General features: G+C 43.1%; 49 protein-coding genes and 1 pseudogene (2 of these 50 cut by a window edge). 17 read left to right on the top strand and 33 right to left on the bottom strand.

Annotated features, from left to right (window positions below):
- A protein-coding gene (locus Q9G97_RS06800; RefSeq protein WP_305898175.1) for an SDR family oxidoreductase crosses the window boundary here: on the top strand, window positions 1–133 show its final stretch. It extends 623 nt beyond the left edge of the window; the window shows 133 of its 756 coding nt (coding positions 624–756); its start codon lies beyond the left edge, outside the window; it ends in the stop codon at window positions 131–133.
- A 99-nt stretch (window positions 134–232) separates the two neighbouring features.
- Here Q9G97_RS06800 and Q9G97_RS06795 read toward each other — a convergent pair whose 3' ends face one another.
- The 4 genes from Q9G97_RS06795 to prpF all read right to left on the bottom strand — a co-directional run bounded on the left by Q9G97_RS06795 (window position 233) and on the right by prpF (window position 6,065).
- Window positions 233–1,747, bottom strand: a complete 1,515-nt coding sequence (locus Q9G97_RS06795) for a bifunctional 2-methylcitrate dehydratase/aconitate hydratase (RefSeq protein WP_305898174.1) — start codon at window positions 1,745–1,747, stop codon at window positions 233–235.
- Window positions 1,748–1,965: 218 nt separating this feature from the next.
- The gene (locus Q9G97_RS06790) at window positions 1,966–2,583 is read right to left on the bottom strand and encodes a GNAT family N-acetyltransferase (RefSeq protein WP_305898173.1); all 618 of its coding nucleotides are present in this window, start codon (window positions 2,581–2,583) and stop codon (window positions 1,966–1,968) included.
- 104 nt (window positions 2,584–2,687) lie between these two features.
- Window positions 2,688–4,559: an ABC transporter ATP-binding protein gene (locus tag Q9G97_RS06785; RefSeq protein ID WP_305898172.1), complete on the bottom strand. Its 1,872-nt coding sequence runs from the start codon at window positions 4,557–4,559 to the stop codon at window positions 2,688–2,690.
- 264 nt (window positions 4,560–4,823) lie between these two features.
- On the bottom strand, window positions 4,824–6,065 hold the full coding sequence (gene prpF, locus Q9G97_RS06780; protein ID WP_305898171.1) for a 2-methylaconitate cis-trans isomerase PrpF: 1,242 nt from the start codon (window positions 6,063–6,065) through the stop codon (window positions 4,824–4,826).
- A gap of 55 nt (window positions 6,066–6,120) precedes the next feature.
- Here prpF and Q9G97_RS06775 point away from each other — a divergent pair, with 55 nt between their 5' ends.
- Window positions 6,121–6,306, top strand: coding sequence for a hypothetical protein (locus Q9G97_RS06775; protein WP_305900348.1), 186 nt, complete (start codon window positions 6,121–6,123; stop codon window positions 6,304–6,306).
- Window positions 6,307–6,309: 3 nt separating this feature from the next.
- Here the strand turns inward: Q9G97_RS06775 and Q9G97_RS06770 are convergent, their stop codons facing one another.
- The 6 genes from Q9G97_RS06770 to Q9G97_RS06745 form a co-directional block, all read right to left on the bottom strand.
- The gene (locus Q9G97_RS06770) at window positions 6,310–6,555 is read right to left on the bottom strand and encodes a type II toxin-antitoxin system Phd/YefM family antitoxin (protein WP_305898170.1); all 246 of its coding nucleotides are present in this window, start codon (window positions 6,553–6,555) and stop codon (window positions 6,310–6,312) included.
- Between the two features lie 250 nt (window positions 6,556–6,805).
- Window positions 6,806–9,439, bottom strand: coding sequence for a Fe/S-dependent 2-methylisocitrate dehydratase AcnD (gene acnD / locus Q9G97_RS06765; RefSeq protein ID WP_305900293.1), 2,634 nt, complete (start codon window positions 9,437–9,439; stop codon window positions 6,806–6,808).
- Window positions 9,440–9,682: 243 nt separating this feature from the next.
- Window positions 9,683–10,810 (bottom strand): 2-methylcitrate synthase, encoded by a 1,128-nt coding sequence (prpC, locus tag Q9G97_RS06760; RefSeq protein WP_305898169.1) that lies wholly within the window; start codon window positions 10,808–10,810, stop codon window positions 9,683–9,685.
- Window positions 10,811–10,887: 77 nt separating this feature from the next.
- Window positions 10,888–11,781 carry a methylisocitrate lyase gene (gene prpB, locus Q9G97_RS06755; protein WP_305898168.1) on the bottom strand — a complete coding sequence of 298 codons (894 nt, stop codon included), beginning with the start codon at window positions 11,779–11,781 and terminating at the stop codon, window positions 10,888–10,890.
- 468 nt (window positions 11,782–12,249) lie between these two features.
- Complete coding sequence (locus Q9G97_RS06750) at window positions 12,250–13,536, bottom strand: NRAMP family divalent metal transporter (RefSeq protein WP_371747861.1); 1,287 nt, start codon at window positions 13,534–13,536, stop codon at window positions 12,250–12,252.
- Between the two features lie 205 nt (window positions 13,537–13,741).
- Window positions 13,742–14,806 (bottom strand): LysR family transcriptional regulator, encoded by a 1,065-nt coding sequence (locus tag Q9G97_RS06745; RefSeq protein WP_305898167.1) that lies wholly within the window; start codon window positions 14,804–14,806, stop codon window positions 13,742–13,744.
- Between the two features lie 602 nt (window positions 14,807–15,408).
- Between Q9G97_RS06745 and Q9G97_RS06740 the strand changes: the two genes are divergently transcribed.
- Window positions 15,409–16,317 carry a hypothetical protein gene (locus tag Q9G97_RS06740; RefSeq protein ID WP_305898166.1) on the top strand — a complete coding sequence of 303 codons (909 nt, stop codon included), beginning with the start codon at window positions 15,409–15,411 and terminating at the stop codon, window positions 16,315–16,317.
- Between the two features lie 203 nt (window positions 16,318–16,520).
- On the opposite strand, the gene Q9G97_RS06735 is transcribed toward Q9G97_RS06740, so the two are convergent.
- Both Q9G97_RS06735 and Q9G97_RS06730 read right to left on the bottom strand, forming a co-directional pair.
- The gene (locus Q9G97_RS06735; protein ID WP_305898165.1) at window positions 16,521–17,648 is read right to left on the bottom strand and encodes a zinc-binding dehydrogenase; all 1,128 of its coding nucleotides are present in this window, start codon (window positions 17,646–17,648) and stop codon (window positions 16,521–16,523) included.
- Between the two features lie 108 nt (window positions 17,649–17,756).
- A complete protein-coding gene (locus Q9G97_RS06730) occupies window positions 17,757–18,434 on the bottom strand; it encodes a glutathione S-transferase family protein (RefSeq protein WP_305898164.1) in 678 nt (225 codons plus the stop codon).
- Between the two features lie 161 nt (window positions 18,435–18,595).
- Between Q9G97_RS06730 and Q9G97_RS06725 the strand changes: the two genes are divergently transcribed.
- The gene (locus Q9G97_RS06725; RefSeq protein ID WP_305898163.1) at window positions 18,596–19,510 is read left to right on the top strand and encodes a LysR family transcriptional regulator; all 915 of its coding nucleotides are present in this window, start codon (window positions 18,596–18,598) and stop codon (window positions 19,508–19,510) included.
- 180 nt (window positions 19,511–19,690) lie between these two features.
- Here Q9G97_RS06725 and Q9G97_RS06720 read toward each other — a convergent pair whose 3' ends face one another.
- Entirely contained in the window at window positions 19,691–20,095 is a 405-nt protein-coding gene (locus tag Q9G97_RS06720; RefSeq protein ID WP_305898162.1) for a hypothetical protein, read from the bottom strand.
- Between the two features lie 283 nt (window positions 20,096–20,378).
- On the opposite strand from Q9G97_RS06720, the gene Q9G97_RS06715 reads away from it, so the two are divergent.
- The gene (locus tag Q9G97_RS06715) at window positions 20,379–21,026 is read left to right on the top strand and encodes a hypothetical protein (RefSeq protein ID WP_305898161.1); all 648 of its coding nucleotides are present in this window, start codon (window positions 20,379–20,381) and stop codon (window positions 21,024–21,026) included.
- Window positions 21,027–21,384: 358 nt separating this feature from the next.
- On the opposite strand, the gene Q9G97_RS06710 is transcribed toward Q9G97_RS06715, so the two are convergent.
- Window positions 21,385–21,972 (bottom strand): TetR/AcrR family transcriptional regulator, encoded by a 588-nt coding sequence (locus Q9G97_RS06710; protein WP_305898160.1) that lies wholly within the window; start codon window positions 21,970–21,972, stop codon window positions 21,385–21,387.
- Window positions 21,973–22,139: 167 nt separating this feature from the next.
- Here Q9G97_RS06710 and Q9G97_RS06705 point away from each other — a divergent pair, with 167 nt between their 5' ends.
- Together Q9G97_RS06705 and Q9G97_RS06700 are read left to right on the top strand one after the other, a co-directional pair.
- Window positions 22,140–23,603 carry an FAD/NAD(P)-binding protein gene (locus tag Q9G97_RS06705; RefSeq protein WP_305898159.1) on the top strand — a complete coding sequence of 488 codons (1,464 nt, stop codon included), beginning with the start codon at window positions 22,140–22,142 and terminating at the stop codon, window positions 23,601–23,603.
- A gap of 89 nt (window positions 23,604–23,692) precedes the next feature.
- Window positions 23,693–24,775 carry a DUF2855 family protein gene (locus tag Q9G97_RS06700; RefSeq protein ID WP_305898158.1) on the top strand — a complete coding sequence of 361 codons (1,083 nt, stop codon included), beginning with the start codon at window positions 23,693–23,695 and terminating at the stop codon, window positions 24,773–24,775.
- A 100-nt stretch (window positions 24,776–24,875) separates the two neighbouring features.
- Here the strand turns inward: Q9G97_RS06700 and Q9G97_RS06695 are convergent, their stop codons facing one another.
- Window positions 24,876–25,517, bottom strand: coding sequence for a GDSL-type esterase/lipase family protein (locus Q9G97_RS06695; protein ID WP_305900235.1), 642 nt, complete (start codon window positions 25,515–25,517; stop codon window positions 24,876–24,878).
- A 327-nt stretch (window positions 25,518–25,844) separates the two neighbouring features.
- Here Q9G97_RS06695 and Q9G97_RS06690 point away from each other — a divergent pair.
- From Q9G97_RS06690 to Q9G97_RS06680, 3 genes and pseudogenes are all read left to right on the top strand, one after another.
- Window positions 25,845–27,407 (top strand): annotated as a pseudogene (locus Q9G97_RS06690) (circularly permuted type 2 ATP-grasp protein); the annotation flags it as partial.
- Between the two features lie 845 nt (window positions 27,408–28,252).
- The gene (locus Q9G97_RS06685; RefSeq protein WP_305900234.1) at window positions 28,253–29,038 is read left to right on the top strand and encodes a transglutaminase family protein; all 786 of its coding nucleotides are present in this window, start codon (window positions 28,253–28,255) and stop codon (window positions 29,036–29,038) included.
- Window positions 29,039–29,078: 40 nt separating this feature from the next.
- Window positions 29,079–29,819 carry a peptidase gene (locus Q9G97_RS06680; protein WP_305900233.1) on the top strand — a complete coding sequence of 247 codons (741 nt, stop codon included), beginning with the start codon at window positions 29,079–29,081 and terminating at the stop codon, window positions 29,817–29,819.
- 232 nt (window positions 29,820–30,051) lie between these two features.
- Here the strand turns inward: Q9G97_RS06680 and Q9G97_RS06675 are convergent, their stop codons facing one another.
- Both Q9G97_RS06675 and Q9G97_RS06670 read right to left on the bottom strand, forming a co-directional pair.
- Window positions 30,052–31,029 (bottom strand): EamA family transporter, encoded by a 978-nt coding sequence (locus tag Q9G97_RS06675; protein WP_305900232.1) that lies wholly within the window; start codon window positions 31,027–31,029, stop codon window positions 30,052–30,054.
- A gap of 53 nt (window positions 31,030–31,082) precedes the next feature.
- Window positions 31,083–32,273 (bottom strand): MFS transporter, encoded by a 1,191-nt coding sequence (locus Q9G97_RS06670; protein ID WP_305900231.1) that lies wholly within the window; start codon window positions 32,271–32,273, stop codon window positions 31,083–31,085.
- Window positions 32,274–32,498: 225 nt separating this feature from the next.
- Here Q9G97_RS06670 and Q9G97_RS06665 point away from each other — a divergent pair, with 225 nt between their 5' ends.
- Window positions 32,499–33,896: a PLP-dependent aminotransferase family protein gene (locus tag Q9G97_RS06665; RefSeq protein WP_305900230.1), complete on the top strand. Its 1,398-nt coding sequence runs from the start codon at window positions 32,499–32,501 to the stop codon at window positions 33,894–33,896.
- A 72-nt stretch (window positions 33,897–33,968) separates the two neighbouring features.
- Here Q9G97_RS06665 and Q9G97_RS06660 read toward each other — a convergent pair whose 3' ends face one another.
- From Q9G97_RS06660 to yghU, 6 genes are all read right to left on the bottom strand, one after another.
- Window positions 33,969–34,184 (bottom strand): hypothetical protein, encoded by a 216-nt coding sequence (locus tag Q9G97_RS06660; protein ID WP_305900229.1) that lies wholly within the window; start codon window positions 34,182–34,184, stop codon window positions 33,969–33,971.
- Between the two features lie 279 nt (window positions 34,185–34,463).
- Entirely contained in the window at window positions 34,464–36,092 is a 1,629-nt protein-coding gene (locus Q9G97_RS06655; RefSeq protein WP_201573383.1) for a long-chain-fatty-acid--CoA ligase, read from the bottom strand.
- A gap of 129 nt (window positions 36,093–36,221) precedes the next feature.
- Window positions 36,222–37,457: a DUF819 domain-containing protein gene (locus tag Q9G97_RS06650; protein ID WP_305900228.1), complete on the bottom strand. Its 1,236-nt coding sequence runs from the start codon at window positions 37,455–37,457 to the stop codon at window positions 36,222–36,224.
- Between the two features lie 382 nt (window positions 37,458–37,839).
- Window positions 37,840–39,531, bottom strand: a complete 1,692-nt coding sequence (locus tag Q9G97_RS06645; RefSeq protein ID WP_305900227.1) for a DEAD/DEAH box helicase — start codon at window positions 39,529–39,531, stop codon at window positions 37,840–37,842.
- Window positions 39,532–40,060: 529 nt separating this feature from the next.
- Window positions 40,061–41,257 carry a DUF1176 domain-containing protein gene (locus Q9G97_RS06640; protein ID WP_305900226.1) on the bottom strand — a complete coding sequence of 399 codons (1,197 nt, stop codon included), beginning with the start codon at window positions 41,255–41,257 and terminating at the stop codon, window positions 40,061–40,063.
- Window positions 41,258–41,534: 277 nt separating this feature from the next.
- Window positions 41,535–42,365 carry a glutathione-dependent disulfide-bond oxidoreductase gene (yghU, locus tag Q9G97_RS06635; RefSeq protein ID WP_201573377.1) on the bottom strand — a complete coding sequence of 277 codons (831 nt, stop codon included), beginning with the start codon at window positions 42,363–42,365 and terminating at the stop codon, window positions 41,535–41,537.
- 274 nt (window positions 42,366–42,639) lie between these two features.
- Between yghU and Q9G97_RS06630 the strand changes: the two genes are divergently transcribed.
- Window positions 42,640–44,016, top strand: coding sequence for a DHA2 family efflux MFS transporter permease subunit (locus tag Q9G97_RS06630; RefSeq protein WP_305900225.1), 1,377 nt, complete (start codon window positions 42,640–42,642; stop codon window positions 44,014–44,016).
- Window positions 44,017–44,121: 105 nt separating this feature from the next.
- Here Q9G97_RS06630 and bfr (Q9G97_RS06625) read toward each other — a convergent pair whose 3' ends face one another.
- From bfr (Q9G97_RS06625) to Q9G97_RS06615, 3 genes are all read right to left on the bottom strand, one after another.
- Window positions 44,122–44,601, bottom strand: coding sequence for a bacterioferritin (gene bfr / locus Q9G97_RS06625; protein ID WP_305900224.1), 480 nt, complete (start codon window positions 44,599–44,601; stop codon window positions 44,122–44,124).
- A 118-nt stretch (window positions 44,602–44,719) separates the two neighbouring features.
- Window positions 44,720–45,211 (bottom strand): bacterioferritin, encoded by a 492-nt coding sequence (gene bfr / locus Q9G97_RS06620; protein WP_201573371.1) that lies wholly within the window; start codon window positions 45,209–45,211, stop codon window positions 44,720–44,722.
- Window positions 45,212–45,560: 349 nt separating this feature from the next.
- Window positions 45,561–45,752: a bacterioferritin-associated ferredoxin gene (locus tag Q9G97_RS06615; protein WP_201573370.1), complete on the bottom strand. Its 192-nt coding sequence runs from the start codon at window positions 45,750–45,752 to the stop codon at window positions 45,561–45,563.
- Between the two features lie 511 nt (window positions 45,753–46,263).
- Here Q9G97_RS06615 and Q9G97_RS06610 point away from each other — a divergent pair.
- A complete protein-coding gene (locus tag Q9G97_RS06610) occupies window positions 46,264–46,578 on the top strand; it encodes a helix-turn-helix transcriptional regulator (protein ID WP_201573369.1) in 315 nt (104 codons plus the stop codon).
- A gap of 132 nt (window positions 46,579–46,710) precedes the next feature.
- Here Q9G97_RS06610 and Q9G97_RS06605 read toward each other — a convergent pair whose 3' ends face one another.
- The 5 genes from Q9G97_RS06605 to Q9G97_RS06585 all read right to left on the bottom strand — a co-directional run bounded on the left by Q9G97_RS06605 (window position 46,711) and on the right by Q9G97_RS06585 (window position 51,945).
- Window positions 46,711–47,433 (bottom strand): sulfate ABC transporter ATP-binding protein, encoded by a 723-nt coding sequence (locus Q9G97_RS06605; RefSeq protein ID WP_201573368.1) that lies wholly within the window; start codon window positions 47,431–47,433, stop codon window positions 46,711–46,713.
- Between the two features lie 64 nt (window positions 47,434–47,497).
- Window positions 47,498–48,442 carry a sulfate ABC transporter permease subunit CysW gene (gene cysW / locus Q9G97_RS06600; RefSeq protein ID WP_305900223.1) on the bottom strand — a complete coding sequence of 315 codons (945 nt, stop codon included), beginning with the start codon at window positions 48,440–48,442 and terminating at the stop codon, window positions 47,498–47,500.
- Window position 48,443: 1 nt separating this feature from the next.
- A complete protein-coding gene (gene cysT, locus Q9G97_RS06595) occupies window positions 48,444–49,346 on the bottom strand; it encodes a sulfate ABC transporter permease subunit CysT (protein ID WP_201573366.1) in 903 nt (300 codons plus the stop codon).
- Window positions 49,347–49,539: 193 nt separating this feature from the next.
- Window positions 49,540–50,640 (bottom strand): sulfate ABC transporter substrate-binding protein, encoded by a 1,101-nt coding sequence (locus Q9G97_RS06590; protein ID WP_305900222.1) that lies wholly within the window; start codon window positions 50,638–50,640, stop codon window positions 49,540–49,542.
- Window positions 50,641–50,868: 228 nt separating this feature from the next.
- Window positions 50,869–51,945: a sulfate ABC transporter substrate-binding protein gene (locus tag Q9G97_RS06585; protein WP_305900221.1), complete on the bottom strand. Its 1,077-nt coding sequence runs from the start codon at window positions 51,943–51,945 to the stop codon at window positions 50,869–50,871.
- A gap of 278 nt (window positions 51,946–52,223) precedes the next feature.
- Between Q9G97_RS06585 and Q9G97_RS06580 the strand changes: the two genes are divergently transcribed.
- Window positions 52,224–52,772: a hypothetical protein gene (locus Q9G97_RS06580; RefSeq protein WP_305900220.1), complete on the top strand. Its 549-nt coding sequence runs from the start codon at window positions 52,224–52,226 to the stop codon at window positions 52,770–52,772.
- A gap of 86 nt (window positions 52,773–52,858) precedes the next feature.
- Here the strand turns inward: Q9G97_RS06580 and sat are convergent, their stop codons facing one another.
- Window positions 52,859–54,112 carry a sulfate adenylyltransferase gene (sat, locus tag Q9G97_RS06575; RefSeq protein WP_305900219.1) on the bottom strand — a complete coding sequence of 418 codons (1,254 nt, stop codon included), beginning with the start codon at window positions 54,110–54,112 and terminating at the stop codon, window positions 52,859–52,861.
- 321 nt (window positions 54,113–54,433) lie between these two features.
- Between sat and Q9G97_RS06570 the strand changes: the two genes are divergently transcribed.
- From Q9G97_RS06570 to Q9G97_RS06560, 3 genes are all read left to right on the top strand, one after another.
- Entirely contained in the window at window positions 54,434–56,119 is a 1,686-nt protein-coding gene (locus Q9G97_RS06570; RefSeq protein WP_305900218.1) for a nitrite/sulfite reductase, read from the top strand.
- Window positions 56,112–56,702 carry a DUF934 domain-containing protein gene (locus Q9G97_RS06565; RefSeq protein WP_305900217.1) on the top strand — a complete coding sequence of 197 codons (591 nt, stop codon included), beginning with the start codon at window positions 56,112–56,114 and terminating at the stop codon, window positions 56,700–56,702. Before Q9G97_RS06570 ends, Q9G97_RS06565 begins: the two co-directional genes overlap by 8 nt.
- A 74-nt stretch (window positions 56,703–56,776) precedes the next feature.
- Complete coding sequence (locus Q9G97_RS06560) at window positions 56,777–57,415, top strand: phosphoadenosine phosphosulfate reductase family protein (RefSeq protein WP_305900216.1); 639 nt, start codon at window positions 56,777–56,779, stop codon at window positions 57,413–57,415.
- A gap of 69 nt (window positions 57,416–57,484) precedes the next feature.
- On the opposite strand, the gene Q9G97_RS06555 is transcribed toward Q9G97_RS06560, so the two are convergent.
- On the bottom strand, window positions 57,485–57,671 hold the 3' portion of the coding sequence (locus Q9G97_RS06555; RefSeq protein WP_305900215.1) for a WG repeat-containing protein. 1,052 nt of this gene lie beyond the right edge of the window; 187 of the gene's 1,239 nt are visible here — the last part of the coding sequence; its start codon lies off the right edge, out of view; it ends in the stop codon at window positions 57,485–57,487.

The following is a 57,671-nucleotide window of genomic DNA, read 5'->3' as shown; positions in this document are numbered from 1 at the left end:
GTCTAATGTCGCAGATGGTCATCTATTCTCGCCAGCCTACAGCGCTGAGTGCTTATTAGAAGTGCTGTCTGGTATGAGCGCCGATCAGACAGGCAGCTTTGTCGATTGGGCAGGGGAATCTATACCTTGGTAGTAGATAAGTTTAAAAGCTAACTGATTGAAAGCAAAAAAGCGAAAAGGGTCTGCTACTAATAACAGACCCTTTTTTATGAATTAAGAAAACATAAATAATTTAGTTGGTCACAAACATATCCATAAACTCATTAACAGGTGTTTGCTCAAGCAGCGTTTGATCATCACACAAAGCGATAATCTCTTCACAACGTCCTTCGACAAAGCGAGTGGCTAAACTGGATTGAAACTTTGCCTGTAATACAGGGATGCCCTCAGCACGGCGGCGTTTGTGACCAATGGGATATTCGATAGCGACTTTGTCTGTACTAGTACCATCCTTAAAGAATACTTGAATCGCATTGGCGATTGAGCGTTTATCAGGATCATGATAGTCTTTTGAGTACTGCTCATCCTCAATTACTACCATCATGCGCCGCAGTGAATCTATCAGTAGATGATGCTGCTCATGATAATCATCCTCGTAATTCTCTGCCATTAAATCGCCCGTTAGTAGCGCGACGGCGACCATGTACTGTAAGCAGTGATCCCGATCAGCAGGATTATTAAGCTCTCCCTCTTTGGAGATAATACGGATAGCCGACTCATGGGTGGTTAGAATTATTTTGTCAATCTCACCGAGTCGATCATCTACGTGAGGATATAGAATAACAGCCGCCTCACAAGCGGTCTGCGCATGGAACTCCGCTGGGAAGCTAAGCTTAAATAAGATATTTTCCATCACATAGCTGCCAAACTCGCGCTGAAAAGTAAATTGTCGTTCTGATTCGGGCTTGAGCGCTAGATCCTTATTGGTATGGCTGTATAGCACATCATAAAACCCCCATTGCGCCGCTGTCAGTGCGCCAGGTATCCCCATCTCACCACGGCAGGTGATATCGACTAAGCGTACTGCGCGACTGGTAGCGTCCCCTGCTGCCCAAGACTTGCGACTACCGGCATTAGGCGCATGGCGGTAAGTACGCAGTGCCTGACCATCAACGAGTGCTTGTGATATCGCTGCCATGATACGTTCGCGCGATAACTTATATAATTTGGCAACCACAGCGGTTGAGGCGAGTTTTACCAAAAACACATGATCCAAGCCTACGCGGTTAAAGGAGTTCTCTAGTGCCAAGACGCCTTGAATCTCATGCGCCATAATCATGGCCTCTAGCACATCGCGCATGATTAGTGGCGAATGGCCTTTGCTAATATTACTTTGACTAATAAAATCTGCTACTGCCAAGATACCACCGAGATTGTCTGAGGGATGACCCCATTCTGCTGCCAGCCAAGTATCATTATAATCCAGCCAGCGCACGATACAGCCGATATCAAAGGCAGCCTTTACGGGATCCAGCCTATAAGAAGTACCTGGTACCCGCGCACCATTTGGGGTGATTTGATCGACGCAGTTAGGGCCTAAATGCTTGGTGCATTCAGGGAAACGCAGCGCCAATAGGCCACAGCCAATAGTATCCATCAGGCAATAACGAGCCGTATTCCAAGCATCAGCACTGTTATCTGCATCATCGATAGAATAATTGAGCACATAATCGGCAATCTTTTGAATCTCAACATCGTACTCTGGACGTACATTGCTCTCTACGGTCACGCTTTGGGTATTTGACATCGTAATCTCCTCATCCTTAAGCGTAAAATGGTTAAAACTACCTTATTAACAATAACATAATTAAAAGTAGCATAATCAAAGTCAAACATCAGTAGAGTAGTGTAAAACGCTTATGGCTTTAGGCAGGTTTTATAATGATTATCTTTTTAAGTACGGGTCTTAAGTATCGGTCTAATGAATAGATTCTTAGATTAACAAATGAAGTGCAATCACAAATTTCAAGTCATCAAGTAGATTAACCCTGCAATAAAGGCTATACCTAATATCAATAATAAGATATTTAATGTAGTAGCTACGCCTGATGATCCTAATGGCTCTTTTTTGACCTTTACCTTTTTGGCAACACCCAAGATCATCTTAACGTGTTCGATACCATCCATCTGGTAGTATTCACCTTCAGGAACGAAGCCTAAGGATTGATAAAAGTTTATGAGATAAGTCTGGGCGGAGATGATAATAGGATTTTTCTTACCGTACTTTTTATGACAATAGGCGATAGCTTGCATCATGATTTGACGTGCCAGCCCTTGTCCTCTGTACTGCTGTAATACTAGCACGCGACCAATCGCTGGCATTATAGGGCCACTGACTGAGCCATCGGCTACAGACAGATTGGAGCGCATGGTATTGATATCGGGCGGGAGAATGCGACAGTAGCCGACCAGCGCTTCGTTACTATGAGCGACTAGATGCAGACAATCAAAATCGACCTCATCCATATCTTGATACGCGCAGTTTTGCTCAACGACGAATACTTGCGAGCGCGCTTTTAAGATGTGATAGATGTCGATTGAGGTCAGCTCATCAAAGGTTTTTATAGAAAATTGGGTGCTCATAATTCAGACACTTCTAGCAATGGAATAGGGGGATCAATGACGGTAAAGTGGACCATTATAACGATATTTAGGAATATCAGCACTTTTTCACTTTTTTAAAAGTATTAACCGTTAATAGTCTGACTAATCTTATCTAAATTTAAGCTATCTGACATCGCGCTAAAGATTTCATAGTATTTACCACGTCTAGCATATAGCGCTTCATGCGTACCTGTCTCAACCACACGGCCATGCTCTATCACTACTAAATCATCCGCATCAATGATCTGAGCGATATTGTGCGAGACCATGATTACTGTCCGATCTTTTTTAATCAGATCTAAGCTCTTTTTGACTTGTTGACTGGCTATAGCGTCAAGGCTGGCGGTTGGCTCATCCAAGAATACAATCGGTGGATCCTTTAGGAACATCCTTGCCAGTGCGATACGCTGCTGCTGACCACCTGACAGCGATTTTGCCGTACTCTCATAACCTTTTGGTAATTGAGTAATCTGCTCGTGAATAGAGGCTTTTTTGGCGGCGATAATGATGTCTTCCTCAGTCGCATTGATATCACCGTAGCGGATATTTTCGCTAATAGTGCCTGAGAAGATATGATTGCTTTGTAACACTAAGCCGATGCGCTGGCGTAATTCATGCGTATCACAGTCTTGCAGGTCATGACCATCTAGACATATCGTACCTGAATCTGGCTGATAGAATTTGACTAATAAGCTGATAATGGTGCTTTTACCAGCACCTGATAGACCAACTAAGGCGGTAATACGATTAGGCTTAATGGTAAAACTGACGTCTTCTAGTGCTTTTGTACCATTAGGATAAGTAAAATCTACATTTTTCAGCTCGATATGACCTTTTAGATAATCGCTACTGATGCCCTCTATATTTTCAACTTGCGCGTCATCATCTAATATCTCAAAAAACCCTTCGGCATAGGTTAAGGCGTTATTGATCTGATCATAAATACGATGCAATTGACGAATAGGGGCAGCGACGTTTTGGAAAAGCAAGACATGAAATAACACCATGCCGATAGTCATCTCGCCCTTTAACACAAAATAGGCAGTCAGCAGAATAATAACCACGATACCGATCTGCTCAATAAAGGTCTTAACCGCATCATAAATAAAGCCAATACTACGAATACGTAGCTGATTATCGGTCATTTCACGCTGAATTTTCAAATGCTTTTCAGCTTCAATAGACTCACGTACAAAGGATTTGACGACGCTGATAGAATTAATTAACGAGATGACCAAACCACTCTTGGCCTCGCGAAAGCCGCGCATCTCACGGCGAAACCCTTGCAGACGCCTAGCTTGTTTTTGACTGATAAAGAAGTAGATCGGTACCATGATAAGACCAACCAAACCGATCCAAAAGTTTGTCGAAAACATAATAATCAAGGAAACAATAGCGCTGGCAAATAGTGGCAGCATATCGATAAAGAAGTTTTGCACGAGGCTAGTCAAGCTACTTACGCCATAATCAATACGCGTTTGCAATTTACCACTATCATTCTCAGAGCTAGTATAAAAAGCCATACGATAGGTCAATATCCGCTCAATAATCCTTTGCGATAGATCACGCGATAGATTAATACGAATCTTTTCACCGTAAAAACGTTGCCCAAAAGAGATAAATATCGATAGTATCTCTTTGGTCAATAACACAGCACTGATAATACCCAGCATCCGCAAACCAGCTTCCCACGGCTCTGCAAGCGTAGCGATTTCGGTCAAGGTATCGACAGCATAGCGCAATACAAAAGCATTGACCTGCGCGGTAAAAGAGCCTAGCACCGTCAAGATAAGGGTCAAGACAATCAAGTTTTTATAGGGAGCAGCAAAGACCGCCAGCTTTTTTAGAATATTCCACAGCAGCGCGCGCCGTTCAGTCTTTTTTATCGGCGCAGTTTTAACAAAGGGATTATCATCTAGGACGCGTGGCGGCTTAGATAGCTTGGGTTTTGGCATATTGCAGTTTTGGTCTTAATGTTAATTGAAAAATAGAGAGTAGCTTAAAAATTAAACAATCAGATTGTTATATTTTTAGCTCTTTCGATCATACTATTATCCTTTAGTTTTTCTCAAAAATATAGGGAATACGAGTATAGGTAAGGTGCTCTCCATCGCACCGATTGTCAGGCATTGCCTAATATTGGTGCGCGAGGCGCACCTTACGCTTACTTTCATTTCAATGAGTAATGTTAATATAACTTTTTAGCACTAATATAAGTTCTAAAAAACATCCGCTGGTACAAACACTTCGCCGACCATAATACGGCGAGCTGAGCGGCTCATTGACACTTTTTTGGCTTGCCAGCGACCATCGACTTGTTCGGTCGCACCGCCTACTAATAGCGTACCAGACGGATGACCAAAGCGCACTTCGTTTAAGCTACCGCCGCCCGCCGCCTCGTTCACGAGTGTACCTTGAGTGGTTGCGGCAGCAGCAATCGCCACAGCAGCAGTACCCATCATCGCGTGATGCAATTGTCCCATGCTCATAGCGCGTACAACTAAATCGATATCATCAGCGTTAACGGCTTTACCACTTGATGCGTTATAGCTTTGTGCTGGAGCCACCCATGCTAGTTTTGGCATGTGTTGACTGGTTTGGGCATCAGACTCATCTCTAAACAGACCCATTGCTACACCGCCACGCGCACGGACTTTCTCAAGGGTGGCAAGCAACTCCTCATTACTATTGATATCGCCCTGTAGCTCAGTACCCGTAAACCCTAAATCTTCTGCTTTGATAAAGATAGTCGGAATACCTGCGCTAATAAAAGTCGCTTTGACGCTCTCAGTTTTAAGACCACAACCTGAGACATCAAAATCATCGACTAAGTTGTTGGTTGGGAACATGTCGCTCGATGAATCCACTGGATCAATAAATTCAATCTTCACTTCAGCGGCAGGGAAGGTGACGCCATCGAGTTCAAAGTCACCTGTTTCTTGCACTTGCACCTTACCGTTGTCATCTTGATACGCGGGCACATGCGCGATAATAGTTTTACCGATATTCTCTTGCCAAATGCGCACTTCACAAATACCGCTGTTCGCGTCTTTATCAATGCTATTAGCAACTTTTTCAGCAGCAACTAAACCCATATTAATCGCACAAGCGCCAACCGCAGCGGTTAAGTTGCCACAGTTACCCGCCCAATCTATCATCGGCTTTGCAATATTGACTTGCCCAAATAGATAGTTGACATCGTGATCTACTTTGTCTGTTGGCGATAAAATCACTGTCTTTGAAGTGCTAGAGCTACCATTACCTAAGCCGTCGATTTGCTTGCCGTAAGGATCAGGACTGCCGATCACACGTAACAGAAAGTTATCACGTGACTTGCCAGCGACTTGGCAACGCTCAGGTAAATCAGATAGTTTAAAGAATGTGCCTTTTGAAGTACCACCACGCATGTAGGTAGCAGGGACTGAGATTTGTGGGGCGAATTTTGTTTTCGAGTGGGTCATTGTGAGAGTCCTTTTGTATTTTTATAACTTAGCTATGGTTTTATTGGTAATATGAATGAATATAGATTATCTAAAAATAGAGAAGGTTATGACAGTAAATAAAGAGCACAAGGAAAGTTCGGAAAAAATTAAGCGGATCATGCAAGACAATCCTGATTTATCTTACGAGTTTGTACATCAGTTATTAATTGCTCAGGCAGAAGTTGATGCTGGTAAAGTTGAGCCTTATGAGTTTGGGTGAATGCTATTTACTTTTAGAATCCATCTCACCGTTTTCGTATTGTGCAATCGACTTAGCTAGATGAGCAGCGTTAGTAGGCGACTTTAGCAAATAAAGCGTTTCCATCAAACTGTTATAATTTTGAAGCGACATAATCACAGTATCGTCTGCATTAGAACGTTTGACAGTGATAACGTCATCACTAGCACCTATAGTATCTAAAACTGCTTGCAGATCATTATTGGCCTTTGTAAAACTGATAGTTTTCATATTATTTATCTCAAAGTAATCGTATGAAACCCAAAATATGCTATCAAGAGTATTTAGCTTTTGTAGGGTGCATTTTATGCACTGATGATTAATGATAGCGCCATTATCGGTGCGCTGGAGGGCACCCTACGCCTACTTCAGCTCAGTCTACGCCAAATAATAAAACCTCTATCCGATATAAAAAAACCGATGCCATATAAACTATACAACATCGGCTCCTTTGTATTTATCAGATTAGAATGCTAAAAAACTAAGCCATATCTAACGTCCCATCGATAAACTCTTTAGCAAATCTCTGTAGCATACCACCAGCGTTATACATTTTGACTTCATCAGCAGTGTCTAGGCGGCAGATAATCGGAACTTCCGTTTTGCTACCATCAGTACGGTTAATAACTAAGGTCATGAACCCGCCAGCAGAAACGCTACCTGTCACATCAAATACTTCGGTACCATCGATATTTAAGGTATTACGATTAACGCCTTTTTCGAACTGTAAGGGCAGTGCGCCCATACCGACTAAGTTTTGACGATGGATACGTTCAAAGTCCTCAGCAACGACCACTTCAACACCCGCTAAACGAACCCCTTTGGCAGCCCAGTCACGGCTTGAGCCTTGACCATAACCATCACCTGCAATAATGATAAGAGGTTGATCGCGGTTCATGTAGGTTTCAATCGCTTCCCACATACGCATGACTTCGCCTTCGGGCTCAACACGAGCCAGCGAGCCTTGGATAACTGCACCTTTCTCGTCACGTACCATCTCATTAAGCAATTTTGGATTAGCAAAAGTGGCGCGCTGAGCAGTCAGGTGATCGCCGCGATGGGTAGCGTATGAGTTATAGTCTTCCGCAGGCAATCCCATAGTATCGAGATACTCGCCAGCAGCCGATTCGCCTAAGATAGCGTTCGATGGTGACATATGATCAGTAGTAATATTATCACCGAGCACCGCCAATGGACGCATGCCTGTCAGCTTATTCATCGCAGCCATCGCGCCTTCCCAATAGGGCGGACGACGGATATAAGTGGTTTGCTCGCGCCAGTTATAAAGAGGACTCAATGCTTTACCCGTATCCTTTTTGGCCTCATCGAACATCGGGATATAGACGGCATTGAACTGTTCAGGCTTCACCGCTGCCGCAACGATAGCATCAACTTCTTCATCGTCGAACCAGATATCTTTTAGATAAACGTCATTGCCATCTTGGTCTTGGCCGAGCGAATCCTTTTCAATATCAAAGCGAATATTACCGGCGATAGCATAAGCGATAACTAATGGTGGTGATGCTAAAAATGCTTGCTTGGCATACGGATGAATACGCCCATCAAAGTTACGGTTACCTGATAATACCGCCGTGGTAAATAGGTCATTATCAATGATTTCTTTTTCGATATCAGGGTCGAGCGCGCCGCTCATACCGTTACAAGTGGTGCAAGCAAAACCAACCACATCAAAGCCAATCTCTTGTAGCTCTGGCATTAGTCCTGCTTCTTCTAAGTACATCTTAACCGTTTTAGAGCCAGGCGCGAGTGATGACTTCACCCAAGGCTTACGCAGTAGACCCTTAGCGTTAGCATTACGAGCGACTAGACCTGCAGCCACCATATTGCGTGGATTTGAAGTGTTAGTACAGCTAGTGATAGCAGCGATAATTACCGCGCCATCTGGCATCATACCGTCTTTTGGCTCGGGTAATTTGTTCTCAGGCGCGTGGGCGATACCTTTTGCGACTAAATCCGTCGTTGAAACCCTCGCATGTGGACGCGATGGGCCAGCTAAATTACGAACCACAGCAGATAAATCAAACTCTAAAACACGCGCGTATTCGGCTTTTTCCATGCCATCAGCCCATAGGCCAACTTGCTTGGCATACTGCTCGACTAATTTAATCTGTGGCTCACTACGACCCGTTAGACGCAAGTAATCGATGGTTTGCTCATCGATATAGAACATCGCAGCGGTTGCACCATATTCAGGGGTCATATTAGAGATAGAAGCGCGGTCACCAACAGTTAGGTTACGTGCGCCTTCACCGAAGAATTCAATATAAGTCGATACCACGCCAGCATCGCGTAAGAACTCAGTCATCGCGAGGACTAAATCCGTACCCGTAATGCCTTTTTGTAATTTACCGGTTAATTTCACCCCAACGTAATCAGGCAGGCGCATGTAAGAGGGATTGCCTAGCATAACGCTTTCAGCCTCTAAGCCGCCAACACCGATAGAGATAACGCCAAGCGCATCAACCATAGGCGTATGGCTGTCGGTGCCGACTAAGGTATCAGCAAAAGCCACTTGCTCGCCCGCTTTATTTTGCACCACTTGCACGACGGGTGACATTTTTTCAAGGTTGATTTGATGCATGATGCCGTTACCAGGCGGTACGACGTTAACGTTATCAAAGGCATACTCGCACCAGTTGATAAAGTGAAAACGGTCATCGTTACGGCGCTCTTCAATCGCGCGGTTTTTCTCGAAGGCGTTTTCTTCAAAGCCTGCATGTTCGACGGCTAAGGAGTGATCAACAATTAACTGAGTAGGTACTATAGGATTTACTTTAGACGGATCACCACCTTGTTCAGCGATAGCATCACGTAGACCAGCCAAATCGACAAAGGCGGTCTGACCTAAGATATCATGACATACCACGCGCGCAGGGTACCAGGGAAAATCCAAGTCTTGCTTACCTTCGATATGCTGTTTAAGAGCCGCGGTTAAATCCTCTGGTGGGCAACGGCGTACTAAGTTTTCGCACAGCACTTTTGAGCAGAACGGGAGCTTGTCATACGCGCCCGCTTGAATATTTTCAACGGCTTCACGAGTGTCAAAATAATACAGCTCAGTATCAGGTAGGGGCTTTTTAAATTGGTCATTCATCGGTTGTACTAGAGCATTGTCCATAAGTCACCTTTGGCAGTTAGCTGATTGGAATGGGTTTATATAAGAAAGGGTAATTCTTTTAGTAAAGTTGTTATCGATTAAATCAAACTTTGCTAAAAAAACTATATGAAAATAAGAGAGGAGTTGTAGGGTGCGCCCAGCGCACCATCGAAAAAGATATTTAACAATTGGTGCGCACGGCACACCCTACAACTCAACTTTACTTAATCAACTCAAAACTTAACGCGCACTAATATCAGGCACGTCTCTTGGCTCTTCACCGATATATTCCGCACTTGGGCGAATGATACGATTATTCGCACGCTGCTCAAACACGTGAGCGGCCCAACCTGTTAAGCGTGAACAGACAAAGATAGGTGTGAATAGCTTGGTTGGAATACCCATAAAGTTGTAGGTTGAGGCATGGAAGAAGTCTGCATTACAGAACAGTTTTTTCTCGCGCCACATGACTTCTTCACAGCGTACCGATACAGGGTATAGCACCGTGTCACCAACATCGTCAGCTAGTTTTTCAGCCCATTTCTTGATAATGACGTTACGCGGATCAGACTCGCTATAGATGGCATGACCAAAGCCCATAATTTTATCTTTACGCGCCAGCATTGCCATCATCTCTTCTTCAGCTTCATCAGCTGATTTGAAGTCTTGAATCATATCCATAGCTGCTTCGTTTGCGCCGCCATGCAAGTGACCACGTAATGAACCAATTGCGCCTGTGATGCATGAATGAATATCAGATAAGGTAGAGGCACAAACGCGAGCGGTAAAGGTTGAAGCGTTAAACTCATGCTCAGCGTACAAGATAAGTGAGACGTTCATGACCTTGGTATGTAGCTCGTTTGGCTTCTCGCCTTTAAGCAGATGCAGGAAATGCCCGCCGATAGTGTCATCATCAGTCTCGGTCTCGATACGCACATTGTCATGGCTAAAGCGATACCAGTAATTAATGATCGATGGGAAAACCGCTAGCATACGATCGGTCTGATCGTTCTCCTCAGAGAAGTCCATTTCAGTCTCAAGGTTACCGAGCATAGAGCAACCCGTGCGCAATACGTCCATTGGATGGGCGCTAGCAGGAATACGCTCAAGCACGTCTTTGAGCGCTTGCGGTAGACCGCGCAAAGTTTTGAGCTTAGCTTGATAAGCGTCCAATTCGCTTTGAGTAGGCAAGTTGCCATAAAGTAGCAAGTAGGCCACTTCTTCAAAGATGCATTTGTCTGCCAAGTCCGAAACATCATAACCGCGATAAGTCAGACCTGAGCCTGATTTGCCAACGGTAGATAGAGCGGTCTTGCCTGCAACTTGTCCGCGTAGTCCTGCGCCTGATAGTTCCTTTTGTGCTGCCATGATACATTCCTTTTTGGTGGCTTTTGGTGGCTTTTGGGGTGTTACAGTTTTAATACTACAGTTTTAAGGGTAAGGCTTTACTTTTTATCAGCAAATAATTTGTCCAAAGTCTGCTCAAATTCATGATAGTTCAAGAAGTCATACAGCTCCATACGGGTTTGCATAGTATCGACGACGTTTTCTTGAGTACCGTCAGCCAAAATATGCTGATAAACATTGAATGCGGCTTTATTCATCGCACGAAACGCTGACAGCGGGTAAAGCACCATATCAACACCAACGCTATGCAGCTGCTCAGTAGTATAAAGATCAGTCTGACCAAACTCAGTCATATTAGCCAGTACTGGAATATCCAATACGTCGGTAAACTTGCGATACATCTCGATATCGGTCAAGGCCTCAGCAAAGATCATATCCGCACCAGCTTCTTGGAATGCAACCGCGCGCTCAACCGCGGCATCTAAGCCTTCGACTGATAAGGCATCGGTGCGCGCCATAACGACAAAATCTGGATCGGTTTTGGCATCCATAGCCGCTTTTAGACGATCAACCATTTCAGTAATGCTGACGATTTCTTTATTAGGGCGGTGACCACAGCGCTTTTGAGCGACTTGGTCTTCGATATGTACCGCTGCCACGCCTGCTTTTTCCATTTTACGCACGGTTTGGGCGATGTTAAATGCACCACCAAAACCTGTATCGATATCGACTAGTAATGGCGTATCTACCGCATCAGTAATACGGCGTGCGTCTTCTAATACATTATCGAGGCTTGTCATGCCCAAATCAGGTAAGCCAAAAGAGGCATTTGCCACACCAGCACCAGATAGATAGATAGCCTGATGACCCGCTTGAGTCGCCATCATTGCCGTATAAGCATTGATTGTACCAACGATTTGCAGTGGTGCGTTATTAGCGTTCTGTTGTTGCATGGCACTGCGAAAGCGTGCGCCTGCTGAAGATGAAGTCATTCTATAATCCCTATATGATTTTAAGATAATAATAAAAAAGGTCTAAGCGTCGGTACCGTTTATCAGCACTATTTATCTTTCTATCTTTGGCTCTATCTCTGACGCTTGTATAGCTTTAGAATATAGGTAATGAGCCAACTTTTAAAGATAAACTTAAAAGCTTTAATCAATATAAATTAAAATAACTAATTAATAATACTACAACTATCTTATTTATGAATACTGCTATCTATATTGTCTTAATTTACTGAGTCTATTATTCATATTAATAAAACTAAATTAGAATCTTAGATAGTTTTTGACATATTTAGTTACAAATTGGTGTATCTGAAATTGGCTAGTTAACTCTTTTAGTGTCTTTTACATAATAATAAGGTATAAAAAAGCCCTCATAATCAAGGTTATGAAGGCTTGTTCTTATTTTGATATATAGAAAAGGTTTTCGCTAAGCGTATTTCGATAGCAATTTTAAGCAAATACGCCAGCAAGATTGGCTAAGAACAATAGGGCAAAGCCACCCAAAAATAGCAACCCTGCAATGGAGAGGGCATTCATAGCTACGGATAGCTTCTGATGCTTGCGTACTAGTGAGTAATTAAGCCAACCAAAGATAGGCGCGGAGACAAAAGCGGATATCATGGCAAATTTCAGCATAGAGCCTAACTGTCCTGCAAAAAAGCTGATAATAATCAATCCGCCACCGATCGCATAAGTGGTCCAAAAGGCGACTTGCTTTTTATTAATTTCACTATCCCCTTTGATCAACCGCCAGCATTCAGCATTGGCGCGACCGTAACCATCAGCGCAAGTAATCGTAGTACCGAACATACACATAAAGGCAACAAAGGCGACTAGCAGTCTAGACCATTCGCCAATGGTATTGGTATACATACTAATTAGCTGATCGATGTATGCGCCGCCTGCAATCTGAATCTCTTGACCAGAGCCGTATTGTACGAATACTCCTAATGCCAAGAAGAATAATGCCAAAATAGCAGAGATTGAATAGCCGACATTAAAATCTAATAAGCCTTGGCGCTTAGTGGTATTGTCCGTTTTGCGCTTAGCTGACGTCCACATTGAGGTAATAGCGGCAAACTCAAGCGGTGCTGGCATCCAGCCCATAAGCGCGACGATAAAGCCTAAAGTTGCCAAATTCCAAGGAGAAGTCGCTATAAAATCAGCGGTGACTACCGTCGGCTTGCCAGCAGCGATGATGACTGCTGCTAAGGTCGCTGTGGTGAGAGCGATCATAATCCACTTGGTCAATCCATCGAGCAATTTGTAATGACCTGCTATTAAGAACACCCAACATACTGCGGTGACTATCAATGCTAGTGGAATAGTGGATAAGCCTATAGAGGCGGGCAGCATAAAGCCCAATATCACCGCAGCAATCAGAGATACTGCGCCTGTGCTGATGACTGCTGATAAAATAGACAGCAGAAAGTATATCCAAAGATAAGCTTTTGAGCGTTTGGCATAACCTGCGATCAGGCTCTCACCAGTATCGTAGACATAGTCTGTACCAAAACGAAAAAACGGGTACTTAAAGACATTGGCTAAAATAATCATAATAGCCAGCTGCCAGCCATAGATAGCACCTGCTTGGGTCGATGAAATCAGGTGTGAGCCACCAATAGCGGCCGTCGCCATTAAGATGCCAGGCCCAAAGATACGCCAGCTAAAGCCTTCTTGCGTAGCGTTAGCAGTTTGGTTACTGCTATCTGTAGTGTTGATTCGTTGTGTGGTCATGAGTACCTCAATGTAAAGGTGGCAAACTCACACTCATTTGTGTAAGCCGGCCATTAGTTATTACCAATTAAAAATTAAATACAGACCAAAAAATGGCGCTAACTCTATCACAGCTTGCGCCATTGAAGATAATAATAATTTTTGTGACTAATGCCAGCTTTTAGAATCATTTTCTCTATCAGCATTGACTGTAGATAAGTTGTCTCTAAATGAACTGCTGACGCCGATAAGTAATACCGCGTGCTTCGTAGACTTTATAGACAGCCTCTAGCAGCTCAGATACTTTGGGATGACTAAAGTCTTTTAGCGTATGCAAATAAATAGGAGAGGTGACATTCTCGTGAATCAAACGCTGATAGCTAATCTGATCCGTACGCATGGTCTGTAAGCTGGCAGGTACTAGAGTAATACCAACACCTGCCGCGACTAGCCCTAAGGCGACTTGTAAATCACTGACTTTAGTGGTGGCAAAGGGCGTGATGCTATATCGGGCAAATAAATTCAGTAAAGGCTCAGTCACTGTAGATGCTGAAGTTGACTTTATAGCGCTGGCAGGCTCCATTATGGATTTATCTTTTTGCAGTGCTGATGCGTTTTGCGTCATTGCCGTAGTAACAGAATCAGTATTAGGTATTTGCGCGGGCAGGTGGGTTTGGTGATAGAGAATCAAGCGATTATTAGCCAAATCAATCAAGCGATGATCAGAGATATTAGCTTGTGGGTGAGATTTGGGTAGCGCAACTACATAGCGCTCATGACGCAGTAGTATCTGCTGAATCCATGGATCTTGGTGTGCAAAGCGGCTAAAGCCCACATCAATCTCGCCAGATTTTAGCGCCTCAACTTGTTGATATGAGCTAATATCTTTTAAGTTCACTTCGATATCAGTAGCAGAGCTGCTATTAGGATGCTCATGACCTGCGCTGTGTTGCTTAAGAGTGGCGATAACCTCTGGCAGTAGACCATAGAGGACGGAGGGTACAAAGCCAATATTGAGTGCCGTATCAGGCGCTGATAGCCGCTGAGTCATGTTTGTCACTGTCTCAAGCTCTGTGAGTATCGCGCTCACTTTTTCATAAAAGAACTGACCCGCTTCTGTTAACTGTAAGGGTCTATGATAGCGATTGATGAGCTCGACACCAAGACTAGTCTCCAGCTGCTTTAGCAGTCGGCTAAGACTCGGCTGAGATAACCTTGTAGTCTTAGCCGCTGCACTAAAGCTCTGTAAATCGGCAATGGCGATAAACGCATTGAGCTGCTTTAAGTCCATATAATGATATCCTTGGCATACATCTTGCTTATACTTGACTAACGTTTATATTATGCTTTACTCATATTTTGCGTAGATGCTGTATATATATACAATATGCAATGCACCGAATTCAAAGTACAATGTACGATTATATTTCTAGGCGCTTGTTTGTGCGATTACACTGATCCGTATAGCGTGCTTTTTGCATTTACTTTAAACTTAGCCTGATTAAGACTAAGTTTAGAGTGAAATTATATAAGCAGTCTGTTTACAATATTGTTATTATGTAGCAATAATCTATACTGATACCTACGTATGCCGCTATGCAAATAAAATACCGTTGAATGTAAAGTATTGACTTAATTTTGGTAATGATAGCTTTTAATTTTTTATAGATTGATCAGATCAAGTATTATAAACATAACGGTTTGTTAGTTTTTAAACAGATTGTTAGCGCTTTATTCGACTATATTAGCTTATTAGTATCGTTTAAGACCGCTTATCACTGTATCGTAGCGCCCATACTAAAACTGATTGCAGACTACACTGAAGCATCCGTATTATGAGAAATACTAACAATTACATAACCTTAATGACATCTAATGCTATGGTAATACTTTATGACCTCTCCAGACGATACTCGTAATCCTGACAATAGTACAGAGCTATATAAAGACTCTATTAAGCTTAATATTAATAGTAGGAGTCTGAGTGTCTATGAGCGTTATTTAAAGCAAACTTTAGCGAGTGAAAACTTCAGAAAGTCTGAGTTGGCAGTAGAGCCGACTGATGAGAGTACTGACAAGCGCTCAGTAACAGCTAAACCGACTGCAAATGATAGAGCCCACGGCCCTATCTCTGATGATCATCTATATGGTTCTGATGATCTATCCGACGATGAAATGGCTTTTTTTGATGATTCATCGGACAGTAACCGCAATAACTCTTCACACGCTAATAAATCAAGAGCTAACAAAAGAATAACCAAGCAGAATAAAACAACGGTAGCTTACGAGAATACAGCTACTTATCAAATATCCGAGCCTGCATTTGCTAATAACACTAGGGTACTGGCCGGTAACTTTGATGAAAAGTCTAACAACACTTATAGAATACTTACTGCTATTGCCATTTTTTGTATTTTATTACTGATAGCTATCGTTATCGTTATTCTTAATGCCAATAATAGTTTAGTGGCGCTAAGCGATCGCCTAGGCTCAGTTAACTCTCAGATGTCAGCGGTGAACAAAAACATATCTGTTATCGGTCAAGAGACCTCGTTAGCCAATGCTCAAGCTACAGCGGACAAGGAAGCGGCAGAGGCGGCTAATGCTGCGCGTTTGGATTCTGTTAATGAGAGTCTAAATACTATTGCCGCAAATATAAGACCGATAGAGTATAAATCCGTATCGCCATCAACGACTAGACTGCGCTCGATGAATGTGGGCGATGTGAATACCGAACCCGCTATTAGTTATGATGATTTTAAGAACGAATCACAAACAACATTGTATCGTGAGAGCCGATGAGGCAATTAGTGTAGTGTGTTGCTTATTCAGCTATCCAGCAAGTCATTTTTCTAGCTGACGATATATCTAATAATAGCATCCTAGGATAAATCATCAAAAAGGCAGATACTGTATACAGTATCTGCCTTTTTCGTACCTAGTTTTATAGATGGTTTTGAGCTCGAAGGCTATCTGTACCATCAATCAACTGGCTAAAAACATCATTAGCTTTGAGGCTTAATTAAGTATTTCTCACCTGTGGCTTGTTTGCCATAGGCGGCGATAGATTGTAAGTGTAGAACCTCAGGTAATGACACTTCATGAGTATAGCTGCTGGCAAATGTGGTAGTGATCTCATCTGCCACACGTTGACGCATTTTCATAACGGTCTTGGTGCCCAATTTACCGAGTGCATTGAACAACAAGAAACCGCCAACGCCCCAAGAAAAACCAAAGTTGCGATTAAGGACAATAGGACCTCGGTTTAATCCGCCATAGACATAGACTTGCTTAAAGGTATTAGAGCCGTACACGCTGTACTCTTCGACATCGCGTGTGATAGCGGCTTCCATACAGTTTAGAATATCGCTGGTTAGCTGACCACCGCCGATAGGATCAAAGGCAATCGTAGCGCCCGTCTCGATAATCGCTGAAGTCAAATCAGCAAGGAATGACTCGCTGCTTGAGTTAACCACGTATTTTGCGCCCATATTACGAAGCAAGGTTTCTTGCTCTTCTTTACGGACAATATTGACAAGATCGATGCCATCAGCCATACAAATACGATTAAGCATTTGACCTAAGCTTGAAGCGGCTGCTGCATGAACAATCGCCTTATGACCTTCTGCGCGCATGGTCTCAGTCATCGCAAGGGCGGTTAGCGGATTGACGAAAGAGGATGCGCCTTCTTTAGCCGTTGTGCCTTCTTTTAGCTCCAAGCAGCTTTGCACGTTGACGCAGTGATACTGACGATAAGTACCGCCACCGATGACCGCAACGGTTTTTCCCATCAAGGCTTGCGCTGCCGGTGACGCGCCTGCGGCAACTACAGTACCTGCGCCTTCATTACCGACAGGCGTATCTTTGCCCACGCGGGTTTTGACCGCTGGCATGAACTTGGCAGGGACGTCTGCTGTGATAACTGGGTTTTTCTCGGTACCTGATTGCGCAGCGGTAGACATATCAGCGACGCTAAACAAAATCGCTAAATCTGATGGATTGAGTGGCGCCGCTTCAATACGTACGACAACTTGGTCGTCATTTGGCTGCGGCATGCCGATATCTTGCAATGATACGGTAAGTTTGTTGTCTGCGCTAATGGTAGATATTAATTGTATGTTTGTATCGCTCATAATTTTTGCTCCTGCAAATGATTAAAGGTATTAGACAAAGCGTCTTTTGTTGATCGTAAATAGTTCGTTATTTAAATGAGCTATTATTTAGCTTTGTTTAGTTCAGCTCTACTTGGCGTTGGCAGCTTTGATTTGGGCTTGTACGTGTTGCATAAATTCTGGCATATTTGCCATACGATCAGCTTCTATAGCTTGAGCAATGTCAGTTTGCTTCATCGTATCGTTCCACGCTTTCATACCGTCAATCTCTGCTAAGACATCCCAATCAAGCTGGCTTGAAGCAAAAATATGTACGATAGTAGCGACATAATACATATAAATATCAGCCATCGTGAATGTATCGCCTGCAATCCAAGGTGAAAATTTACACAAACGATTCATAGCAATAATACCGCGCGTCAAGACTTGACGTACCTCGTCTTTGATTACTTGTGGTGCTTGTGCCCCCGAGAAGACAAAAGGTATCAGTCGACGGCTAGATAGCTCAAAATAAAGCTCTGCTATTTTCATAATTCGACGTACGGCCGCACGTTCTGTGGCCAGTTCGGGATATAGCGGCTTTTTGGGATAACTATCTTCAAGAAAATCGCAGATAACACTGGACTCTGACAGCTCAAAACCTTCAGCTGTTGTGATAGCGGGTACTTTGCCAACGGGGCTGACGGCTAATAGCTCATCGCTACTTGGGTAAACCAAGTTTTCTTGGAAGGGAATCTCTTTGTGTAAAAGAACGTGTTTTACTAAGTTGTAATAGTTGCTCGCAGCAAATCCATGCAAAGTAATCATAAGGTAGTCATCCATTATTGGCTTAAAAGGTAAAAAATTGAATTAAAATCATTATTACTGGTTTTAATTGGCTTGTATATAACAGATAATAGCAATCACTATTGCTTTTATGGCAATAATAAAATAAAAATACTTAGATATTTAGTGGTTGGAGAGCTCAGTTGGATCAGTTACGTGCAATACGTTATTTCTGTAAAGTTGTCGAAACAGGTAGTTTTACCAAGGCTGCAAAAGTGTTTAATGTGCCACCATCATCATTATCGAGACGAGTGTCAGATTTAGAAAAAACATTGGGAGCCACATTATTAAAGCGCTCAACGCGAATGGTCAAACTGACCGAAGTAGGGCAGGTCTATTATAATGACGTGCAGCAGATACTCAGTCAACTAGAGCAAAGCAAAGAGACTGTTCGTAGCTATCAGACTACACCAATGGGTCGTTTGCGTATTAGCTCGATGGTAGGTTTTGGAGAAAAAGTAGTATTGCCGATCTTAGATGAGTTTAGTGCTTTGTACCCACAGATTGTATTGGATGTCAGTTTGAGTGATGAGTTGTCGACATTGGGACGCGATGATGTCGATATCGCTATTCGTGGTGGTTACGCACCAAATGAGCGAGTGATTGCGATCAGGCTTATGGATAATGGCTTTATTCCAGTCGCCGCACCAAGCTATTTTACAAAGCATGGCATGCCAAGCACTGCCATGGAGCTCAAAAATCATAGCGGTCTGTATTTTAAAACCCCAACAGGGCCAACGCCGTGGTTATGTTATATAGAGGATCAGTGGCACGATGTGTCAGGGCCTGCGGTTGCCATCTCCAACAATGGCGCTTGGCTTGCCAAAAAAGCTTGCAATGGTGAAGGTGTTTTTATGTCAACTCGTTGGGCGTTAGCATCTTATCTTGAATCAGGCGCACTACAAGAGCTGATATTTGAGCACGATTTGGCCATCACACAAAATGCTGATATGGCGGTTTATTTGCTTTACCAAAAACAGCGCTATCTAGTACCAAAGGTAAAAGCGGCAGTGGACTTTTTAGTTGAGAAGATAACGACCATCGATATAAACGGTTAACTAATATAGAGTCTATTTAACATAATATACATTATGCGAAAACAAACCAATAGCTTTGAGGTTATTCAAATTCCAGTTAACTATTAGAGTTTGCGCCATATTAAGACTTTACGTATGTAATTTCACATAATATCTCAGCTCGTAGATATCTAAAGTAATTCTGAAATTCACGCCGACTATCTAAACGCAGTTTTTTATAAGATAACTTTTTAACGTGCGACTACCATATATATCTTCATCTAACATCACGTCAGCAATTTTACATTCTGCTTTTTCATCGGTACTGGTACACGCCAGCTCATAATAAATATTACTGCCTTGCGCTAAGCTGACTTTGACTAAGCCTTGCTCAGTGACAGCAAACTGCTTGTCTTGGCTATAGTCAGGATCTTGCGAATCCCACAAGATATCATGACCAATATTGCAGCTTATCTGTTCTCTATCAAAATATGCTTGCTCAAGCGCAAATGCGGCTATTAGCTCCGCTGTGCTATATTCCAATAATACAGGTTTTTCGCTAAATCCTTCTACACTGATATCTTGCTCATACATTTGGCTAATGGTTGCTATCTTAGCTGTGTCCATTGTTATAAATTGCTTATTATTGCCAACAGCCGAACTGGTCATCATTGTTATTAATAACAATACTAGCCGAAGCCTCTTTATCAATAAATATATCATTTGCATAATGTTCTCCTAAACGACATCATGACTACTTATAGCTAACCTTTATTTAAGCATAACTATGTGCATTGTCGACAGTAATAAAATTATTACTGTCGACAATGAATGACACCACTTATCGATCATTCTCACCCCAATATAACAATACATTATGCTTTTTTATATATTTAAAAGGAATACTTTTATGATTTCATTCTCTCGCTCATCTTTAGCTATTACAGCTAGCTTGGCACTATTGTTAACAGTAACAGGCTGTCAGTCGCTACCTAGCAATACTGCACCTACTGAGCAAAACAGCTCGCCAGACACTTCAAATGATCCCATGACCACAAATCAATCCCTGACTGAACAAGCGCTTGGCATACAATCTGCCCTCGCCAATAAAGACTATGCCAGTATTATCAGTGATATCCACCCGACACGTGGCGTACGCTTTTCGATGTACGCCTATGTCCGTCCTCAGTCCGATAAAGTCTTTAGTCGTGCGCAGTTCACTCAGTATCTGCAGCAGTCCAATATCCGCTTCACGTGGGGTGAAAAGGACGGTACAGGTGAGCTGTTAGTCACGCCACTACCTAAATACTTGGAGACGTGGGTTAATGCTAAGCAATTTGATAACCAGCCGACCATTAGCGTTAATGACTCAAAAGCTATCGGCAATAGCATCAATAACTTAAATCAGGTCTATCAAGACGCTGATTTTGTTGAGTTTTATCATGGTGGCAGTGAGCAATATAGCGGCATGGACTGGCGCGCAATGCGCTTGGTGTTTGATGAATATCAAGGGCAGCGCTACCTAGTGGCTATTATCTCAGATCAATGGACAATATAGTCGTTTGGCTGGCAAGCGTTACAAAAAGGAAAAGGCAGCGCACTGTGTAACTCGTATACTGCCCTTTTCGCTTATTACTTTAAAAAAGATAAAATGCTTTGCCTAAAGACATAGCTTACAAACCGACATAATACAAACAAAATCAATAACTTAATTTATATCCATCTTATCTATTTGCTGCATAACCTCTGCCGTCAAACTCAAGGCGGAGATGGTATTTACATAATGCAAGAATCGTAAAACGTACACTTATAGTCCTCTACAAAGCATTCGTCTGTAAAATCATCTATAAAATATTCGCTTACTAAAACAGTCATTTTCTAAGAAAAACGATTTTGTATATTTTGAATAACTCACTTTAAGCCGACTGTTTTGCCGCGTCCAATTGATTAACGACGACTCGCAGCGCCATACGTTTCCAATCAGGATTCTTATTGTGCGTGAGCGCGACATGATGACTGATGCTGACATAGCCATGTACTATCGCCCAAATATCTAACGCCAATTGCCGACATTCAGATGAGCTTGCCGAATTGTCTAAATAAGAGCCGGCTACTCGAACCAACTTCGCAAAGGCCGTGTCGCGAGCTGCGATCGCTTCCTCTGATGGCGCGTAACCGGCGTCCGCCTCGCCAAAGATAAGTCGATAATGCGCTTCGTGTTGCTCACCAACATTAAGATATCCTAAACAAGAGGCCAATACTTGCGCTTTACTTGCCCGCTCATCATCAGCGAGCACGCACATCGCATCGCGGACATAATTGAAGCCTTCGATATATAGCGCGTCCAATATACCTTGCTTGCCTTGAAAGTACTTATAAATACCGATCGTTGATAATCCTGCGCGGCTTGATATAGCACGGACGCTTAGGGCCGCACCGCCGCCTTCTAAGAATAAAGCTGAAGCGGCGTTTAGTATTTTTGTTCTAGGATCTACTGTACTCATTGGACTCTCGCTATGTTTTGACGGTTATAAGCTATTTTGGCATTATCTACAAGTATAATTGATAAAAGCTTGACAATTATAACAGTGTTATCTTAATATATAACACTGTTATTTAACAACACTTGTTCGTTAATTATTCGTTTACTCACACAGGATGCAAAGACGCTATGCCTATTCAACATGTAGAGACTGATTATTTGATTATTGGCAGCGGCGCGGTTGGAATGGCCTTTGCTGATACATTGCTGAATGAGACCAATGCCAATATCATCATTATCGATCGTCATCATAAGCCGGGTGGACATTGGAATGATGCGTATTCGTTCGTGACGCTACATCAGCCCTCCTCCTTTTATGGGGTAAGCTCACGCGAGCTGTGCAATGGTACTGTCGATGAGGTTGGCTTAAACAAAGGCTTAGCGGAGCTGGCAACTGGCGATCAAGTGATGGCCTACTATGATCAGGTCATGAAGCAGACGTTTTTGCCGAGTGGCCGCGTTCAGTACTTCCCTATGTGTGAGTATGATTATGACAGTGAGAACGCAGATGACGGCGTCGCTACCTTTAAGTCAATATTGTCTGATAAAGAGTATCAAGTTAAAGTTAATAAAAAAATTGTCGATGGTACTTACTTTAAAACCTCTGTCCCCTCAACGCATACGCCAAGTTTTACAGTTGCCGATGGGGTGCAATTTGAGCCGCTTAACAACTTACCAAATATAAATACCCTGCGTGATGGCTACGTCGTAATTGGCGGCGGCAAAACAGGTATCGATGCGGTACTTTGGTTACTAGAGAATCAAATAGAGCCTGATGATATCACGTGGATAGTCTCAAGAGATGGCTGGCTACTCGATCGCAAAAACGCACAGCCCTCGCGTGAATTTTTTAACGATACGATGGGCGCGCAAGCAGCACAAGCGGAAGCTATTGGCGAAGCTGAAAACATGGACGATCTATTTAATCGATTAGAGCAAGCAGGCGTGTTGATGCGTATTGACCCCGACGTCAAACCGCAGATGTTTCATGGGGCGACTGTCAGCAAAGACGAGCTTGAACAATTACGCCGCGTCAAAAACATCGTACGTAAAGGCCGAGTGACCAGCTTGGACGTTGACAAGATTGCTTTTGGTAACAGTGGGGAAGATAGCATTGCAACCACTGCCAATACGATGCACGTTGATTGCTCCGCACGCGCGGTACCGGTCTCCGATATCTATAGAGTGTTCAAAGGTAATAAGATCATAGTGCAGACCGTACGCTCTTATCAGCCGGTATTTAGTGCCGCGTTCATCGCTCATATTGAGGCAAGCTATGACGATGAAAAGACCAAAAACGAGATATGCGGCGTTGTGCCACTACCAAATCATGATACCGATTGGCTCATGGGCATCATGGCGCAAATGCGTAATCAGCAGCGCTGGGCCAAAGAGCCTGAGATACGCGATTGGCTGATTAATAATCGCTTGGATGGCTTTACCCGACTAGTCCAACCGAGCAGTGAGATGACGCCAGAGCAAGGCGCCACCTTGATGCGTATCAAATCGGCAATGCCAAGAGCGGCAGCGAATATGCCAAAGCTCGTCGGCGAAACCATGCAAATTATGGCAGCGCGTCACGCAAAGGCTTAGAGTTTTGTCAGCTTACAAGCGTCTTTATGACTTTATCAAGGTGCTTGTAGGTTATGATAAACGTTGAACCATAATAAAAGGACAAAGTCATGCAGGAATTTCAAACTAATAAAGCAGATTTGGCCCAATCGCGTGTAGTTGAAGCACCCGCGCAAACGATCAGCGACTTAGAGGTACTAGTCAAAGTCGATCGCTTTGCTTTTACCGCGAACAATATCACTTATGCGGTCATGGGCGATCAACTGCGCTATTGGCAGTTCTTTGCGCCAAACGGTGACGACCCTGAGCAATGGGGTATCATTCCGGTCTGGGGCTTTGCGGATGTCGTCGAGTCAAACTGTGCAGATCTACCTGTTGGTGAGCGTCTATTTGGTTACTTCCCGCCTGCCAATGAGCTAGTGCTTAAGCCTGCTCACATCACCAAGACGAGTATGATGGATGCCAGCGACCATCGCTCGCACCTGCCGCCAGGCTATAATTTATATCAGCGCGTCAATCATGAGCGTGGCTATGATCGTGCTAATGATAATTCACGTATGCTGCTATTCGTGCTGCACTTAACCTCGTATTGCTTGCACGATTTGCTTGAGAGCAATCACTGGTTCGATGCCGAGCAAATTATCATCATTAGCGCCTCAAGTAAGACCAGTACAGGGTTGGCTTATGGCCTCATTAATGATGACAACGCGCCTGCAGTGATTGGTCTGACCTCAGCGCGTAACGTTGACTTTGTGAACTCAATCAACGCTTACGATAGTGTGCTCAGCTATGATGATCTAGAACAGATTGATGCCAGTAAACCCACAGCTATTATCGATATGTCCGCCAATACCGATGTGCTCAGTCGCTTGCATACGCATTTAGGTGATAACATGCGTTATACCAGCAATGTCGGTGCGACCCATTGGGATGAGCCGCGTCAGGTCGAGGGTATTATCCGTGAGCGAAGCCATCCGTTCTTTGCGCCGAGTCACATTCAGCATCTAATAAAGCAATTAGGTATGGAAGCATTCAATAAGCAGTCCATGCGTTATGTAATGCACAGCATGGCAAAAACCAATGAATGGTTGCAAATTAAGCAGCTCAATGGCGTTGAAGGATTATCCAAAGTATACGCTGAGGTATGCGCGGGCAAGATACCTGCCGATGAAGGATTAATCGTTGTGATGTAGCTATCACCGTCAAGCTTAACGCTTTGTTTTAAGGGATACGAATAAAAAGGAGCGCTTATTGATTAAGTACTCCTTTTCGCATCTAAAAGCAATATAAAGTTTAACGCGCTACGCCATTTTGTTGTAAATACGCGTACAACCCCTCTGCAAAGTAGCGATAGCCTGCGGCATTGGCATGAATTTGGTCGGACTTAAGCGCATTGTTAGAGATCACCTCAGACCAGCGCTTGCTATATAGCGGTACGTTTTCGCTCTTGGCGATACTGGCATAGATTGGATTGTCGCTGGCACGACCGAACAGTGCACTGGCGCTAAAATAAGGCTGTGCGATTAGGATAACGTCAATATTGGCGGCTTTTAGCTGCTTGACAGCCGTTGTGATATTAGCCGCTGTAACCTCTGACGGTACTCGGCGCAGTACATTATTACCACCGACGCTCAGTAATACCAAATCTGGATTTTGCGCGATAACAGTATCAATCCGCCACAGTACATTGGCTGAAGTATTACCATTGACACCGGCATTGATGATTTTCCAACCGGTCATATCTGCTAACACCGCAGGATAAGAAAGGTCTCTATCGACGCTATAACCGTAAGTGAGTGAGTCCCCTAATGCGACAACATTACTGCCTGTCGGTAAGACAAGCTCAATGACATCCTCATTATTACTACAGCCGTTTAGGCTGATAATAGCTATTGCAACAGTAGCTGATCTTATAAACGAATAACAACTGTGCATAGTTACGTTTACCCCTTTACTTGTCTTAATTCACGTTTATTAACATTGATTTTATAGCGCTTCTTTATTATCAGTATATTTTGACATTGAGCTATAGATAATGATCGTGCAAGTGCTTATATTATTCGTAATGATTGTTTTAATTATCGTTTAGATTGTAACTTTAACGTTATTAAATTATCAAACTCATGTTGTGCATAAGCCTATAGACGCGGTATAGTCGAGGTCAGACATAGGATATGTGATCAATTAAAACAGCTATAGGACTCAGCACTATTAGTCTATAGTCCTTAGTCAATAACTCTATCAAGGATGCGTGAGGTATTTATGAATAAAAAGACCCAAACTCAAAAACAGACTCAATCTGCAACAGATACTCAAACTTCAGCCGACAATGGCACTCAGGAGCAAAGTCAATCTACAGCCGCTGCAACTAAGAATAGTCCTAAAAGCGCTGGCAAAGACACGCAAAAACCCACTAAAAAACCAAGCTTCGATGAGCTAATCATTAGCGAAGGTCAGTATCGGCCTGTCGCCAAAACCGTTGGTAATTGGCTAGACACCATCAATATGGACGCGCTCAATCATCTTAATGAGCAAGCCGAAAATATCTTTTATCGTAAGGGTGTCACCTTTACGGTTTATAGCGACGCTAAGAATATTGAACGGATGATCCCTTTTGATATTATTCCACGTATTATCGCCGCTAGTGAGTGGGAGATCATTGAAAAAGGCTGTAAGCAGCGTATTACTGCATTAAATGCCTTTTTGCATGACATCTACCACGAGCAAGCTATTATGAAAGCAGGCGTCGTGCCTGATAGTTACGTCTATGCTAGTGGCTGCTATGAGCCATGGATGATGGGTATTGAGCTGGATAAGCCTATTTATTCGCATATTAGCGGTATTGATTTGATCCGTGATGAGGATGGCACATTTTGTGTATTAGAGGATAATCTGCGCACGCCCTCTGGCGTCTCTTATATGCTGGAGAGCCGTAATATCTCTGAGACGCTACTATCTGAGATGTTCGATCACACCCCTATTCTAGGGATTAGTGATTACCCGATGCGTCTCAAAAAATGTCTTGCCAGCTCGACGAGCAAATACGATCCGCAAATTGTAATCTTGACCCCAGGGCGATTTAATAGTGCTTATTACGAGCATGCGTTCTTAGCGCATGAGATGAATGTGCCACTGGTACATGGTTATGATCTAGTGGTTGAAGACAGCAAAGTCTACATGCAAGGCATACGCGGTAAAGTACAAGTCGATGTGATCTATCGCCGTATCGATGATCCGTTTATTGACCCATTAGCGTTTGAGTCCAGCTCTATACTGGGCGTATCAGGGCTGATGAGCGCTTATCGTGCTGGCAATGTCGTCATAACTAATGCGCCAGGCACAGGTGTCGCTGATGACAAAAGTCTTTATCCTTTTGTACCTGATATGATTAAGTTTTATTTGGATGAAGAGCCAATACTGCCCAATATCCAAACCTTTCAATGCCGTAAACCAGACGAGCTCAAATATGTCTTAGATAATTTAGATAAGCTGGTAGTCAAAGAAACGCAAGGCTCTGGTGGCTATGGCATGCTTATTGGCCCAACCTCCACTAAAAAAGAGATTGAAGACTATCGTGTTCGCTTACTTGAAAACCCAGCAGGCTTTATTGCGCAGCCGACGATTTCGCTTTCAACCAACCCTACTGCTGTCGCTGATGGTATCGCGCCGCGACATATCGATTTGCGCCCCTTTATCCTCAGTCACGGCGATGGTTCAGTAGATATCGTACCAGGTGGTTTGACCCGTGTCGCGATGGTTGAAGGCTCACTGGTGGTCAACTCATCGCAGGGCGGTGGTATCAAAGACACTTGGGTTATTGATGACAGCAGTGCCAATGACAATGTTAATACTAATGCTGGCAAGCCAGACCATGCGCTTGAAAAAAACCTCTCAAGTCACTCCGAATACTTTGATCGTGCGCAGCCTATAGAGGCAGGTTATGAGCATTTAGATGATGCGCCTATGATCTTGCTACTCTCAACAGCCAGTCATTTAATTTGGCTTGGTCGTTACAGTGAGCGTCTTTATTATTATGACAACATCATGAAACAGATAATCAAAGGCGATCTCAAAAAATCGCAAGTACAGCATCTGATCACGCATTTAGGCTTTGAAGCTGATGCTGACGAATCACTTAAAGTTATGAAAGCTCAAATCATGATTAATCTTGAGCAGACTATCATCCCTAATGTCATACAGTCGATTGAGGCCAACGTCCAAGAAGCCAAAGGGGTACTAGGTAAAGATACTGCAGAGCTCTATAACTTAATTAAGCGCCTCTCAAGCGCAGGTACTTATCGTGCTGCCACCTTACAGCTGTACGCTTGTAATGCTGCTATGAAGCAAGAGCATGCAACCGTGACTTGCTTTTGGCAGTTAGGGCGTCAATTTGAGCAATTAGAACGCGCAGTATTACTGGATGAGGACTCGATGGAAATTAGTCTACAATTTAAGCATTGGATCAATGAGTTACCTGAGAATACGCGCTGGCGTGAGCTAATCCGTCTGACCAATCAGATGATCAGATCTAAACGCTTTAGTGATTTTGGCTTAATCAGCAAAGAGTTCAATCTTATCTTGCGTCAAGGTGTCTAATGACTTTAATGAATGAGATTAGAGAATAAACTGCAGATATATAAGACATAATAAAATACCAATAGGAAGAGACTATGAAACTTCAAATCAGTCATCAAACCAATTACTATTACGATGAGCTGGCGCAGCGTAGTGTGCAGTATATCCGTATGACGCCTATGCAGCTATCCCATCAAGTTATTCACCGCTGGGATGTTATGCTACCCAAAGTGGCCACCAATCAAAAGGATGGTTTTGGTAATGATTGGCTCACCTTGAGTCGTAACGAGGCACACAATAACCTACAGATGCAAGCCTCAGGCATCGTCGAAATCGATACCGATACTGAGCGCCTACAAGACATGGATCATGTGCCCTATTTGCTATTTACAGTGCAGACGCCCTTGACCAAGTGCTCACAAGAGATGCGCGACTTCGCTGCGCCGTTCTTGAAGAATGTCACTCATGATAGTCTCAAAACTATGGCTAATGAGCTGATTATGAAGATGCCTTTTGTGAAGAACGTAACCCATGTTGGCACCACGGCTGCTGAGTCTTTTGCCACTAAAGGGGGCGTGTGTCAAGACCATACCCATGTGTTTATCAGTATGCTGCGTGATAAGCAGATTCCAGCACGTTACGTGTCAGGTTACCTATATGACGATACCGAAAACCACATGGCAAGTCATGCGTGGGCTGAGGCTTACTTAGATGGCTACTGGTACACTTTTGACATCTCCAACCAAGCGTTTCAGCCTAACTCGCATGTCTATGTGGCGATCGGTCGCGATTATCTAGATACCGCACCAGTACGCGGAGTGCGCATGGGCGGCGGTTACGAAAATCTTTACAGTCAAGTCCTTGTCACTAGGCTATCATAGCGTCCGCTATTTTTATTTATGTTCATTACTAAGGGTTTCTATGACTTATTGTGCCGCCGTTCGTTTAAAGGATGGCATGGTTTTCGCTAGTGATACTCGCACCAATGCTGGCGTTGATCACATCTCAACCTTCAAAAAGCTCTATCATTATGGTATTGAAGGCGAGCGCTTTATGGTACTCCAAACCGCAGGTAGCTTAGCTACTTCACAGGCAGTATTTACCAAATTGCAGAACGATATCGACCAGCGTGCTGAGAGTAATCTAAACACAGTCTTGAGCCTATTTGATGCGGCGCAAATGGTTGGTGAATGCATGCGTAATGTCATGAACCACGCCAAACAAGTCGCCAACGCGAATGTTGATGGTCAATTTACTAGCTCATTTATGCTGGGCGGTCAGATAAAAGGTCAGCCTGCTGAGCTATATAAGATTTATCGTGAGGGCAACTGTATCAAGGCCACCGAGGATACGCCATTCTTTCAATTAGGTGAGAGCAAGTATGGCAAGCCGATCCTTGATCGCTCTATTGATTATGAGACCGATCCTAGACATGCGGCGCGCGCGCTAATGCTGTCGTTTGACTCAACGATAAACTCCAACCTATCTGTGGGTATGCCGATAGACTTTATGCTCTATGAAAACGACAGCCTAAAAATCCCCAAGGGTCGCCGTATTGATGAGCGTGATGAGTATTTTAATACTATCCGTCATCAGTGGGCAGACGCCCTGCGTAAGACTTTGGTTGAGCTACCTAAGTGTCCTAAAGGTTATTGGGATTAGACTTTAAGTTCCAGAGACTTAAATTAAGTTGAGCGCTTTATTATTAACACTCTCGAAAACAGCACAGTAAAAACCCAGTCAACGCTAAGCGTTAATTGGGTTTCTGTTTTAGAACTAGCTGTTGTTTAATCTACTTCATAAAATGAATTTCAGGCGTAGGGTGCACTCCATCGCACCAGAATTCAGAGTTAAAAGGTGTCATTGTCGGTGCGTAAAACCCACTTTACAGAAGCTACTTTTTACTAATGATAAATATTTTTTTGATAAACCCTACCTTCACATTAGCCAGTACCAATCCCGATAATATCAATACCATCGCTAGCATCTTCCACCATGTCACCTGCTCGCCCGTGAGCAACACTGAGGTCGCCATACCAAATATAGGCACTAGCAGGGCAAACGGCATAACTTTAGAGGCAGTATTTTGCGCGAGCAAATGCGCCCATAGTCCGAAGCCAATCAGCGTTGAAATATACACAATAAATCCAAGCGACAACCAAGACTTAAGCGATGCTTGTGTAAAGGTAGCTAGTTGCCAGGCATCACTCTCAAATATAAGTGACACTACAATTAAAATCACACAAGCAATCAGACCACCCCAAACGACTAATGCTAAAGCCGTTACTGCTGATGCTTTATTTCCTACAGTATTAGGCTGAACATTAGATACGCCTGCCTTTTGCTGCATAGTCTTCGTAGCGGCTTGCCTAGATACTTGTTTTGAGACCTGCTTTGAGGCGATGTTGCCAAAGCTCCAACCTATTGCCGCAATCAAGATGCAGATAAAGCCGATCAGCGGCATGTCACCGCCAAGATTTAGCGCAATCACACTCAGCCCTAGGACACCGACTAGCATACCGATAATCTGTATGCGACTGACCGCCTCACCTAGCATTAAATACGCAAGTAATACGGTGATAAATATCTGCAGCTGTAGCACCAACGCGGTCAATCCTGCTGATGCACCCAAATGCATCGCCGTAAATACAAAGGCATACTGCATAACAAAAGTACCGATAGCATAGATAAATAAGCTACGATTAAATTTTGGTGGTTTCAAAAACAAAACTAGTGGTATGGCGGTAAAGAAAAATCGCATCGCAGTGAGCATCAATGGCGGAAAACTCTCAAGGCCCCAAGCGATAAAGGTAAAGTTCACCCCCCAAATGAAGGTCACCAGTATTGCTAAGGCAATATGTACAGAAATCATAAATTATCCAAATCATTAATGTCTTAGAGCGTCAAAGCTATTGTCCTGATGAGTTAATAGCCACGTTTTTTGAATATCAATACAGATGCGATAAAAAGGATAGATATCGAAATAGAAAAAATAAAGAAAACTAAATTAGTATCTATCCAGCCAAAATAGCTCAATATAGGCGCAGGAAGAAAAGCGCCTAAGGTTGCAAAAAAAGCAATGACCGTTTCATTAATTCCTTGGAATTTTAACCTCTGCGCGCCTTGAATATTACTCAGCAGTGTTGAGCCTCCTGAATAAGTAAAATTCCAGCCAACGCCTAAGATAATCAAAGCAATATTAATAAAAATGGTATCGTCTAAAAGAACGGGCAGTAAGCAAGATATAGAGATTAAAACAAAGCCCAATATGATGGTGTTGACGCTATTGATGAAGTTAATGAGCTTGGCTACAAAAAACGAAGGCAAAAACATAGCCAGTACATGCATTTGAATAGCGTAGGAGGCATAATCAAAAGAATGGCTTTGCTTTAAGAATAATGACGACGCTATCATCATAAGATTCATAATGTAATAGCCTAAAGCGCCGCCCAATACAGCAATGACAATAATATACTTTTTGACTTCTATAGCATTAGCGACAGGCGTTTTTGTTTTTACAATGCTCTTATCATGATGAGCTTTTGCTTGATTCCAAAAATAAATAATGATAAATAAAATAATGGCAAGCACGGATAAAGCCAGATAAATAAGTGAGTAATCAGGTAAGTCTGACGCTTTAGCTAAATTGATAGCTAGTAATGGTGCGACTATCGCGGCAAACACCCCACCTGAGATGACCATTGAAGTGGCTTTGGGGACGAGCTCACCACTTATACTATCTGTAGCGGCAAACCTATAAAAGTTAGCGGTTGATATAAATAACCCTAATAGAAAATGACTGATACATAAGTAAAAAAAGTTATGATCTATTAAAGATAAAAACCCTATGATGCCTGATAAAAACAAAAAGCCAATACCTGCATTAAAAATCCGATATCTACCAAATGCCTTCATAAGTTTTGAGAACATAACGGTGCTTAGTAGAATGGCTAAAAACTGTAATCCATAGGGAATAGTAGCGTAACCAATACTTGGCGCCAAAGACAGCCCAATAAGCGCTGCAACAGTTACCGATAGCACCGCTGTCGTTAGATTGATACTTTGACCAATTAATAAAAAATAGACGTGGTTGGGTAGTTTGTTATTGATTTGCATATATAGGCCTTGTGCAGAGCTAACTTTTAACGACCAACTTTGAGAGGATGATTATAGACCTAAGGCACAATGACTTATACTGCTACTTATACTGTTATAATAGCGATTAATATCATAACAGTACCGATACAGTTCTATAGGCAATGAACAAAGTGTAGAGATTAATTTACCATAACAGTTGCCAATACAGCTACCATAACACCTTAACCAAAGGCTTGCGAAATAATGATAGATACCTATGTTCTCAATCCTAAAGTAACCAAGACAGTCGGCGTTACTGAATGGATAAAGCAGCGCATTGACTGGCAGATTTATTTGTCTAATCAGCGCGTACCATCGGTTCGCAAGCTTGCTAAATTACTCAATATCTCAAGCTTCACAGTGACTCAAGCCTACGAGCAGCTAGTGGCTACAAACATACTCCTAGCTAAGCCTGGCTCAGGATATTATGTTCGAGAGCAGGCAACGGTAGAGAGGACGGTAGAAACAAAGAGTAAAACACCAGTCATAGATACCCGCTGGCTGGTCAATCAGATGTTTAGTGAGATACCGCGCCATCAGGCACCTGGTGCTGGTGTGTTACCGAATGATTGGATACGCAATGACAAGATGGAGTGGGCTATTCGGCAAGTTACTGCTCAAGCCGACAGCTTTGTTTATGATTATGGAGATATTAAAGGATATCTACCTCTGCGTCAGCAGCTAGTTCAGCACTTAGATACTTTAGGAATGCATACCTCTATTGACAATGTGGTGACCACCGCTGGTGTATCACAAGCAGTGACTTTGGTGGCGCAATTATTATTACAGTCAGGTGATACGGTGATAGTAGATAATCCAGGCTGGTTTTGGTTGTCGAGTTGCCTGCAGCAACTGGGGTTTAAAGTAATTGCTGTAGAGCGTGATCATTTAGGTCCTGATATTGAGCAGATGCAGCAGTTGTTTGCAGCGCATCGACCTAAGCTCTATCTTACCAATAGCGTATTACATAATCCAACGTCCTATAATCTCCACCCTGCCCGCGCTCATCAAGTCCTAAAGCTCATTCATGAATACGATGCTTATATCTTTGAAGACGATTTATACGCCGCTTTTGTGCCTGATGGTCAAGCATTGCGTTATGCTAGCCTTGATCAGTTCGAGCGGGTGTTTTATGCGACAGGATTTTCAAAATCTATGTCATCAGGTTGGCGTGTCGGTATGCTAGTATGCCCTGATAGATTTATTGAGGATATGTTAAGAGTCAAAACCTTGAGTAATATGACTACACCAGAATTTGGCGAGCGAGTGATTCATAAATTATGGACGCAAGGAGAATATCGACGCCAATTAAAAAAAGTACAGCAGAATTTATATGAGGCTCATCAGAATTTGCGCCAATCATTACCGAGTATTGGTATTGTTTATCCTAAACAGACGCAGGCAGGCATGTTCGTTTGGGTTGATACTGGGCAAGATACCGCGCAGCTGGCATTAGATGCTTACAAGGATAAGTGGCTAGTCGCTCCAGGGCAGTTATTCAATCCTAGTGTTAAAGAATCAACTTACTTACGACTAAATGTGGCGACAACTAGTAATAAATTCTTAGAGTGGTTAGGATATTATTTAGACAGAAACGTCTAATAAGCTCAATTAGCGCGTTCGATTAAAGTACTCATCATCTTTTCTGTCATTAGCGACTTGTGCAAAACACACTTATTTTCCTGAATGGTTTTCTGGATGAATAGCTTCTTTCATCTGCCGTATGACCGCGCTTAATAGCATCTCATCCACATCAGTTAACTTATTAAGTCCATAGTCATAAGTCTTTAGGATCATAGCTTGTTGATCTTGAGTCAGCTCTAATGTTAGCGGACCATCGACGGTTAAATGTCTATAGTCTTCAATATTTTTTGCTTGTCGTTTGCTCATGCTTGACTCCTCATTATTCATATTATCGACTTAATCTTTTATCTTATTTTGAGAGATGATATACATCAGTTTACTATCTAATTTGATTTTTATCAAAAACCGCTTTTTTGATAATTTGTAGCCACAACTCTTTAAAAATGCTCTGGTAGCACTGCTACATGATGTATCAAAATTACTTTTTTTTGACTAGGGCATGTTTTTTAGAGCAATAAGTACAATAAAAAAGCCTACAAGATTGCAGGCTCCTTCAACAAAAACAAGACTTATTCAGTCAAAAACTTACGACTCAAGCAATACATCACCATAGGCATCACGTAAGTTATTTTTCATCATCTTACCTGCACCATTCAACACTATATTGTCAACAAAAACCACTTTATCTGGTATTTGCCAACTAGCGATACGGTCGTTATAAACCTCTAAAACATCACTCTCTGTGACGGCTGAACCTTCTTCTTTTACTACGATCAGTACAGGGCGCTCACCCCATTGCTTGTGCTTGGCGGCAATGGCGGCTGCCATCTTCACTTGTGGATGTTCAACGGCGATGTTTTCCAGCTCCACCGATGATATCCACTCACCGCCTGATTTGATTAGATCCTTTGAGCGATCACGGATATTCATATAGCCATCAGCGTCGATAGTTGCGATATCACCTGTGTCAAACCAACCATCAGCCGTTATAGCATCTGGGTTCTCAGTAAAGTAATCATCAATCACCCAATGACCACGGATTTGCAAGCGCCCTTGAGAGTGACCATCTTCTGCTACAGGTTTGGTTGGCTCTTCGGTGTCCATCAAGCGTAGCTGTACTCCATAAGGCGGACGACCTTGCGACTCACGCAGCTTATTCATCTCATCATTACTGAGTGATTTGTGCTTCGCTTTTATCTGATTCATCGTACCCAGCGGACTGGTCTCTGTCATGCCCCAACCGTGTATCGCATCACAGTTAAAGTCTTCACGGAACGTCTTAATCACTGAGGGTGGACAAGCTGCGCCGCCGACGATAGTACGCGTCATACTCTCAAGTTTGCTACCACTGCTTTTGGCAGCAGCAAGTAGACTCTGCCAAATCGTTGGCACACCAAGGGATAGAGTGACCTTATACTCATCAATCAGCTTGACTAAGCTATCGCCATCGAGGTTAGGTCCTGGCAGAATCAGCGAGCAACCAGTAAGCGCGGCAGCATAGGGCGTGCCCCAAGCATTGACATGGAACATAGGGACGACAGGTAGTAGCACATCTTTTGCAGAAAGGGATGATACATCAGGCATACTAAGCGCTATAGCATGTAGCACTGACGAGCGATGCGAGTATAATATACCCTTTGGATTGCCCGTAGTGCCTGAGGTATAGCATAAAGAGCTGGCAGTCTTTTCGTCAAATTGCGGCCAGTCAAAATCAGCGCTATTATCCGCTAATAACTCATCAAAAAACAACGCTTCTGGAAGTTTTTCTAACACTTTCTCATCACGATCACCAAGATAAATAAAGTGCTTGATGCCTTTGATCTGCTCTTTAATCGCCATGATTAAGGGTAAAAAGGTAATATCGAAAAACAATGCTTGGTCGTCAGCATCATTGATAATATAGCTGAGCTGCTCAGGGAATAGTCGAGGATTAATCGTATGACAAATCATACCGCTGCCTGAGATGGCATACCAAGCTTCTAGATGGCGGACATTATTCCACGCCAGCGTGGCAACACGATCCGCAGCTTGCAAACCTAATCCTGCCAAAGCATTTGCCAACTGTTTTGAATGGTTCGAAACCGTTATCCAGTCACTATGGGTCATAGTGCCATCGACTTCTTTTGATAACACGGCAGTATCATCATGGTACTGAGCCGCGTGCTCGAGTAAACCACTAAGAAGTAATGGCTGGTACATCATTTTTCCTAACATCTGTATATCCTTATAGTGATGTTTAAAGTGCTAACACTTAAGTATTAAAAATACTCTCATCAGTATACGATATCAGTTTTATCATTTACAGCGATGTTTGTATCTAAAATAAACTGAAGTGATGACTTCTCAGGTCACTACTAAACGCATGAGCTGAGTGCTAATATAACCACCAAAAGTACCCATTGCGTAGCCTAATATCCCCAAAAACACGCCAACAGGCGCAAGCGCAGGGTGAAAGGCAGTCGCGACTATTGGTGCTGATGATGCACCGCCTGTATTAGCATTAGAGCCGACGGCCAAAAAGAAAAACGGCGCGCGAATAATTCTAGCAACTATAAATATAATGATCACGTGAATTGTCATCCATACCAGACCTATCAGCAGTAGCCGCCACTGCGAGACGATACCTGCTAGGTTAATCTGCATGCCTATGGCGGCAATCAACACAAAAATAAATACCGTGCCTATCTTTGATGCGCCTGCGTGATCAAGCCTGCGTATTTTGGTAAAAGAAAAAACCACACCTATTAAGGTAATGATAACCACCATCCAAAAAAACGCGCTGGCAAAGCTATACTGTACCGCCCAAGCAAAGGGCGCAAAAGTGGCAGCGATTTGACCACCAATAAAGTGCGCGGCGCCAACCATCGCAAAGCATAAGCCAAACATCACCATCAAATCATTGAGCGTTGCTGGTCGCTCATGATCACGCTCATAGCTCTCAACAGCTTTGATAACTTTATCAATACTGCTAGAATCCGCTTTTAGCCAGTTATCTATCTTGGCGCTATGCTTCGCCAGCACTAGAATAATCAAGAGCCACAGCGAGGCATTAGTGGTATCAACTAAGATCATCATCCCAAATAGATCATCACTGACCCCAAACAGCTCTTTCATAGCAGCTTGATTGGCCGCGCCCCCTATCCAACTGCCTGCCACCGCTGAAAACCCACGCCATAGCGTGTCATCAGTGAACATCTCGGGCGATACCCACTTTGCTAGTGCTAGACTGATCGGCCCACTAATAACAATAGCGACACTTGCCGCAAAAAACATAGCGACAGCTCTCCAACCAAGTCCTAAAATCTTAGGAACATCCATTGACAAGGTCATCAGTAATAAGCTGGCTGGTAGCAAATAAGTGGCCGTAAAGCCATAAATCTGTGAGCCTATGCCATCGGCAAACACCCCAAGACTATTGAGCGTTGCAGGTATAAAGCAGCAAAGCACAATACCTGGCAAAACGGCATAAAAACGTCGCCAGAAATTGCCTGGCAGTGCTTGGGTATAAAAAACTAGCCCAATAATCGCCATAATAATACCAAAGGCAACAGGTAAGCTTTCAATAGCTGAGTAAGACATAGCGAGCATCGCAGGTTTCCAGTATAAGGAGCAGTAAAAGCGTGCAGTATAATAAAGGCAAAATCTACGCGCAAGTCGCGGTTACTAACAAATTAATCTTTATAAATAGACTATGAAATTAATAAGTAGTTAGGCTATATTGAATAATGCAAACAAATGAGCTGGGTTAAAAGTCCAGCCTACGCAGCTAGTTTATTATTCTAAAATAACTATCCAAGATAATTTAATGGCGGGTTACGCTGCGCTAACCGCACCCTACACAAAGATTTGCTTCGGACACAAAAAAGCCAGATAACGAGTATCTGGCTTTTTTTCAAAGCTGGCTTTAGATAATTATCTTGATAGCGAGCTTTAGGTATAGAATACTGCTTTGTTGAGCATCTTACGAATTGTTACCACGGTTGCCACCGCTTGAGCGACCTTGGCCACGGTTGCCGCTGTCTGAGCGGTTGGCTGGACGACCTTGGCTGCCACTTGGACGACCACGACCTGTTGCAGCGCGCTCACCGCGTGGAACGCCAGCGCTATCACCACGGCTAGGACCGCCAGTACGCTTACCTTGATACGGCTTACCACCGAAGCGATCATTAGGCTTGCCTGATGAATCGCGTGGCTTGCCAGCACTTTGGCCTTGATAGCCACTATCGTTGCTGGCGCGTTGACCTGTACCTTTGCTACTGTCACCTGAGCGACCGCGAGCATTTTCAGGCTTACCTTGATAACCGCCACCAGTCGAGCGACCACGGCCTTGGCCATTACCACCACCGCCATTTGAGCGTCCACGACCACGGCCGCGACCATTACCTTTATTCTCACTTGGTACATAAGTCTTCTTCGGCTCTAAGCCTTCGATCACAGACACTTCCATTTTGCGATTCAAATAACGATTGATTGCATTGAGCTGTGGACGATCATCCATGCTACATAAGTTAATAGCAACACCACTACGGCCCGCACGACCACAACGACCGATACGATGGACGTAATCTTCAGTTTGGCGTGGTAAATCATAGTTGATAACATGTGATAAAGCTGGAACGTCAAGACCACGAGCAGCAACATCAGTGGCGACTAAAATCTTGCATTTACCATTACGTAAGTCTTGCACGATGCGGTTACGCTTGCTTTGTGGCAAGTCACCATGTAAGAAGCTGGCTTTGTGGCCGTCATCTTGTAATTGCTTAGCTAGTTTTTCAGTGCTGCGTTTAGTGGCGGCAAAGATGATCACTTGATCAACGTCCTTTTCACAAACGATTTTGTCTAAGATTTTGTTTTTATGATTGAAATCATCACAATAATAGACTGTCTCATCGATATGAGCCGATTCTACTTTGATAGCAACGCGCTCAGGATTGTTAGTGAAAGTCGCGGCAATCTTGCCAACAGGACCATCCCAAGTAGCCGAGCACATAATAGTCTGACGATTAGTAGGAGCTGCTTTTAGGATATCACTGATATCATCAGCAAAACCCATATCTAGCATACGATCCGCTTCATCAAGTACTAGTACTTCAAGGTTTGATAAGTCAACGCGACCAGCATTGATATGGTCAAGCAGACGACCAGGCGTTGCAACAATAACTTGGACGCCTTTTTTGAGCGCGGTAATCTGACCGTTATAAGGAGCGCCACCGACTAATGGCACACAGAATAAACCACGCATATCTTTCGAATAAGTGCGTACGCTATCATGAACCTGCTGAGCAAGCTCACGCGTTGGCGTTAAGATAAGGGCTTTGGTTAATTTATCAAAGCTAGTCGCACGGCTTAAACGATCCAATACTGGAATGACGAATGCCGCTGTTTTACCGCTACCTGTTTGTGCTGAAAGTAGTAAGTCACGACCTTGTAGAGCAAAAGGAATCGCTTGTGCTTGAATAGGCGTTGGGTGGGTATAGCCACTACGCTCAAGCGCGGTAAGGATCGGCTTTGCGATGTCAAGTTCAGCAAAAGTGACTTGATCTTCTGTAGACTCGGCTTCAGAAGTAGCTTGTACAGCAGTGTCTGAATTTACAGTAGTAGTTTCTTCGATGATACCGTTTTGAGCGGCGATAGTAGATAAGATGTCAGTCATGAGAATCCTTGGTAGAGTAAGCCGCTGTAAATTCAGCGTACTTGTTGCCTACCACTGATAACCGCTCATTCACCCTGCGCTTCTATTGAATGCTCAATAAAAGCGCTGCGTGCTATCTGGCGTATTTTGGTGGTAGTGCCGAGTGTCTCATCCTTGCTTGCGCTTGCCACTTTATTCAGCTTTGTCCAAAGCTGATAACTGCAAACTACAACCAATCTGGTTTTAAATGGAACCAGTAGATAAGATATGAGTCAAAAATAACACTATTTTAGTTATTCAATAATGAGTTATTTAAGTACACAAAATCATCGGCAACAATTACTCTCAGCCATCCTAGGCTCAAAATCGCAGGCGATGTTATCAATCTCATAATTCACGTAAGCTTTGCTAACGTGGCGACGTATTATAGCACAACAATTATAATAATATTATTTATTTTTAGAATAACGATAAACTAAGCTCTGTTTTGCCTGATGGATGTATTTTTAGCGAAAAATTTAACAAGGGCTATCGGCGATTTTTATAGCTATTAGCGTTTTACATCTGTCACATAAGTAGGGAGCTTCCATGCACCGCCATCCGCGACCGAGCGACACAGCCCCGTCGTCCCCGAATAACTCTTATCAAAGCTTTTGCCTGTCCAGACCCACTCAGTGGTCGCTGTACAATCGCCAATACCTCGCTCCTTTTGAGTAGAGCTGATAACGCCTCTATCGTAACTAGTGGCGCTCGTAGTGACCAGCTTAGGATCAAAGGGAGCGCGATCGTTGATAACCCACATACCCTCACCGCTATTATAAGCACCAGACCAGCAACTATGCTGTGCCAAGAGCTGCGTACTATTGAGACGGTTGACTTTCCATGGAGTCTTGTTTGCAAGCTTTGGACACTCGCTAGTAGAGTCACCTACCGTGCTTTGCATCATAGCGCTAAGCTGTGAGGATTTTAGGCTAAAGCCTTTATTACTATTAACATTAGCGACCTGCTCAGGCATTACTAGGCGCAGTTGTGGTAGCTCTTTAGGAGCAAGTACATCGTTGTTCGAGTTATTAGCATTAGCTTTGATTAAAGCGCTGGCTGTGCCAACTCGCCCTTGCGCCACGTCAGCTTTTAGCATGACCGCGGTAGCCCCTTTATCAGACACTTGCCAGCGTGAGTTACGTACGACCAGCTCAATATTGCTGGATTTGGTCAGCGATGCTAGTAATGCACTCACTTGTGTACTGCTAAGCTTGGCATAACCTGCCCCTAGCGATGAGGAGCTGGTCTCGCCTAGATCCTTACCATTGATAAACAGCGCCACGCGATGGCGATTACCCAATTCTAGCAAGGCTTTATTGGAGCCTTTATTATCACCACCGAGCTTAATCTCGCCTGTCACCTCAGCATTAGCACCTGCTGGGCGAGTTAATAATATTGATGCGGCAAAGTCGCTGTTAATATCAGCTTGATACCCTGCCATACGACAAGTACGAGTATTATCACAAACCACTTGCCAATCCTTGTTAGTATATTCAACAGGACTAGCGGCATAGCTAGCTGGACTTATGGCTATCGCACTTATGAATGCGATAGATGAGCCTAAAAACTTACTTTTTGTATTATCAAATTTCAAATTATTTTTCATTTTAGGTGAACTTATATCGAATTTTTTAGCGCGTGTCATGCCACTACTTTTAATTTTTGCAAATAAGGGTGCTGAGATAGATTGAAATGATTTACTCATAGTTAGTACTCACTTTATTGCCTATTAAGTGCTATGCAGAGCCGTAATTATGCAATTACTAGCCCGTAAATATCAGCCTTAATAGCATAAACTAGTAATGTTTCTACCTATTATATCAAAGTATCATTTTGTAAATGCTTTAGTAAATCCCACTTATAACCACATATTGTCTATTCATCCGTTAGTTACTACCAATAAGCCAATAGAAAAAGCCAACAGATTTTTTTCTATTGGCTTGATTATTCATTTAAACCTTATTTATTAGGACTGCTATCTATTAGCTGATAGGTTTCAGCTCTAAGTCTACTGCTCGCTGTACTGCGGGACGCTTGGCTATCAGTTTTGCCCAGCGTTGCAAGTGCTGATAACTGTCAACTTGCAAGAACTCGCCAGCGTCATATAGCTTACCTAGCGCTAGCTGACCGTACCATGCCCAAATAATAATATCGGCAATAGTGTAGTCCGCTTCAGTATCGCCGCACATATAGGTAGTGTGCTCTAGATGCTTATTGAGAACATCCATTTGCCGTTTGGTCTCCATAGTAAAGCGGTTAATTGGATACTCCATAGGCTCTGGCGCATAAGCATAAAAGTGACCAAAGCCACCCCCTAGATAAGGCGCGCTACCCATCTGCCACATTAGCCAAGATAGACAATTGGCGCGTTTAGACCCTTGCTGCATTGGTATAAACTTTTCGAACTTCTCGGCTAAATATAATAGAATAGACCCTGACTCAAACAGTTGTATCGGCTCATTCTTATTAGAATAATCAACCAAGGCGGGAATCTTTGAGTTAGGGTTGATAGCGACAAAGTCAGAGCCAAACTGATCACCCTCAGAGATGTCTATCTTATAGGCATCATAAGCGGCCGCTTTTATACCCAGCTCGCTCAACTCTTCTAACAAAATATTGACTTTGACGCCATTAGGCGTGTTGAGCGAATACAGTTGTAGTGGCGCATCGCCTACGGGTAGCGTTTGCTCATGGCGCGTGCCTGCCGTCGGGCTATTAGTGCTTGCAAACTTTCCTCCGTTCTCTTTGTCGTTAGTCCAAATCTTAGGAGGTGTATACTCATTACTTGGTGTCTGATCTTTGTTAGCCGTCATAAAGCATCCTATTGTTAATCGTTCAGTTATTGGTTTGATTTTCGGTGCCTACACTATAGCGAGAGCACGCCAGCTTGATAAAGCGGTTTCGTGTAATCAATGTATCGCTTATTAATCTGTACTCATCACTGCTTATCATAGGGTTTCTCTTTTATTATCTTGAGGTTGTTCTTATACTAAGCGCATCAATATCAGTAGCTGTATGAATCAGTAGTTATACAAATCAAAACGATAGGCTAAAATTTATGTTCAAGGCTCTCATGGTAAAAGCTCTATGGTAACGCTAAGCGCAACCCAAACCAAATACCTGCCGTACGTGTTAGCAGTAGCGCTATTTATGCAGATTTTGGATGCCACTATCTTAAATACCTCCTTGCCGCAGATGGCGCAAGCCTTAGGGGAGTCGCCACTCAAGATGCAGTGGGCTGTTATTAGCTATGCGCTAACCTTGGCAATCTTTATTCCTATTAGTGGGTTTTTGGCAGACAAATACGGTACCCGTCGGGTGTTTTTGAGTGCGATTGTCATCTTCTGTATCGGCTCACTGCTGTGCGCCGCCTCGCCAACGTTAGATTTACTAGTAGGTTCGCGTATCGTGCAAGCTATTGGTGGCGCTATGATGACGCCTGTTGCTCGCCTAATTTTGGTCAAGTCCTATCCACGCAATCAGCTATTAACGGTGATGAATTTTGCGGTGATTCCAGCCCTTATTGCACCTTTGGTTGGCCCACTGCTCGGTGGCTATTTGGTACAATATGCCAGCTGGCATTGGATATTTTTGATTAATATACCGATGGGTATTTTTGGTTTTGTCGTCGCCAAAAGATTAGTTCCTGCTATCTTTGAAGATACCAAACGACTGGACTGGACAGGGTTCTTATTGTTTGCAGCCGCCGCTTGCGGCTTTACGCTTGCCGTTGAATTTGGTGCGCAACCTGGGCGTGCCATGTATGGCTTGCTCTTAGCTGTAATAGCCTCAACGCTGCTAGGAGCCTATATCTGGCATGCGAGGCGACGACAAGCGCCGCTATTTCCGCTCAGTCTTTTTAACATTCGTACCTTTCGCATCGGTATTACCGGTAACTTATTTACCCGTCTTGGCATCAGTGCTGTGCCGTTTTTGCTACCGCTGTTGCTACAGGTGGTATTTGAATATTCGCCATCACAAGCAGGCTGGCTACTTGCGCCTATTGCTGTTGGTGCAATAGGTGTCAAACCTTTTGTCAGTAAGCTGATTCAGCGCTATAGCTATCGCAAGGTACTGGTCTATAACACTTTATTATTGGGTATACTCATTATCCTGCTGGCACAATTCAATGATGCCGCGCAGTGGCTATGGTTTATACCGCTTTTGACTATAATGGGCGCTTGTAACTCGCTACAGTTTAGCGCGATGAACACGATTACTATCGGTGATCTGCAAGGGGCTCAGACCAGTAGCGGCAATAGCCTTATGGCGGTAAATCAACAATTAGCTATCAGCTTTGGTATTGCTTTTGGTGCAGCGATGCTCAACTTATTACGCGAGCGCTTTGGACTTGATAACTTAGCGGCCTTTCAGACGACCTACTGGTTATTAGGTATTCTCACTATTTTATCGGGATTGTACTTTTTACGTTTAAAACCCGAAGATGGTCGCGGCTTATATTAATAGTAAATTGACTTCCATTAGACATTAAAAAGCCAACATCAGATTTGACACCTGTGTTGGCTTTTTAATGTTGAGAATAACTTTAAATTATCTAGGGTTTATTTATTAAGACGCATCATCATCCATCTGCGCTTGGATATAGTTCTGTATCCCTAAATCTTCGATGAGATCTCGTTGGGTATCGAGCCAATCATCGTACTCTTCATTACCATCTTTGAGCTTAACAAGCAGCGCACGTGACACATAGTCTTTATGCTGCTCACACAGCGCGATAGCATCAGTAATGATGTCGAACTTTTGCTTCTCTAAGCGTAAGTTACAATCGATCATTTCAGCCACATCTTCTGCGATAAACATCTTACCTAATTCTTGCAAGTTAGGCAGTCCACCCAGCAGTAATACACGTCCGATTAAGTCATCCGACCATTTCATCTCAGCAATCGACTGCTTATAAAAATTATCATTTAACTTTTCAAGTCCCCAATGGCGTGCAATACGAGCATGCAAAAAGTATTGATTAATCGCAATTAGTGACTGACCTAACACTTTATTGAGTGCCTGAATAACTTCTCTATCACCTTTCATAGTTATTGCCTCTTATAATTTTATTCTAATCCAGCTGTAGCTACCTATAAATATAATAGGTCAACGCGGTAGCTTTTGGCGTATCTTATAATATCTAACGGTGAGCTACTCTCTAAACTTATGGCTCAAGATTAGGCGGTACTTCAGCCATTTGGCTTTGTAGATATCTTGGCAAGCCAATCATATCGATAAGACGCAACTGCTGCTCAAGCCAATGGGCGTGATCCTCTTCCGTATCTCGCAATTGCACCACGAGCATCTCACGAGTAACATAGTCATGCTCCTCTTCACATAGAGCAATACCGTCCTTTAGGTGCTGCTGGACCTCATACTCAAGATCAAGATCGAGCTGAAGCATCTCTGGGACAGTTTTACCAATGTGAATGCCATTCACTTTCATATTCGGCGTGCCGCTCAGCATCAAGATACGGCGGATAATAGCCTGAGCATGTAAGGTTTCATCCTCCATCTCATGATGGATACGCTCATATAGTTTGCCATAATGCCATTCAGCATACATCTCAGAGTGGATAAAATACTGGTCACGAGCGGCCAGCTCGCCCCCTACTAAAAAGTTTAAATAATCGATAACTTTTTGGCTGCCTATCATAATCTGCACTCCCTAGCCGACAAATCAGCTATATTTATTAATATAATGACTGTAACTAAATAAAAAACATAATTTTGCATAGCTAGTGTAGCACACGCCAGCCATGGGCTTGTAACGGTTGCTAACTGGCAATGAGATATTAGTTGAGAATTACAATTAATCAAAATTATTTCAAAGACAATAGTCCAAAAAAAAGCGGTATAGATAAGCAAAAAATATACATCATAAAAAAAACCGCCCTACTCTAAATGAGTATGAACGGCTAATAAAGGGGGATAACTAGTCATCTATAAACGCACAAAACATTTATAACAGTAACGCAAATAAATAGTAATACACATAGCGATAGCTAAACCGCGTAAGCGAGTACGTCGAGTTTTGCATGATACTCATCTAAGTAGTCATTGACCATAGGCTCACAACAACCACAACAGGTTGCTACATTTAACGTATCTTTTAAGCCACTAAGCGTATCAATGCCCGAGGCAATGGCCGCTTGAATTTGCTTTTCTTTTACATCATTACAGATACAGACATACATAGACTTGCTCCTGCTATATAGCAACTATCGTTTTACAAAATATCGAATCTTAGACAATGACCGCGCCTTTAGCTTTAAAAAGCTCGTTTGTGCTAAGACATTTATTACGTTGTTATAATAACGATAATTATTAGCATTTACAATAACTTTTACAACTTTTATCTTTGATTATCTACCTACTTGGTTTAGCTATTTAATTACTTAGTGACATTGAGATGACTCTACTCCTATTAAGATATGAACCATACATAATACAATATTGAATAATCGGTAACTCAAGTATAGTTACGGCTTTCGGTTAAATGACAAAAGGTAGTGTTTTGATGTTAAACAGTAACAACTGTCATTGTTTCATTAGATTAAAATGTTTTTATTATCATAATTTGTTATATTGCACACGCTACTGACACGTTTACTACCTAGCAGTGAATACTTATTCAGGTATTTCAATAACTTATAGGTGATTAGTTAGAAGCACATCAATAATTATTATGATATATGGAGATAGTTTATGTCTGACAATAGCTTTATTATTCAACCCGTTGAGTTGTTCAAAGTGCTGTCTGACCCTACACGATTAAAGCTATTTCAAATTTTGTTTCAAAAAGAAGCTCGCTGCGTAGGCGAGCTTGTTGAGATACTTGAGCAACCACAACCGACTATATCTCGTCATTTGAATCACCTAAAAAAATTGGGTATATTAAAGGCGGTGCGCGATGGAACTTGGATGTGGTATGAAATGGCGGATGATCTTCCGCTTTGGTGTCAGGATATATTACAGACGACGTATAGTACTTTGGTAGAGCAAAAGGACAACGTACGTTAGTTTTTCTCTACTTTAACTGTAATATATTATCTGCCTTTGTGCATAACAAAACCCCTATACGCTAGCTGGCCTATAGGGGTTTTGTTATGTCAGATCAATGGTCATAGATAATAGTTTTAAGAACCTAAAAATTTAAACAATATCCAAAAAGTCGCTAACAAATCTATTCGCAGGATGATGAATCAGCTGCTCTGAGGTGCCGACTTGCTCAACGCGACCATGGTTCATCACCACAATCTCATCTGATATCGCTCGCGCCTCTTCTTGATCATGTGTCACCATGATGCTGGTGATGCCCAGCTCATGGTGAATGTTTTTGAGCCAAGTACGCAGCTCTTTACGTACCTTGGCATCGAGTGCTCCAAACGGCTCATCGAGTAGTAACAGCTTGGGTTTTACTGCTAACGCCCGTGCTAGAGCAATGCGCTGACGCTGACCACCGGAGAGCTGATGCGGGTAAGCGTTAGCAATCTGCGGCAGTTGTACCAGCTCTAACAATTCATCGACGCGCTTATTGATATCCGCCTTACTTGGGCGCTCGCTTTTGGGTAAAAGTGTCAGTCCAAACGCGATGTTATCGGCGATGTTTTTATGACGAAACAGCGCATAATGCTGAAACATAAAGCCGATATTGCGTTTTTGTACTGGTGTATTGGTCACATCCAGCTCATCAAAGAGCACCTGCCCAGAATCGGCGTACTCAAGCCCTGCAATAATACGTAAAAGGGTTGTCTTACCACAGCCTGATGGTCCAAGCAGAGTCGTCAGCTTACCCGTAGGTACGGTGATATTTATATTATTTAGCGCGTTGAAGTCACCAAAGCTCTTGTTAACTTCTCGAATTTCAATACTCATAGTAACGTCTCTTATTATGTCTTTTTGTCTATGGTCTATTTGACTATCTATTTGTCAAGCCTAGCTATTTATCAAACCTAATGTTGTTATCGGTTTTATCAACAGTCGCATTGGCACTAACGGGCAGCTCAGGGGCACTCACTAGGCGCTCAGATTTGGCAAACTTGCGCTCTTGCCATTTAGTCATAAGTTGTTGTATAAGCAAAGTCACTAAAGCTAGCGCTGCCAATATGCTCGATAAAGCAAAGGCGGCGGTAAAGTTATAATCATTATAAGCGACCTCAACCAGTAGCGGCATGGTATTAGTCTCGCCGCGAATATGACCGGATACTACGCTGACCGCGCCGAACTCACCCATAGCGCGAGCATTGGTTAATATCAAACCATATAGCAACGCCCATTTAATATTAGGCAAAGTGATATGCCAAAAGGTCTGCCAGCCGCTTGCGCCAAGCGTCAATGCCGCCTGCTCCTCTGAATCACCTTGAGTCTGCATCAAAGGTATCAGCTCACGCGCCACAAACGGAAAGGTGACAAAAAGCGTCGCTAATATAATACCTGGCACGGCATAGATAATCTGAAAGCCCATACTCTCAAACCAGCCGCCGACCGTAGAATTAAGACCAAATAATAAGACAAACATTAAGCCTGCAACGACGGGTGATACTGAGAAAGGTAAGTCAAGTAAGGTCGTGACCAACTGCTTGCCTTTAAACTGATAGCGAGTCACTAGCCAAGCGATAGCAATACCCATCACCATATTGATCGGCAGTACAATACCTGCGGTCAATAAGGTTAACTTGATAGCTTGTAGCGCTTCAGGATCAACTAAAGAGGCGATATATAACTGCCAGCCATCCTTAAAAGCTTCATAGAATACGGCTAGCAGTGGAACAACTAGCATAATGACCATGAATAATACGGCAATGGTAATGAACACGCGCCTAATCCAAGGGGTATCCTTAGTCGCAGGATTGCTTTGGTAGTCGTAGCTATTGGCTATTTGCATATCAGCGAGCTCCTACGCGGCGCGACAGTTTCCACTGTACAATATTAATGGTTAACAAAATAACAAAAGAGATCATCAGCATAAATAGTGCTACCGCTGAAGCGCCTTGTACATCAAAGCCGCCTTGAGGGTTGAGCTGCTCAAGCTTACTCATAATGATAATAGGTAAAATCTCAGTCTCCATAGGAATGTTGCCCGCGATAAAAATCACCGAGCCATACTCGCCAGTGGCGCGCGCAAACATCATACCAGCACCCATGAGCATCGCAGGGAGCAGCTCAGGCATAATTACCTTAGTAAAAGTCGTCAAGCGATTAGCGCCCAAAACGGCTGCGGCCTCTTCAAACTCGACCGATAGCTCAGCGAGTACGGGCTGCACGGCACGAACAATAAACGGAAAGCTCACCACTACTAAGGCCAGCCAAATTCCTATTGGTGTAAAAGCCACCTGAATATCGAACTTATCAAAATATTGCCCAATCAAGCCGTTTGGTGCATAGAGCGTGGCCAGTGAAATACCCGTCACTGCGGTTGGCAAGGCAAAGGGTAAATCAACTAGCGCGTTAATCAAGGATTTACCCCAAAACTCATAGCGCACGAGTACCCATGCCACGAGCGTACCAAATACCAAATTGGTAAGCATCGCCAAAAACGACATCCATAAGCTCAGCTTAATAGCAGCGGCGACACGGGGCTGACTGATCACCTCCCAAAACCCAATCCACCCCAACTGGGTACTCGTATAAGCCATCATCGCAAACGGTAGCACCACCAAGAGCGATAAGCTAAAGACGGTAATGCCCATACTCAGCCCAAACCCTGGTAGCACATTGCGCTGACGCATACGCATCAGCCAGCCCTTTTTATTATTGGGTTTATTAGAAGGAGAAGTTGCAGCACTCATATAATAGTGTCCTGTTGCTTAAGGCCTAATCAAATCTTAATTTTTATTATTTAGTTAAGTCATGAGGTAAAAAGTAGAAGGACATAGCACAAGTGGCCATGTCCTTTTTAAAGCACTACTTGATTGGTTGTTGCAAATACATTTTGCAAATATAGTTAGCGCTACTATTGAACGATGTTACAGCTTAACAATGCTACTGTGGCGCGTTAATCGATAACTGATCGAACACCCCATTGTCACTAAAGAAGGTACCCATGATTTCATCCCAAGACCCAAACGCATCATTAGGACGGAAAGTCTCAATCTCTGGCAGTTTATCGCTGTTTTTATCTAGCACGCTTTTAACACTAGGGCGTAAATACAGATCAGCGGCTAGTTGCTGGGCAGGCTCGCTCCATAGGTAATCAAGATAAGCTTTGGCAGCGGCAGTGGTGCCTTTTTTATCGGTCACTGTATTGACAATAGCGACTGGGCTTTCTGATTTAATAGAGTACTTAGGATAGACAATATCGACTTCCCCTTTACCAAAATCAGTAGCGGCTAGATTAGCTTCATTCTCAAAAGTCACGAGCACATCGCCGATACCGCGTTGCACAAAGGTAGTTGTCGCTGCACGGCCGCCATTCTCATAAACTTTAACGTTTTTGAGCATGTCTTTGACATAGCCTTTAGCTTTTGATTCATCATTATCAAAAGCATGTAGTCCATAGCCATAAGCACCTAAGAATGCATAGCGACCATTACCCGTCACTTTTGGATTGGCCATGACAATCTCAAGCCCAGACTGGGTCAAATCTTCCCAGTCCTTGATGTTTTTTGGATTATCTTTACGCACTAAGAACACAATAGTGCTGGTAAAAGGTACGGCATTGTCAGGGAACTGCCCTTCCCAATCGCTGGCGACCAAACCTGCGTTTTCAAGAAGCTCAATATCAGAGCCTTGATTCATGGTCGCGACATCCGCTTGCAGACCGCTAGCCACTGACGACGCTTGTTTGCTTGAGCCACCATGAGACTGGTTGACTGAGATGTTGGCACCAGGATTGTCCGCTTTGTACTGCTCAATAAATAATGGGTTATAGCCTTTATAAAAGTCACGAGCGACATCGTAGGAGACGTTGAGTAGCTCGATGTTTTCGGCTACTGTGCCATCCGCGTTAGTCGTCTCTGCGGTGTCATTGCTGCTACAGGCTGTTAGCCCTAAAGTCATAGCAACACCCGCGATGCTCAGTGCACTCAGTGCCTTACTGTTTTTTGATTTACCGAATAAAGAGCTTGCTGCGTAAGATTTCATAAATGCCTCAAAGGTAATAGTTAGTTTGGTTATGAGCTGATGTTTATTACTGAATGCAGCCATGCTAACAGCGTCAGCTTATTATCTTTAATGACGAATATGTGTATGTTTGTGCCAAAATGGAATAATACGAATTAAAGACTGTTGATAAAAAATGAGTCACAGCGTCTCATTTGACAAATAGTAGCACTATCAGTTATTTAGAACTTGCGACCACTTAATCACTCATTACTGTTTAATAGTAGCCAATTGATCAAATACGCGACCATCAACAAAAAATTCAGCCATAATTTGCTGCCATGAGCCAAATACGGCTACAGGTTCAAAAGTTTTAATGGGCGGCAAAACATCTTGATGGGCCGCTAGGATTTGACTATCACTAGGACGTAAGTACATCTTTGCCATCAGCTCTTGAGCAGGCTTGTCCCATAGCCCCTTTAGATAGTCATTAGCCGCCTCAGTGTTGCCTTTTTTATCTGTGACTACTTTATTAACAGCTACAGGATTATTGATTTTTATTGAATAGCTAGGATAGATAATCTCCACTTTGCCTTTAGCGTGCTTGCTAGCAGCCAAATGCGCCTCGTTTTCAGTGGTTATCAGCACATCACCGAGGCCACGTTGAGTAAAGCTAGTCGTCGCTGCACGCGCACCATTATCGTAAGTCACCACGTTTGCTAATAAATTTTTCATGTAGCTGTTGGTTTGGGCGGGGTTCTGAGTGGTTTCTTTAAAGTGTTGTAAGCCGTAACCATAAGCGCCTAAAAACGCATAGCGCGCGGTACCGCTGATCTTTGGGTTAGGCATAACCACTTTGATATCATTACGAGCCAAATCTTGCCAATCACTAATATTTTTGGGGTTACCCGTACGCACCAATAACACCATCGTACTGGTGTAAGGTATGGCGTTATTAGGCAATGCTTGTTGCCAATTAGCACTTACTAAACCCTTTTCAACCAACAAATTCATATCACTCGCTTGATTTAAGGTGACGACATCAGCCTGCAAACCATTAGCGACAGACAAAGCTTGTCTGCTCGATCCACCATGAGATTGATTAATAGCTAACTCAATAGCTGGATTTTTGCTTTTATAATCTTTGATGAATAAAGGATTGTATTCTTTATAAAAGTCGCGTGATACATCATAAGAGACATTGAGTAACTCAATATCTTGAGTCGCCTGATCATCGGTGCCGTTAACATCAGATTGGGTTTGATTGCAGCCTGTCACTAACAGGGTCGTTGCAAGTGCGCTGGTTAACAGCAGCTTATACGGCAAAGAAAAAGAGTTGGTTTGCATGTGGAATTTCTGCCAGATTGAGAGTAATTAGCGCTATGCTAGCAGCTTATCTACAGCCCTCTTAGTGCCAAATAAGGCTATTAAACTATTAATTTGGCATAAGGGTTGTCATATAGTATTTAGACTCTAAGAGCCATTCTTTAATAAAATAAGTATTAAGCTTTGCTAAGCTAATTATTAAGACTGTTTTTTGCTAATGTGGCATAATGTGCTCGCTTAAAAGAATTTGACTATTGCCCTCTATTAGCTAAACACACTTTATTTGGTGAGATCTTCGCATGATTCTAAATTTACCGACACGCTTATCTACTAGTTTGCTAATTTTGGCGACTGCTTTTACTGCTTTGACGGGTTGCAATAACGTATCGCCAAATGTGCAAAATCCTAGCGCTCCAGCTACCGTTATTCCAAATACAGTCATGCAGCCTGCTACTAAAATACAAGCCGATCTCTCGCCAGCTATGCAAATGGTAAACGGTGATTATGCAACTGAAGATTATAATAAGCGCGCGCAAGGCTATGATTGGACAGGTGTAATAATAAGAGCCATTGATAATCAAAGCATAGATATAAAAGTGCGCTCGCGTAGTGATATCAAAAAACCAACTTGCAGCTTTGACGGTACCGCGACGCTAGTTGGTCAAGATAAGGCACATGGGGTTATTTTTAAAACCGTAGCCAATGATAGCGCCACATTTTTGCAATTTAAAGACGGTAAGCTGACCATTGATGCACAGGATAAGTACGCGCTTAACGCATTCTGCTCAGGCGGTGCTACGCTGGCGGGTGATTATCGAAAGCTTGCTGGTCACTTAGAGCTTAGCTAAGTCCATTAATCACTAAATTTGCAAAACAAAAAGGTGTCAAACATTATGTCTGACACCTTTTTTATTAAGCGATTAATTAGGCAGTTCTAAACCGCTGAAGCACCTGTTAATTTCACCTCTTCGCGCTCTTCCTTGGCGATATTGGCGTAATAGCGACGCAATATCTCTAACACTTCTGGACGGCTAAAGTTATCTGGCACTTCCTCATCCTCTGACAGCGCCTTACGCAACTTAGTCCCTGATACTTTGACGTGCTGGCTGGCATCATGCGGACAGGTTTTGCTAGATGCCATTGCGCCACAAGCGTTGCACCAGAACGTCCAATCAATCTTGAGCGGCTGAGTTAGTAGATCATCTTTTTCTATTTTCTCAAAGATAGTCTGCGCATCAAAGGCACCATAATAATCACCGACGCCAGCATGGTCACGACCAACGATCAGATGACTACAGCCATAGTTTTGACGGAATAGTGCATGCAGTAGCGCTTCACGAGGCCCCGCATAACGCATATCTAGCGGATAACCGGCTTGAATCACAGTGTCAGGCTTAAAGTAATTATCGATCAAAGTCTTAATTGCATCTTGACGGACTTCGGCTGGGATATCGCCAGGTTTTAGCGCGCCAAGTAGTGAATGCACGAGTACGCCATCACATATTTCAATAGCGATCTTGGCTAGATACTCATGCGAGCGATGCATTGGGTTACGCGTCTGAAAAGCGGCAACGGTTTTCCAGCCTTTGTCGATCAATATTTGACGAGTTTGCTCAGGGGTTTTATAGGTATCAGGATATAGCGTTGGGAACTCGCCTTCGCTTAATACTTCGACCGAGCCTGCGATATTGACGTCATCTTGGCTCAGTACTTGTTGTACGCCTGGATGCTCGCTATCAGTGGTGGTAAAAACTTGCTGACACTCATGCGCTTTATCAATGGTGTACGTTTCCTCCACTGTTAAAACACCCATGATTTCTCCGTTTTCCGCAACCAAAGCGACTTTATCGCCACTATTTAAACTATCAGCCGTTGCCTTTGGTGCTGATAAAGTAATCGGGATTGGCCAAAACAAGCCAGCATTGTTGCCTGTTTGCAGACGCATATCATCAACCACCCCTTGCCAATCGGCTTTATTCATAAAGCCATTGAGTGGGGTAAAACCACCAATACCTAGCATAATTAGATCACCGCGCTCACGTGAGCTCAAGGTAATTTGTGGCAAAGTGCTGGCAAGTTTTAGAGCTTGCTCGCGTGCAGCACCTGTTAATAATAACGGCTTAAGGGTGGCGCTACCGTGCGGGGCAACAAGATTGGATTGAACTGGACTTGAAGTAGTAGATGTCATTGCTTAAACCTTAATGAATAATCATTGAACAAAAATAGTGCGTTAAATCGGATATGCATAGGCTACCTAAGTTTCGTTATGAAAATTTATGCCTTGTTTTACTATGGATATGACTTAAAGGAATTTAAGTTTTCACGGACAAGCTTATATGATGTGACACTGAATGGGTTTAAGCGACTTATGAGCTTAGATATTTCCCACTTGATACCCTAATAAACACGCGAATCATTGTTATAACTTGGCTTAAGCATTGAATGACTTAAGCTGCATACATCGCTATAAATCACTTAAAAATTTTGAGTTAAGAATTGAGAGACCATCATGTATCAATATAATTATGCCGATCAAGCTTTGGTTGAGGAACGGGTCGCCCAATTTCGCGATCAGACCGAGCGCTTTTTAAAGGGTGAGCTTGCCGAAGAGCAATTTTTGCCGCTGCGATTGCAAAATGGCCTGTATATTCAGCGTTATGCGCCGATGCTGCGTATCGCCATTCCTTATGGTCTACTTGCCAGCTATCAGTTGCGTAAACTCGCTGAAATTACCCGCAAATACGATAAAGGCTATGGTCACTTCACCACGCGCACTAACATTCAGCTAAATTGGCCAAAATTAGAAGACGTGCCCGATATCTTGGCGGAGCTGGCTTCCGTGCAGATGCATGCCATTCAGACCTCGGGTAACTGTATTCGTAATACCACGACTGACCCTTATGCGGGTATTCACCAAGCCGAGATCGCTGATCCACGTCCCTATTGCGAGATTATCCGCCAGTGGTCAACCTTTCATCCTGAGTTTGCTTTTTTACCGCGTAAATTCAAAATTGCGGTTATCGGTACGGAAAACGACCGCGCGGCAACACAAGTCCATGATATTGGCTTGCATATTAAGCAAAACGATGAGGGTGAATTAGGTTTTGAAGTGATAGTCGGTGGCGGTTTAGGTCGTACACCAGTAATTGGCAAAACGATCAATGAGTTCTTACCTCGTCAGCATTTGCTCAGCTATTTAGATGCGATTTTACGCGTTTATAACTTGCATGGTCGCCGCGATAATAAATATAAAGCGCGTATCAAAATATTGGTTGAGAGCATGGGTGGACGTGAGTTTGCCAAGCTGGTCGATGCCGAATGGGAAGCAAATACTAAAGATGGCAAGCTAACTTTAACGGAAGATAACTTCACAACGGCCCTTAGCTTTTTTAGTGAGCCTGATTATCAAGACATTGATGCTTTGCAAGTACAGTCTGATTTGCAAAAGCAACTGGCCGCTGATAAAGATTTTGCCAATTGGTATAACCAAAATACCGTCGCTCATAAAATCGGTGGCTACCGCGCGGTGGTTATCTCTTTAAAAGCAGGTCTTGTCGATGGCAAATATGTACCCTCAGGTGATGTGACTGACTCGCAAATGGATGCATTGGCGGATCTGTCTGATCACTATAGCTTTGGTGAATTACGCGGTACTTATCAGCAGAATCTAGTCTTTGCCGATGTGCAAGTCAGTCATTTATACGAGCTATGGCAGCAATTGGTTGAGCTGCATTTAGCTCGCCCTAATATCAATACCTTGACCGATATGATCGTCTGCCCTGGTTGGGACTATTGCTCACTAGCTAACGCCACGACTTATAATATCGCAGAGCAAATCGAAAAGCAGTTCGATGATTTAGATTATCTCTATGATTTGGGTGATATTCGCTTAAACATGTCAGGCTGTATCAATGCTTGTGCCCATCATCACACGGGTGATATTGGTATTTTAGGTGTCGATAAAAAGGGTGAGAACTGGTATCAGATTAGCCTCGGTGGCAACTCTAGTGATAATGCCAAAATCGGTAAAATATTAGGCCGATCGGTGGCAACTGAAGCCGTCGCTGACACCATTCAAAAGATCGTTGATGTTTACGTTGATCTGCGCGTCAGCACCGATAACGATGTTGAAAGCTTTGGTGCTATGGTTGATCGCGTTGGTATAGCGCCCTTTAAGGAGAAGGTCTATGGGTAATCATCATATCTTAAATAGCATTGGCATTGATGTTAGCGCTAAAGACAATTGGCAGGCGCTAAGCACTGCTGAGTTGCCTGATGGTATTGCGCTATCTCATATTACTTTGCTTGAGCTATTACATAAGCAAGAAAAGCTTAATGTCATCGTACCACTAACTGATTTGTTAGATAGCAGTGGTAAGCTGGCAGGTGGACTGTCTCATGAGGTTTATGAGTTACTCACTCAGCATACCGGACGGTTGGGAATTTGGCTGACCGCTGATACTGATGCTGATGCACTAGCTGGACTGAGCGAGTTCTTATTAGCGCAATCCTTGATTGTTATTCATGTACCCTTATTCGCTGATGGACGCGACTTTAGCTTCGCCCAGACCCTGCGCCAACTTGGCTATAAAGGTGAAATTCGTATCGCAGGTAAATTTGGCCGTGATCAAATAGCCTATCTATTACGCGTTGGTGTCGATAGTTTTGTACTTTGTGAGCATGACCTAAAATCAGATATCAGCCAAGCCTTTACCGCGCTGGCTAGTAGCTATGATGGTCAAGATTCCTCAGCGTTGCCTATGTTTGCAGGAGCTTAGTTAAAAGATTAAGCATTCTAAATTTTCAAGTTAATGACTACCACTTTTATAATAAACTCAACTAAGGAAAAAACATGAGCCAGTTACACCCTACTTTAGATATCGATCAGGCCAATCAAGACTTGCAAGGTAAAACCCCTGAGCAAATCGTCGAATGGGCATTATCGCAAGCGAAAAATCCAATTATCACCACTAACTTTCGCCCGTACGAGTCTGCTATTTTGCATTTAGTGGCTAAACAGCGCCCAGACATCATCGTATTATGGGTAGACTCAGGTTATAACACGGATGCGACTTATAAATTTGCGAATAAAGTTATTGAAGATTTAAACTTAAACGTCATTACTTATATTCCTAAGCAAACCGCTGCTCACCGTGATGTCACCATGAATGGCATTCCTGGTGTCGACGACGCGCAACATGACGAATTTACTGATCAAGTTAAGCTTGAGCCGTTCCGCCGTGCGCTTGATGAGCTAAAGCCTGATGTATGGTTTAACGCCATTCGTAAAGATCAAACGGAGTTCCGTCAAGGTCTTGATTTTCTGAGTCTGTCAAAAGATGGCGTGCTAAAAGTCGCACCCTTGTTTGAAAAAACCGATAGCGATTTAGATAGTTATCTTAGCGAACATAACTTGCCAAATGAGTTTGATTACTTTGATCCAACGAAGGTTGAAGAGCATCGTGAGTGTGGCTTGCATACTCAGTTGTAATCTAATGGTGTGTGAATTAAAAAATACCTCTTATTGATTAATGAGAGGTATTTTTTATGTCTACAAAAACTACTTTATTCGCTTTCCTTGCCTATTAATATAGAACCACTCATTATCTTCTTGTACATAAGCGGTGCCATCACGAAACGAATCTGCAAGGGGAACTGAATCGTATTTAAAATCAATAGCTACCTTACCTAGAGCATCTATAAAGCCGAATTTACCGCTGTCATTATCATAGACTAAAGCCAAACCA

Source organism: Psychrobacter sp. M13 (assembly GCF_030718935.1).
GTDB classification, from domain to species: Bacteria; Pseudomonadota; Gammaproteobacteria; order Pseudomonadales; family Moraxellaceae; genus Psychrobacter; species Psychrobacter immobilis_G.
The sequence above is the reverse complement of the archived record's forward strand: the minus strand, read 5'-3'. Positions and strand labels throughout refer to the sequence as shown.

Bases quoted from the DNA above. Each gene is read 5' to 3' on its own strand.
- Q9G97_RS06795 (WP_305898174.1), bottom strand. From the start codon at position 1,747: ATGTCAAATACCCAAAGCGTGACCGTAGAGAGCAATGTACGTCCAGAG.
- Q9G97_RS06790 (WP_305898173.1), bottom strand. From the start codon at position 2,583: ATGAGCACCCAATTTTCTATAAAAACCTTTGATGAGCTGACCTCAATC.
- Q9G97_RS06785 (WP_305898172.1), bottom strand. From the start codon at position 4,559: ATGCCAAAACCCAAGCTATCTAAGCCGCCACGCGTCCTAGATGATAAT.
- prpF (WP_305898171.1), bottom strand. From the start codon at position 6,065: ATGACCCACTCGAAAACAAAATTCGCCCCACAAATCTCAGTCCCTGCT.
- Q9G97_RS06775 (WP_305900348.1), top strand. From the start codon at position 6,121: ATGAATATAGATTATCTAAAAATAGAGAAGGTTATGACAGTAAATAAA.
- Q9G97_RS06770 (WP_305898170.1), bottom strand. From the start codon at position 6,555: ATGAAAACTATCAGTTTTACAAAGGCCAATAATGATCTGCAAGCAGTT.
- acnD (WP_305900293.1), bottom strand. From the start codon at position 9,439: ATGAATGACCAATTTAAAAAGCCCCTACCTGATACTGAGCTGTATTAT.
- prpC (WP_305898169.1), bottom strand. From the start codon at position 10,810: ATGGCAGCACAAAAGGAACTATCAGGCGCAGGACTACGCGGACAAGTT.
- prpB (WP_305898168.1), bottom strand. From the start codon at position 11,781: ATGACTTCATCTTCAGCAGGCGCACGCTTTCGCAGTGCCATGCAACAA.
- Q9G97_RS06750 (WP_371747861.1), bottom strand. From the start codon at position 13,536: ATGACCACACAACGAATCAACACTACAGATAGCAGTAACCAAACTGCT.
- Q9G97_RS06745 (WP_305898167.1), bottom strand. From the start codon at position 14,806: ATGGACTTAAAGCAGCTCAATGCGTTTATCGCCATTGCCGATTTACAG.
- Q9G97_RS06740 (WP_305898166.1), top strand. From the start codon at position 15,409: ATGACCTCTCCAGACGATACTCGTAATCCTGACAATAGTACAGAGCTA.
- Q9G97_RS06735 (WP_305898165.1), bottom strand. From the start codon at position 17,648: ATGAGCGATACAAACATACAATTAATATCTACCATTAGCGCAGACAAC.
- Q9G97_RS06730 (WP_305898164.1), bottom strand. From the start codon at position 18,434: ATGATTACTTTGCATGGATTTGCTGCGAGCAACTATTACAACTTAGTA.
- Q9G97_RS06720 (WP_305898162.1), bottom strand. From the start codon at position 20,095: ATGGACACAGCTAAGATAGCAACCATTAGCCAAATGTATGAGCAAGAT.
- Q9G97_RS06715 (WP_305898161.1), top strand. From the start codon at position 20,379: ATGATTTCATTCTCTCGCTCATCTTTAGCTATTACAGCTAGCTTGGCA.
- Q9G97_RS06710 (WP_305898160.1), bottom strand. From the start codon at position 21,972: ATGAGTACAGTAGATCCTAGAACAAAAATACTAAACGCCGCTTCAGCT.
- Q9G97_RS06705 (WP_305898159.1), top strand. From the start codon at position 22,140: ATGCCTATTCAACATGTAGAGACTGATTATTTGATTATTGGCAGCGGC.
- Q9G97_RS06700 (WP_305898158.1), top strand. From the start codon at position 23,693: ATGCAGGAATTTCAAACTAATAAAGCAGATTTGGCCCAATCGCGTGTA.
- Q9G97_RS06695 (WP_305900235.1), bottom strand. From the start codon at position 25,517: ATGCACAGTTGTTATTCGTTTATAAGATCAGCTACTGTTGCAATAGCT.
- Q9G97_RS06685 (WP_305900234.1), top strand. From the start codon at position 28,253: ATGAAACTTCAAATCAGTCATCAAACCAATTACTATTACGATGAGCTG.
- Q9G97_RS06680 (WP_305900233.1), top strand. From the start codon at position 29,079: ATGACTTATTGTGCCGCCGTTCGTTTAAAGGATGGCATGGTTTTCGCT.
- Q9G97_RS06675 (WP_305900232.1), bottom strand. From the start codon at position 31,029: ATGATTTCTGTACATATTGCCTTAGCAATACTGGTGACCTTCATTTGG.
- Q9G97_RS06670 (WP_305900231.1), bottom strand. From the start codon at position 32,273: ATGCAAATCAATAACAAACTACCCAACCACGTCTATTTTTTATTAATT.
- Q9G97_RS06665 (WP_305900230.1), top strand. From the start codon at position 32,499: ATGATAGATACCTATGTTCTCAATCCTAAAGTAACCAAGACAGTCGGC.
- Q9G97_RS06660 (WP_305900229.1), bottom strand. From the start codon at position 34,184: ATGAGCAAACGACAAGCAAAAAATATTGAAGACTATAGACATTTAACC.
- Q9G97_RS06655 (WP_201573383.1), bottom strand. From the start codon at position 36,092: ATGTTAGGAAAAATGATGTACCAGCCATTACTTCTTAGTGGTTTACTC.
- Q9G97_RS06650 (WP_305900228.1), bottom strand. From the start codon at position 37,457: ATGTCTTACTCAGCTATTGAAAGCTTACCTGTTGCCTTTGGTATTATT.
- Q9G97_RS06645 (WP_305900227.1), bottom strand. From the start codon at position 39,531: ATGACTGACATCTTATCTACTATCGCCGCTCAAAACGGTATCATCGAA.
- Q9G97_RS06640 (WP_305900226.1), bottom strand. From the start codon at position 41,257: ATGAGTAAATCATTTCAATCTATCTCAGCACCCTTATTTGCAAAAATT.
- yghU (WP_201573377.1), bottom strand. From the start codon at position 42,365: ATGACGGCTAACAAAGATCAGACACCAAGTAATGAGTATACACCTCCT.
- Q9G97_RS06630 (WP_305900225.1), top strand. From the start codon at position 42,640: ATGGTAACGCTAAGCGCAACCCAAACCAAATACCTGCCGTACGTGTTA.
- bfr (WP_305900224.1), bottom strand. From the start codon at position 44,601: ATGAAAGGTGATAGAGAAGTTATTCAGGCACTCAATAAAGTGTTAGGT.
- bfr (WP_201573371.1), bottom strand. From the start codon at position 45,211: ATGATAGGCAGCCAAAAAGTTATCGATTATTTAAACTTTTTAGTAGGG.
- Q9G97_RS06615 (WP_201573370.1), bottom strand. From the start codon at position 45,752: ATGTATGTCTGTATCTGTAATGATGTAAAAGAAAAGCAAATTCAAGCG.
- Q9G97_RS06610 (WP_201573369.1), top strand. From the start codon at position 46,264: ATGTCTGACAATAGCTTTATTATTCAACCCGTTGAGTTGTTCAAAGTG.
- Q9G97_RS06605 (WP_201573368.1), bottom strand. From the start codon at position 47,433: ATGAGTATTGAAATTCGAGAAGTTAACAAGAGCTTTGGTGACTTCAAC.
- cysW (WP_305900223.1), bottom strand. From the start codon at position 48,442: ATGCAAATAGCCAATAGCTACGACTACCAAAGCAATCCTGCGACTAAG.
- cysT (WP_201573366.1), bottom strand. From the start codon at position 49,346: ATGAGTGCTGCAACTTCTCCTTCTAATAAACCCAATAATAAAAAGGGC.
- Q9G97_RS06590 (WP_305900222.1), bottom strand. From the start codon at position 50,640: ATGAAATCTTACGCAGCAAGCTCTTTATTCGGTAAATCAAAAAACAGT.
- Q9G97_RS06585 (WP_305900221.1), bottom strand. From the start codon at position 51,945: ATGCAAACCAACTCTTTTTCTTTGCCGTATAAGCTGCTGTTAACCAGC.
- Q9G97_RS06580 (WP_305900220.1), top strand. From the start codon at position 52,224: ATGATTCTAAATTTACCGACACGCTTATCTACTAGTTTGCTAATTTTG.
- sat (WP_305900219.1), bottom strand. From the start codon at position 54,112: ATGACATCTACTACTTCAAGTCCAGTTCAATCCAATCTTGTTGCCCCG.
- Q9G97_RS06570 (WP_305900218.1), top strand. From the start codon at position 54,434: ATGTATCAATATAATTATGCCGATCAAGCTTTGGTTGAGGAACGGGTC.
- Q9G97_RS06565 (WP_305900217.1), top strand. From the start codon at position 56,112: ATGGGTAATCATCATATCTTAAATAGCATTGGCATTGATGTTAGCGCT.
- Q9G97_RS06560 (WP_305900216.1), top strand. From the start codon at position 56,777: ATGAGCCAGTTACACCCTACTTTAGATATCGATCAGGCCAATCAAGAC.